The following is a 56365-nucleotide window of genomic DNA, read 5'->3' on the forward strand; positions in this document are numbered from 1 at the left end:
TCCTGGAAACCAACGCCAAACGGTAACGCCCTCCCTCAACGACCTCATGGGAAGCACCATGGCCAAGATCATCCACATGATGGTGCGCGTCCTCGACGAACAGCGGTCGCTGGACTTCTACGCCAAGGCTTTCGGGCTGGAACCGGCCGAACGGCTGGGCTTCGACGGTTTCACGCTGATCTACCTGCGCAACGCCGAAAACGACATGGAGCTGGAGCTGACCGTCAACCATGACCGGACGGCGCCCTACACCCACGGCGACGGCTACGGCCACATGGCGGTGGCGGTGGACGATCTGGAGCGCGAGCACGCCCGGATGACGGCCCTGGGCTTCCCGGTGACCCCGGTGAAGGAGTTCGCCCCCGGCGGCACCCTGCTGGCCCGCTTCTTCTTCGTCACCGATCCGGACGGCTACAAGACCGAGGTGCTGCAACGCCACGGCCGCTACCGGTAAGTCCAAACCTCGACCCAACAATAACCGAACCATGGGAAGGAGACGTCGATCATGCGCGTTCTCGACAAACGGACACGGTTCAACAGGCGGAACTTTCTGAAGACCTCCGCCGCGTCGGTTGCGGCGGCCGGTGCGGTTTCCGGCGGCATGGTGTCGATCACTGCAATGCCGGCCTGGGCCGAAGGCCTGACCGCAATCAAGCCCGACGCCGCCAAGACCCTGCTGGTGATGGTGCGCGACCTCTATCCGCACGACCGTCTGGGCGACGCCTATTACGAGACGGCGCTGGCCTCGATGGACCAGGCGGCGGCGAAGGACGCCACCCTGGCAGGCCAGCTCAACGAAGGGGCGGTGGCGCTGGATGCCGTCGCGCGCAAGCTGCGCAACGCTCCCTACGCCGCGATCAAGGCCGAGGCGGACCGCGTCGCGGTGCTGAAATCGATCGAGACCACGCCCTTCTTCCGCAAGGTGCGCGGCGACATGGTGGTCGCCCTCTACAACCAGCCGGAGGTGTGGGCGAAGCTCGGCTACGAAGGGGCGTCGGCCGAATATGGCGGCTACATCCATCGCGGCTTCGACGATTTGGACTGGATCAAGGACGCCTGACGGCGCCGTCCGTCTGCCGCACCGAATGCCCGAAAAAATGGGGAGGACCGAGACATGGTTGCGAAATTCGCGATGGATGACGACAGCGTCGTGGTGGTGATCGGATCGGGGGCCGGCGGCGGCACCCTGGCGAACGAGCTGGCCCAGAAGGGCGTCAAGGTCGTCTGCCTGGAGGCTGGTGCCCGCCACGAAATCCAGGATTTCGTGAACGACGAATGGAAGAGCTTTTCGCAGATTTCCTGGCTGGACAAACGCACCACCTCGGGAAGCTGGCGGGTGGCGAAGGATTTTCCCAACCTGCCGGCCTGGATCGTCAAGGCGGTCGGCGGCTCCACCGTCCATTGGGCCGGCGCCTCGCTGCGCTTCCAGGAGCATGAGTTCAAGGCGCGCACGACCTACGGCGCGGTGGAGGGCGCCAACCTGCTCGACTGGCCGGTGACGCTGGCGGAGATGGAGCCCTATTACGACAAGGCCGAGTTCAAGATGGGGACGACCGGCACCAACGGCATCCCGCGCCTGCCCGGCAACAACAACTACAAGGTGCTGGCGGCCGGCGCCAAGAAGCTGGGCTACAGCGAATTCCACACCGGCAACATGTCGATCAACAGCAAGCCGCGCGACGGCCGCGGTGCCTGCCAGCAGATCGGCTTCTGTTTCCAGGGCTGCAAGTCGGGGGCGAAATGGTCGACCCTCTATACCGAGATCCCCAAGGGCGAGGCCACCGGCAATCTGGAGGTCCGGCCGAACGCCCAGGTGCTGAAGATCGAGCATGACGCGAAGGGCAAGGTCAACGCCGTGCTCTATGCCGACGCCACCGGCGCCATGCACCGCCAGAAGGCCCGCATCGTCGCGGTCGCCGGCAACTCGATCGAAAGCCCGCGCCTGCTGCTGAACTCGGCATCGACGATGTTCCCGGACGGACTGGCGAACTCGTCCGGTCAGGTCGGGCGCAACTACATGCGTCACATGACCGGGTCGGTCTATGGGTTGTTCGACCGGCCGGTGCACATGTACCGCGGTACCACCATGGCCGGCATCATCCGCGACGAATCCCGCTTCGACCCGCGGCGCGGCTTCGTCGGCGGCTACGAGATGGAAACGCTGTCGCTCGGCGTGCCCTTCATGGCGGCCTTCCTCGATCCGGGGGCCTGGGGCCGCGACTTCAGCTCGGCGCTGGACGCCTACGACCATATCGCCGGCATGTGGCTGGTGGGCGAGGACATGCCACGCGAGACCAACCGCGTCACCCTGCACGCGACGGAGAAGGACAAGTTCGGCCTGCCGATTCCCAACGTCAATTTCGACGACCATCCCAACGACATCGCCATGCGCACCCATGCCTATGGCCGCGGGTCGGCCGTCTATGACGCGGTGGGCGCGGTCAGGACCATCCACACCCCGCCCTACCCGTCCACCCACAATCTCGGCACCAACCGGATGAGCGCCAATGCCCGCGACGGCGTCGTCAACAAATGGGGACAGGCGCACGACGTGAAGAACCTGTTCGTGTCGGACGGCAGCCAGTTCACCAGCGGCGCCTCGGAGAACCCGACCCTGACCATCGTCGCGCTGGCGATCCGGCAGGCCGATTACATCGCCGACCAGATGAGCAAGCGGGAAATCTGACGATCCGCAAGGACCGCAAGGCCCCGGTGTGAACGCGCGTGAACGCGCCGGGGGCTTGCGGTCCTTCTCCTATCAGCGCGCCGGATTGAAGGCCGGTCCGGTAAGTTCCGGCCCCTTCGCAGCGTCGGCGATGGTTATGGCAGCCGGCCCCTGTGCGCCCAGCGTGACGGTCACCGGCTTGCCGTTGTTGTAGTTCTTCCACATCTGGTAGAGCGCCAGCGCTGCGAACATTTTGGCGTCACGGCCGGTGTTGTACAGCCATTCCTGGGTCGGCACGACCCGCAGCGTGCCATTGGCGCCCTGTTCCACCTTGTCGGCGAAGCGGTAGCCGAGCTGCTCGCCGATGCCGGCGACCAGACCGTCGAAGCCGGGCGAAAGCTTGCCGAACCCGGCCTGCGCCGGCGCGCTTTCGCCGCTGCCCAGCGAGCTGGCGCTCTGCCGCTTGACGAGGTCAGAGAACAGCCAGCCCTCCTCCCCGGTGCGCAGCACGCGGACACCCATCCAGTTGCCCTCCCGCCGCAGTTCGACCACGTCCTCGCCGCGCATGATCGTGGAGCGCACCGCCGCGTCGTCGGACGGACCGGCACGCAGATTGACCTTCTCGCCCGTCACCGCATGGATGTCGCCCGACGCCGCCAGCGCAGGCGTTCCTGCCAATCCAAGCGCTGCAACTAGGACCATGATCGTCGACCGTGACATGACAGTTCCTCCCGTTGGGGGTGCCCGCGCACCGTTTCGCGAACAACGCATGGCGACCGCCGGATGATCCGCCGAACCGGGATTCCACATTTTCTCTTGACCTGAAGTTAGCTTGAGGTTTTAGGCTGCCTGCATTGGATCTGGCATACCAGACCCGCCGATGACACTCGCAGGCAGGATTATGAGCAGCACGCAGCCTGAAACGCCGCAGCCCTCAGCCAAGGCACCCTGGACGTTGCGCGTGCACCGCCTCGAGCGGATCGCACCGCAGGTCCGGCTGGTCGAACTGCGCGATCCGGATGGGCGGGGGCTGCCGCCGGCTGAGCCCGGCGCCCATATCGACCTCCATCTGCCGGACGGGGCGGTGCGCTCCTATTCGCTGTGCGGCGATCCGGCGGACCGCCAAGCCTACCGCATCGCCGTCCTGAACGTGCCGGGCGGGCGGGGATCGGGCTTCGTGCATGGCGAACTGGCTCTTGGAGCCGATCTGGCCATCTCCCCGCCCCGCAACAATTTCCGCTTCGACGACGCAGCGCGCTACCTGTTCATCGCTGGCGGCATCGGCATCACACCGCTGTTGCCGATGATCCGCAGGGCGGCGGAGCGGGGCGCCGATTGGGTCCTGCACTATTGCGTGCGCAGTGCCGCGGCGGCGCCCTTCCTCGAAGATCTCCGCGCCCTGCCGCATGGCCGCGTCGACCTGCATGCCGCCGACGACGGCCGACGGCTTGCGGTCGACGCATTGATGGCGTCCACCCCTGTCGATGTCCCGGTCTATTGCTGCGGTCCGCAGCGGTTGATGGAAGCGGTGGCAGCCGCCGCCCGGCCGGACCAGGATGTCCGCTTGGAATGGTTCACGCCGCGTCCGGAGCCGGCCCGTCAGGACATGGTGGACGCCAGCTTCGACGTGGTCTGCGCGCGGTCCGGCGTCACCGTCACGGTTCCGGCGGGAACCAGCATCCTGGATGCGCTCTACGCCGCTGGGGTCGAGGTCGACTCCTCCTGCGAACAGGGCATCTGCGGCACCTGCGAGACGACGGTGCTGGAGGGCGAGCCCGACCATCGCGACAGCGTCCTGTCCGATGCGGAACGCGCTGCCGGCAAGACGATGATGCTGTGCGTCTCCCGGGCCCGGAGCGCAAAATTGGTTCTGGATGTCTGACGCTTCATTATGAAACGACCATTGGGAGAGTTCGATGACCGAGGAAGAGCTGCGCCAACTTGGGCTTGCGCTTTTGAACAGCCCGGCGGAGGCCATCGTCTATTCCGACCGGGAGGGTCTCATCCGGTTCTGGAATGCGGGGGCGGAACGCGTGTTCGGCTTCACCGCCGAAGAGGCGCTGGGCCAATCGCTGGACATCATCATCCCCGAACGGCAGCGCCAGCGCCATTGGGAAGGCTATGAAGAGGTGATGAAGACGGGGGTGAGCCGCTATGGCAGCGGCGACCTGCTGTCGGTTCCGGCATTGCGCAAGGACGGCAGCCGCATCTCGGTTGAGTTCACCATCGTGCCCTTGAAGGACGCGGACGGCGCCATGCTCGGGATGGCCTCCGTCATGCGCGACGTGTCCGCCCGCTTCGAGGAGTTGAAGACCCTGCGCCGTCAGGCGGCGGGACGCTGATACCTCCCTTTCCCGTCTGGCCCTACCCACCGGCCAGACGGGCGCGCAGTTCGCGCTTCACCACCTTGCCATAGTTGTTCTTCGGCAGCTCCTCGACCAACAGGTAACGCTTGGGCCGCTTGAACCGGGCGATGCTGGCGTTGCAATGCTCATCGAGGCCGCCGGGGGAGATTTCGCGCCCCGGCTCGGCGACGATGAAGGCGACGACGATCTCGCCCCATTCCGGATCGGGCTGCCCGGTGACACAGACCTCGGCGACGTCGGGGTGGCGCAGCAGCACCTCCTCCACCTCGCGCGGATAGATGTTGCTGCCGCCGCTGATGATGACGTCCTTCGACCGGTCGCGCAGCGTCAGATAGCCGTGCCCGTCGAAGGACCCCATGTCGCCGGTGAACAGCCAGCCGTCGCGCAATGCGTCGGCCGTCGCCTTGGCATTGTTCCAGTATCCGGCCATCACCACGTCGCCGCGGCAGACGATCTCTCCCACCTCGCCGATGGGCAGCGGCCGGCCGTCGCCGTCCACCACCGCAACCTCGACGCCGCTGCGGGCGAAACCGACCGAACCCAGCACCGCATCGTCCTCGCTTGCATGGTCGCGACGCCGCAGCGACGCGATGGTCATCGGCGCCTCGCCCTGGCCGTAGATCTGGACGAAGACCGGCCCGAAAACCGCCAGCGAGCGGCGCAGTTCCTCCACATACATCGGACCGCCGCCATAGACGATGGAGCGCAGGTTGGCCGGCCGCCGGCCGTCGCGTTCCGCCTCCAGACGCAGCCTCTGCACCATCGTCGGGGCCAGGAAGGCGCCGCAGCCGGGGTGACGGTCGCAGAGTTCGAGGAATTCCGCCGGTTCGAAGGCGGAGGAGGCCGGGACCACCTGTCGGGCACCGCGGGCGACATAGGCCGCCATATAGAGGCCGGAGCCGTGCGACATCGGCGCCGCATGCAGCAGGCTGCAATCCTCGTCCACCGCCTCGACGTCCGCCAGATGGGCAACGGTCATGGCCAGCAGATTGCGGTGGGACAGCATCGCCCCCTTCGACCGCCCGGTGGTGCCGCTGGTGTAGAACAGCCAGCCCAGCGCCTGCGGATCGGGATCGACCGGCCCGGCCCATTCGTCCCCTGCCGTCAGCGCCGCATAGCCCTCGCCGCCGATGACGATCCGGCGGCAGGACGCCGCAGGCGACCCGTCCAGCGCCTGCTCCAGCCCGCCGGCCAGCTTGGGCGAGACGAAGACGATGGACGCGCCGGAATCCTCCAGGATCTGCACCAGTTCGCGTGGATGCAGCTTGGCGTTCACCGGCGTCGCCGCCATGCCGGCTGCCCAGATGGCGAAGAACAGCTCGACATACTCGGGCACATTTTCCGTCGCGATGGCGATGCGGTCGCCCGGCCGACCGGATGCGCGCAGGCCGGCGGCGATGCGCAGTGAGCGGGAGCGGAGTTCGGCAAAGCTGTGAAGCTGCTCGGTGCCGCGGAACACCGCTCCATGGCCGGGGAAACGGGCCGCCGCCTGATCGAGAAGGGAAAAGAGATTCACCGCTGCCGTTCCTTCCTGCCACCGCTCATCCGCCAGACGCCACCGCGGTCCTTCGACCGGCCAGGGCGCGGATGCGTTCTTTAACCTGTTCGTCCAGCGGATTGTAGACCAGAAGACCGAGATCGGGGCGTCCATCGACGGCGAAGGCCGAATATTCCATCTCGACGCTGCCGAGCTCCGGGTGCTGGAGCCGCTTGACCCCCTCGCTCGGCGCGTAGACGTCATTCTCATTCCAGAATCGGGCGAAGTCGGCGCTCGTCCGGCACAGCTCGTCGACGAGATCGGCGATCTCCTTGACTGCCCCGGCCCGTGCCGCATCGACGCGGAAGGCGCCGACCAGATGCCGCGCCATACCCTCCCAGTCCTTCTGCTTGGCCCGGATCGCCGGATTGCCGAACACCAGCCGCAGGATGTTCCGCTGATCGGGCGGAAGCGTTCCGTAATCGGTCAACACCACCGCGGCGGCACGATTCCAGGCCAGCACGTCCCAGGTCGCGGTCTTGATGAAGGCCGGGCAGGCATCGAAGGACTCCAACAGCCGTTGCAGGCGCGGGCTGACACCTTGTGCAGGCCTGTAGCGCATCTCCGGCGGCCGGCCGAGCGCCAGGATGAACAGATGCTCCCGCTCCAGATCGGTCAGCATCAGGCTGCCGGCGATCCGGTCCAGCACGTCGGCCGACGGCGCCCCGCCCCGCCCCTGCTCCAGCCACGTGTACCAAGTCGGGCTGATGTTGGCGCGCTGCGCCACCTCCTCCCGGCGCAGGCCCGGCGTGCGGCGGCGTCCCGAGAATCCGAAGGCCGCCGGGTCCAGCCGCGTCCGGCGGTCGCGCAGGAAGGCGGCGAGCGTGGCGGCCGGACTGGTCTGTCTGGTGTCGGTCTGCATTGGCTGATCCTGGTAGCCGCTATACTAGGAAAACGTCACTACTTTAACAGGATATCACGGTGGGACAGAGTGGAGGCGACGGAATTGGAAAGGTGATTGTCCCATGCGTATTTTCCTCACCGGCGCCACCGGTTTCATCGGTCGGGCCGTGCTGTCCGACCTGCTCCAGGCCGGACACCAAGTCATCGGCATGACCCGGTCCGGGGACGGCGCCCGCGCGCTGGAGTCCGCCGGTGCCGAGCCGCACCTGGGCACGCTGGAGGATCTGGCGAGCATCCGCGGCGGTGCCGAGAAGGCCGACGCCGTGATCCACACCGCCTTCGACCATGACTTCTCGCGCTTCGCCGAGAATTGCGCAAAGGACGGCCGGGTGATCGGTGCCTTGGGTGCGGCGTTGAAGGGCTCGAACCGCCCGCTGCTGATCACCTCAGGGGTCGGCATGGGGGGTGCCGGCCATGGCCGGCTTGCCCGCGAAGATGTCTTCGACGACGCCCACCCCAACCCGCGCATCGCGTCGGAGCGGGCCGGAAACGAGCTGCTGGACGCCGGCGTCAACGTCGCGGTGATGCGGCTGCCGCAGGTCCACAACACGGAGAAGCAGGGGCTGATCACCCCGCTGATCGAAATCTTCCGCGCGAAGGGCGTCGCCGCCTATATCGGCGAGGGGCAGAACCGCTGGTCCGCCGGTCATCTGGGCGATGTCGCCCGCCTCTATCGTCTGGCCATCGAGAAGGCGGAAGCCGGCGCCCGCTACCATGCGGTCGGTGAGGAAGGCGTCGGAACCCGCGAGATCGTCGAGAGGCTGGCCCGCGGCCTGAAGATTCCGACGGTTTCCATCCCACAGGACAAGGCCGCCGAGCATTTCGGCTGGATGGCGATCTTCGCGGGCATCGACATGGCGGCGTCCAGCGCCCTGACCCAGGCGGCGCTCGGCTGGCGTCCGGCAGGCCCCGATCTCATCGCCGATCTGGAGGCAATGCGCTATTCCTGACGACTATTCGGCACCCTTCAGATATGCGCGCGGCGAAGAGCCGAGCACGCGCTTGAACATCGCGGTGAAGGCGGCGGGGTTGTCATAGCCGAGGTCGATGGCGACCGCGGTGACGGCTTCGCCCGCCACCAGCCGCGGCAGGGCGGCGGCGAGGCAGGCCTGCTGGCGCCACTCCAGAAAGCTCAGCCCGGTCTCGCGCCGGAACAGCCGTGTGAAGGCGCGCCGGCTGACACCCAGCTCGTCGCACCACTGCTCGATCGTCTCATGCACCGCCGGCTGTCGGAGAAACCGTCGGCAGCGCTCGGCCAACGCCGGACTGGTCGGAAACGGGACGGTCAGCGGCTGGGCCGGCAGATGCAGCATCTCGTAGCGGATCAGCGCCATCACCGCGCCGTCGTGGCTGTCCGGAACGTAAACGGCCGGCACATCCACGGCGCGGGCGATCAGGCTGCGGATGAAGGGGGACAGCCCGACGACCTGACAGCGGTCAGGCATTCCGCCGGTCAGGTCCGGGTCCAGATAGAGGCTTTGGGTGGTCACCGCCCCGATCATGCGTACCTCATGCAGGACGCCGGGCGGGATCCACAGGCCGAAATCGGGCGGCACCACCCAGCGGCCCTGCGGCGTCGACATGATCAGCACCCCGGTGATACCGGAGATCAGCTGTCCCCGCCGGTGACAGTGCAGCGGCAGAGTACCGCCGTCCGGATAGTCGTGGGTGGTGGCGAGCAGCGGCCGCTCGACGGCATCGATCTCGTCGACACGGACATTTCTCACCATGGCCCAGACTCGTAAAAAACTGGCCTGACTGCGGTGGCGGGCCTTCTCGACCGACCGTAGGCTTACGGTGCAGTCAACGCAACAGTGCCGGGCCAACCGAACCGCCGATACGCGGTCCGGACGCCCCAAGGCAGAGAGAAGAGGGCATGCCCCCGTGACCGACACCACCATGAGCCGGCCCAGCGCCGGTTCGACGGCCTTTTCCATCCTGGCCGCGATCAGCGCCTGCCACCTGCTCAACGACATGATCCAGTCGCTGCTGCCGGCGGTCTATCCGATCCTGAAGGACGAGTTCGGCCTCAGCTTCGCCCAGCTCGGCCTGCTGACCTTCGTCTATCAGCTGACGGCATCGCTCCTTCAGCCGCTGGTCGGACTTTTCACCGACCGCAAGCCGATGCCCTATTCGCTGGTCTTCGGCATGGGCTCCACGCTGCTCGGGCTTCTCATCCTGGCCTGGGCGCCAAGCTTTCCGGCCCTGCTGGCCGGCGGGATGTTGCTCGGTTTCGGCTCGTCCGTCTTCCATCCGGAGGCGTCGCGCATCGCCCGTCAGGCGTCCGGCGGCGCCCATGGGCTGGCCCAGTCGCTGTTCCAGGTCGGCGGCAACCTCGGTTCGGCACTCGGCCCGTTGCTGGCGGCCTTCATCATCCTGCCCCACGGTCAGGGCAGCCTCAGCTGGTTCGCCTTCGCCGCCCTGGCCGGCATGGTGGTGATGGTGCGGCTGGGAAGCTGGCAGCGCCGGAACGCCAAACCGCGCAAGACCGGCGGCCCGGCGGCTGCGCGCCATGCCGATCTGCCGGCGGGTCAGGTCGCCCGCGCGGTCGCCATCCTGATCGCGCTGATCGTGTCGAAATACGTCTATCTCGCCAGCATCACCAGCTATTACATCTTCTACCTGATCGACCGCTTCGGCCTGTCCACCGGCGACGCGCAGCTCTGCCTGTTCGCCTTCCTGGCCGCGGTCGCGGCGGGCACGGTGATCGGCGGCCCGGTGGGCGACCGCATCGGCCGCAAGACGGTGATCTGGGTCTCGATCCTCGGCATCCTGCCCTTCACCCTGGCCCTGCCCTATGTCGGGCTGACGACGACGGTGGTTCTCAGCGCCGTGATCGGATTGGCCCTGGCTTCAGCCTTCCCGGCCATCGTGGTCTATGCGCAGGAGCTGCTGCCCGGCCGGGTCGGCATGGTGTCGGGCCTGTTCTTCGGGCTTGCCTTCGGCGTCGCCGGCATCGGCGCGGCCGGGTTGGGCGTCGTCGCGGACTGGAAGGGCATCGGCTTCGTCTACACCGCCTGCTCCTTCCTGCCGCTGCTGGGCCTGCTGACAATCTTCCTGCCGAATGTGGAACGCCGTTAACCGGCACCGGGAGGCGGCACCGGGACGAGGGGAGCGCGAGCTCCCCTTTTTCCATCTCGACCCTCAGGCGTCTTTCCCCAGCTGATCCAGCGCCTCCAGGGCATCGGCGGACAGCACCAGGTCCGCCGCCGCCAGATTCTCCTGCAGATGCTTGACCGACGAGGTTCCCGGGATCGGCAGGATGTTTGGCGCCCGGTTCAGCAGCCAGGCGAGCGCCACCTGCATCGGCGTCGCCCCGAGCCGGCTGGCGACATCGGACAACAGGCCGGACTGGATCGGCGAGAAGCCGCCGAGCGGAAAGAACGGCACATAGGCGATCCCCTTGGCGGCGAGATCGTCGATCAGCGCATCGTCCGCCCGATGCACCAGATTGTAGTGGTTCTGCACGCAGACGATCTCGCAGACGCGGCGACCTTCCTCGACCTGCCGCGCCGTGGCGTTGCTGAGCCCGATGTGGCGGATCAGCCCCCGCTGCTGGAGGTCTGCAAGAACGCTCAGCTCCCGCTCGACCGATCCTTCCGCCGGGGCATGACCATGGTCGCCCCACAGCCGCATGTTGACGACGTCGAGCACGTCAAGGCCGAGATTGCGCAGATTGTCGTGCACCGCCTGCCTCAGCTCTTCCGGCGAGGATGCCTGAAGCCAGGAGGCATCCGCGCCGCGCCGGGCGCCGACTTTGGTCACGATCAGCAGATCGTACGGATAGGGCGCCAACGCCTCACGGATCAGCTGGTTGGTGACATGCGGACCGTAGAAGTCGCTGGTGTCGATGTGATTGACGCCCGCCTCGACGGCATGGCGTAGCACGGCGATGGCCGCGTCACGGTCCTTCGGCGGACCGAAGACGCCGGGACCGGCCAACTGCATCGCGCCATAGCCGAGCCGGCGGACGGTCTTGCCGCCGATGGTGAAGTTGCAGGATTCGGTCTGATTGGTATCGGACATGAGGATCTCCTTGATGGCTTCAGCAATCTAGCCCCCATCCGCAAGTCCGATTAGTCTGCACAATCAGGACAACCCGTGCGGATTTCCGAACAATGCAGCATGAGCTGGGGGACCTAAACGCCTTCGTCGCGGTGGCCCGCGCCCGGGGTTTCCGCGAAGCGGCGAAGGCGGGCAACGTCAGCGCCTCGTCCCTCAGCGAAGCTGTGCGGCGGCTTGAAGGGCAGCTCGGCGTCAGGCTGTTCAACCGGACCACCCGCAGCGTGGTCCCGACGGAAGCCGGCGAACGACTGCTGGCCCGGCTGGAGCCCGCCCTGCGCGAGGTCGATGCAGCCCTCGACGTGGTGAACGGCTTCCGCGACCGGGTGGCGGGCACCCTCAGGCTCAATGTGCCGGTCAGCGCGGCAAGGCTGGTCCTGCCGTCGATCCTGCCGGCCTTCCATGCCTCCTATCCCGAGATCCGGGTGGAGGTGATGGGCGAGGACAGCTTCGTCGATGTCCTGGCTGCCGGATGCGACGCCGGCATCCGCTACGACGAGCGGCTGGAACAGGATATGATTGCCGTCCCCATCGGTCCCCGCCGGCAGCGCTTCGCGACCGCGGCCTCCCCCGCCTACCTCGATGCACGCGGACGGCCGGAGCATCCGCGCGACCTGATGACCCACAGCTGCGTGCGCGGACGCTTTGCCAGCGGAGCCATGCCGCTTTGGGAGTTCGAACGCGACGGCGAAACGATCCGCCTCGATCCGACCGGACCGCTGGTGGTGGGGTCGGGCGGCATCATGGACCTCGCCATCGATGCGGCCGTCGCGGGTGTCGGGGTCTTTCAACTGTTCGAGCAGTGGCTGCGGCCGCATCTGGACAGCGGCGCGCTTGAACCCGTCCTCGAATCCTGGTGGCCGTCCTTTTCCGGCCCGTTCCTCTATTACCCCGGCCGGCGTCTGGTGCCGGCCCCGCTTCGGGCCTTCCTTGATTTCATCAGGACCGTCCCAATCGCCTGACAAGCCGTCATTCCGCCAGCATGGCTGCCAGCTGCTCGGCGATCTGGTTCGGCGAGAAGGGCTTGCGCAGCAGGCGTACGGCCTCGCCCAAATCCGGCGTGTCCGCATAGCCGGTGACGATCAGCGCAGGCAATCCGGGGCGCAGGGTTCGCACATTGCGCACCACCTCGGCTCCGTTCATGCCGGGCATGGCAAAGTCGGTGATCAGCGCATCGACCTCTGCACCGTCATGCAGCAGGGCCAGGGCAGTTTCCCCGCTGTCCGCCTCAATGACCTGATGGCCCTGGCTTTCCAGCAGCGCCATCGTTCCCATCCGCACGATGGCGTCGTCCTCCACCAGCAGGACGGTGCGGCCTTGACCGCGTTCGACTTCGACAGCCAGGCGCGCCGGCCGGTCGGCGACGGCCGCCACGCTTGGCAGGTAAAGGGTGATCGCGGTTCCGCTGCCGAGGGTGCTGTCGATGTGGACGCCGCCGCCGGATTGGGTCGCCATGCCCTGGACCATCGACAGTCCCAGCCCCGATCCCTTGTCGAGCGGCTTGGTGGTGAAGAAGGGTTCGAAGACATGGGGCAACACCGACGGGTCGATGCCGGTGCCGGTATCCGTGACCCGGATCGCCACGTAGGTTCCGGGCCGCAACTCCACCGAACCGGCCAAGGGGGTGTCCGTATCTCCATCGCCGACCCTAACGACGAACGCGGTCAGCGACAGCCGCCCGCCGCCCGGCATGGCGTCACGGGCGTTGATCGCAAGATTCAGGATGGCGGATTCAAGCTGTGCCCGGTCGATCAGCGCCGCCGGAAGTCCGGGCGGCACCTGGATCGTGACGCTGATCTGTCCGCCCAGGGAGCGTTCGAGAAGGGAGCTCATCCCGGTGAGCAGCTCTCCCAGATCAGTGGGTTCCGGCATCAGCGTCTGGCGCCGTGCGAAGGACAGCAGCGACTGAGTCAGCCGCGCGCCGCGCTCGATGGAGCGGTTGGCCGCCTCAAACAGCTCGCGCGGGGTGCCGTCGGGCACCGTGGGAGCCAGGACGGCAAGGCAGCTGACGATGCCCTGGAGCAGATTGTTGAAGTCATGCGCCACGCCGCCGGTCAGCTGCCCGAGCGCCTCCATCTTCTGCGCCTGATGAAGCTGGTTCTCAGCCCGCCTGCGGTCGGCCATTTCAGCCTGCAAAGCCTCTGTCCGCTCGGCAACCCGCTCCTCCAATCGGCTGGATGCCTGGGTGATCTCCCGAAGGTGGCTGCGGGTCCGGTACTGGCGTTCCCTGCTGCGCAGCGCCGCCTGGGCCGCGCTCTGCAACGCCTCGCGGTGCAGCGGCCGGTCCAGCAGCGTAACGTTGCCGAGCGACTGGAAGAATGCCTGCCTTCCCCGCCCGGCCTGCCGGCTGCGCCGCGAGGTCAGGATCACGATGGGCAGGTCCGACCAGCGCGGCTGTGCCTCCAACCAAGCGGTCAGCGGTTCGATGTCGGTCAGCACCCCCTCGGAGAGCATCAGCGCTCCAACATCGTCGCCAAGGCTGCGGCAAAGCTCCGGCAAGTCGGCAAAGGGATGCGTCGCCAGACCGATCTCCGCCAGGACCGAACCGATCACTTCGGCATCCCGCCCTTCAGGGGCCAGGACAAGGATGGACCCGTGCATCGGCATCGATCACCCGGCTTCGCCCTGACCACTGAGGAGTGTCTCCACCGAACCGTCATATTCCGGTACGCCCGTCAGCACGCCCCGGAAGTCCATCAGCTGCGGCCCGACCTGCATCCCGTCCGGGAACAGCCGGAATTCGCGGATCGACAGCTCGTGGACGCCGGTGCGCTTCTTCACCACCGAAATCGCCTTGCGCACTTCACCCTCGGCCTCGAAGAAGCGGAGAAGAACCACGGTGTCGCTCATGAAGGACAGATCGACCGGATTCTGCACATCGCCGATGATGCCCTGCTGAGCCAGGATCAGGATGGTGACCACACCCTTGTTGCTCAGGTAGGTCAGCAGCTCGTGCATCTGAAGCGTCAGCGCCTTCTCCTCCGGCATGGTGCTGAGGTAGGAATTCAGGCTGTCGATCACCACAATGCGGGCGTTGCGGTCTTCGACCTCGCGGCGGACCTGCCAGACGAACTGGCCGGGCGACAGGCGGGACGGGTTGGCGCGCTGCCAGCCGACGCGCTCCTGCTGCACCGCTTCGTTGATGTCGATGCCCAGAGCGATGCTGCGCAGCCCCAGGGTCTTGAAATTCTCATCGAATGAGAAGTAAGCGGCATGTTCGCCGCGCTTGACCGCGGCGGCGACGTATTGCAGCGCAATGGACGATTTGCCGACCCCCGATGGTCCCACCAGCATCGTGGTGGTGCCGAGCGTCAGGCCGCCCCCCATCAGCTCGTCCAGGGCCGGCAGGCCGCTCTCCATGGTGGTCTGCTCGAAGTCGCTGCTGTGCTCTTCCGCGATCAGGCTGGGGAAGACCAGGACATTGGTCTTCGTGATGGCGAAGTCATGCCATCCGCTCTGATAGTCCGCCCCCCGCATCTTGGCGATGCGCAGCCGCCGCCGAGCCGCGCCATAGGTGCGTTCGCTCTGCTCCAGCACGATCACGCTGTGAACCAGGCTGTGCAGATCGCTTGCACCGTCCTGATGGGTCAGGTCGTCGAGGATCAGGGTGGTGCAGCGGCGTCCTTGCAGAAATTGCTTCAGAGCCAGAATCTGCCGGCGGTAGCCGAGCTGGTCCTGGGCGAGCAGCCGCAGTTCCGACACCGTGTCGATCACCAGCACTTCCGGATTTTCCCGCTCGATCCGCTCGATGATCAGACGCACGGTCTCGCCAAGCTCCACCTCCGACGGGTAGAGCACGCTCTGCTGGCGATCCAGCTGCGCTTCGATGGGCACAATGTCGAAGACCGCAAAGCCGTCGAGCGACCAGCCATGGCTGGCGGCAGTCGCTTCCAGCTCCTTGACGCTCTCCGATAAAGTGATGTACAGCCCCTTCTTGCCGTCGTCGCGCGTCTGGATCAGAAGCTGCAGGGCAATGGTGGTCTTGCCTGTGCCGGGTGCACCCTCCAGAAGATGTATTCGACCGCGCGGCAGCCCGCCGCGCAAAACCAAATCGAATTCGGGAATTCCGGTCTGCACTTTCTCGATCGGGAGGGGCTTGGGCACCAACAGCTCCTTAAGGTCCATGTCATCAGACAAACACGGTGCAGCGGAAATGTTCCGCCGGAGCTTGGGCGCGGCTTAAAAATTGGTGTGGATCACAGGGTGGCCGAAGGCGGCCCGGCGGTATCGGCGGTATCGGCGACCGGGATGCGGGCTTCCCCTTCCACCATTGCCAGACGGCGGCCGAGTGCCGCGGCGAGGCTGCGGGGGGTGACCGGCTTGTGCAGCAGGTCGAAGCCGTGGGTGAGCGCGTCGTTCTGCGGCTCCGTGCCGATCTCCCCGGTGACGATCAGGCCGGGGATGTCCGCATCGTGCATGTCCCAGATGCGGAGGATCGCCTCCGTTCCGATGCGCTTGTCGCGCAGGCGGTAATCGACGACGAGGATGTCGGGCCGGCGCCCATCCAGCGTCAGGCGTTCCACTGCGACGTCGGTCGAATCCGCGGTGATCACGTCGAATTTCCAGGCGCGCAGCAGGCTTTCCATCCCGGCCAGCACGATGGGGTCGTCGTCCACCACCACCGCCAGCCGCCGATCCTCCCGCTCCGGCGGTGCCGGCGCCATTTCCACAGGGGCCGCCTCCCCGGATGGCGCAACGGAGGCGCAAGCCTCCGCCGCCAGCGGCACCGCAATGCTGAACAGCGAGCCCTGGCCCGGATGCGAGAGTACCGTGACGGGATGGTCCAGCAGGTCGGACAGGCGGCGGACGATGGCGAGCCCAAGGCCGAGGCCCTGGTTGCGGTCGCGCTCGGGGTTGTCGACCTGATAAAGTTCCTCGAACACCCGGTCGATCTGGTCGGCCGGGATGCCGCGGCCGGTGTCGTGGACACCGATCAGCAGACGGTCGGCCGCCACGCTGCAGTCTACCGAAATCCCGCCGCTGTCGGTGTAGCGGATCGCGTTCTCCACCAGATTGCGCAGCATGCGGCCGAGCAGGACCCGGTCGCTGCGGATGGCGGCATGGCAGGGGTGAACCCGCCAGTCCAGGCCCTTTTCCTGCGCGACCGGGGCATAGGCGTCGTCCAGGCTCCTCAGCAGGTCCGAGACAGGGAATTCCTCCAACTGCGGCGCCACGATGCCGGCGTCGAGGCGGGAGATGTCGAGCAGACCGTCCAGCAGACCTTTGAGGATCTCCAGCCCGTGCTGGAGCCGCCCGAGTGCATCGAGACCGGGGCCCTCGCCCAGATGCGGGCGGAGCACCTCGGCGAACAGCAGGATCGACTGCATCGGCTGACGCAGATCGTGGCTGGCGGCGGCCAGGAAGCGGCTTTTGGACCGTCCGGCCTCTTCCGCCGTTTCGCGGGCGCGATGGATGTCGTGGATGTCGACGGCCCCGCCGAACCACGCGACGATCCGTCCGCCATGGTGGATCGGGTGGGTCCGGCTGAGGTGCCATCTGTAGGCTCCGTCTGCCCGGCGCAGGCGCAGTTCATACGCGTGCGCCGCACCGGCGGGGATGGCCGCTCTCCGGACCGCCTGGATACGCTCGACGTCCTCCGGATGCAGATCCCCCATCCGGTTCTCTTCGTTCGTCATTCGGCCGGTGTAGGCCCGGAACGCCGCATTGACGTATTCCAACGTGCCGTCGGGCCGGTTCACCCACATCATGTGCGGGGCGTTCTCCACCAGCGCGCGCGACCGCTCCTCGCTGGCCCGCAGCGCGGCGGATGCCTCCTCCTTGGCCCGCATCTGCCGGTCGAGATCCTCGACCAGCCCATCGAAGGCCAGCCCCAGCCGGCTCATCTCCGGACCATCCACCGCTCCCACGTGGGCGGAGCGGTCGCCGGCACGCCAGCGCTCGGTCGCCGAGATCAGTGCCGCGACCGGCCGATAGATGTGCCGCCTGGCGATCAGGAACGCCGTCAGCAGGCCGAGCAGCAGCGTGGCGGCGATCCACACCAGCGACCGCGTCAGCGCGGCGTCGATACCGCTCATCGCGGCGTCATGGTCGATGCCGACCGCGACGAAGATGTGCCTGACCCCGGCGGACAGCGGAACATAGGCAAACACCCGCTCCACCCCGTCGATCCCCATCAGCTGGGCGGTCCCGACCGCATCGGCGTCGAGCAGAGGCTGGAAGCGCGGCGGGAGCGCGGTGCCGACGGCCCCCGGCCTCTTAGGGGCATGGACCAGCACGATGCCGTTGCCGTCGGCGATCATCAGCGCGGCATTATCGGGAAGCGGGTGTTCGGAGAGGTAACGTTCGAGCCAGCCGAGATCGATCAGCGCCGTGACAACACCGATGGTCCGCCCGTCGCCGCCGGTGCGGCGGATCGGCAGGCCGAACGGCATCGCCGGCTTGCCATCGTACCGCTGCCGGATGAACTCGCCAACGGTGAAGCCGCCGCTTTCCAGGGCGGAGCGCACATGCATCCGGTCGGCGATAGTCCGCCCGCGCAGCAGCGGGTTGGTGGAGCAGAGAATGACCCCGTCCTCGCCGGCAAGATTGACCGTCAGGTAATCCGGGATCCGCGTGGCGGTGCGCGTCAGCAGCGCCTGGCATCCGGTCGCATCGAGGGTCTGCGCCGACGTGGTTTCCGCCAGCAGTTCCAGCATCTGCCGCACGCCTTCGACCAGCCGCTGCTGCTCGCCGCCCAGCAAGCTGAGAAGCTGCTGCGCATGCTCGTGGATCTCATCGGAGCGCTGGCGGCGCAGATCGATCTGGTTCCAGACCTCCAGCGCGCAGATCGGCACCAGGGCCAGCGTCACGAGCAGCAACAGGCGGGTCAGGAAGCTCATGGCATCCTCGTCCCGATTGCGGCCCACATCCTGAGCCCGACCACACTTCTGTGGGATGCGACTGCCATGCCCCATCTCCCGACCGGCCCTGCTGCATACATAACCGTTCGGGAGGACGATTGCTGCCGCTCTCTGGCGTTACCCTGCGGCAATGGCGCGGTTCAGGGAAGCGATCAGGACATGGGCGTCGACCGGCTTGCCGAGCACGTCGCGGGCGCCGCCGCCCAGCGCACGCAGCCGGGTGGTCTCGTCGGCATAGGAGGTCATGAACAGGATCGGCGGATGTCCGCCGCCCTCTTTGTTCAGCCGCTCCTGCAATTCCAGCCCGGACAGGCCGGGCATGCACACGTCCAGGATGATGCAGGCGATCCCGGTCCGGTCGGCCAGCGCCAGGAAATGCTCGGCGGAGATGAAGGACCGGCAGCGGAAGCCGACCGACCGCAGCAGGTCGTCCAGCGCCTCGCGGATTGCCTCGTCGTCATCGACCACCGCTATCAGGGGTGCGTTGGACACGTCGTGATGCCTTGACCGGATCGGGGACCGAATGGAAGCGCCGGTTTCCGGCGCCACACGCATCCTATCCGGATGGGGCAGGTGGCAGATACCACACCTAGGTCTAGAGGCGGACAGCCGGGCCGGACGCAGGACCGAGACGCCCGAAGCGTAGCCGTCACCCCTCGTGGTCGAGCACCTCCACCTTGCGGACGAGGTCGGCGACGGAGCGTACCTGCATCTTCCGCATCACCTTGCCGCGGTGGAGCTTGACCGTCACCTCGCTGATGCCGAGATCGCCGGCGATCTGCTTGTTCAGCCGGCCCTTGACCACCTCCGCCATCACCTCGCGCTCGCGCGGGGTCAGCGTCGCGGCCAGCGATTCCACCGTCATCGTGGCGGCCCGCTGGCTCCGCCGCGACCGGTCGCGGGCAAGCGCGGCATCGACCGCGTCAAGCATGTCCTGGTCGCGGAAGGGCTTGATGAGGAAATCGGTCGCCCCGGCCTTCATCGCTCGGACCGACATCGGCACGTCGGCGAAGCCGGTCATGAAGACGATGGGCAGTGCGATGCCCAGGCCGTCCAGCCTCGTCTGGAACTCCAGCCCGCCCAGGCCGGGAAGCCGCACGTCGAGGATCAGGCAGCCCGGCCGGTCGGGAACCGCCGCAGCCAGCAGTTCCGCCGTGCTGCCGAAGGCACGGCCTTCGATGCCGACCGATTGCAGAAGGTCGACCACCGCCTCCCGCATGCCGGCGTCGTCATCGACGATCAGGACCAGTGGGTCGTCCTTTGCAGAGGCGGGAGCAGGGTCGGGCGACAAGGTGCCTTTCTGGGCCATGGCGGTCAGTCCTCTCGTGCCGCGGCCAGCGGGACGGCTGGCGGCTCGGCCAGTGATCTGGTGGACGGCGGGGGTGCCGACGGTACGGTGAACTCGAACACCGCCCCGCCGTCCGTATGGTTGTGGGCGGTCAGCGTACCGCCGCAGGACTCGATGATGGAGCGGCAGATGGCGAGGCCCATCCCCATCCCCTCGGGCCGGGTGGTGAAGAAGGGATCGAACAGGCGGGCATGGCTGGCCTCGTCGATGCCCCTGCCGCGGTCGCGCACGGCAACCCTGACCTGCTCCCCGCCTTCCAGGCTGCCGATGGCGACGGTCAGTTCGCGCCGGGGGCTGTCCGCTTCCGCCATGGCGTGCAAACCGTTGGTCACGAGGTTGACCAGCACCTGCTGCATGCCGACCCGGCTGCCCCGCACCGGCGGGGCAGGGGCAAAGTCGGTGACCAGAATGGCTCCGGCACCCGACAGCTCGCGCTCCAGCAGGAGCGCCACCTCGGTCACCAGTTGAGCCAGGTCGATGGTCTCGTCGCAGTGAGTGTCCTTGACCAGCATGCCGCGTGTCCGCTGCACGATGTCGGCGGCGCGACGCCCGTCGCGGACGATGCGGTCGGCCGCCTTCGCGGCGGTTTCGATGTCGGGCTGTTCGCGGCGCAGCCAGCGCAGGCAGGCCTGCGCATTCAGCACGATGGCGCCCAGCGGCTGGTTCAGCTCATGGGCGATGGAGGCGGACAGCGCGCCCAGCGTGGCGGCGCGTGCGGCGCGCGCAAGTTCCGCCTGGGCGGCCAGCAGCGCCTCCTGCGTGCGTTCGCGCTGGGTGATGTCGACGACGCCGACCACCACCTGATCGAAGCCGACGCAGTCATCGGGAAAGCTGATGCCCAGCAGCACCGTCAGGGTGCGCCCGTCCGCCGCGATCAGCTGCGCCCGCCCTTCAAAGCGGTCGCGCTTTTCCCAAAGCGCCTGCAGGACCTGCAGCATCGCCGGGTCCTCGGCCGGCAGGTAACGGTCGAGCGGCCCCAGCACCGCCGGCCGGCCGGCCGCACCCAGCAGCTCCACGGTGGCGTCGTTGACGTTGGTGGTGCGGATCAGCGCGCCCATCCCGCGCGCCCAGCCGGGATCGGCCTGCGCATGGGCGGCAAGGTCCGTCACCCCGGCGGCCCGGAGGGCGTCGAGCGCCGCCGTCACCGCGGTGAAGTCCTGCTCCCACAAGGAGATCCGCGCCTGCTCGAACATGCTGCGGTAGCGCTTTTCGCTGCGCGCCAGCGCACCGTTGGCCCGCAACAACAGCGCGCGCGAGTCATGGTCGCGCATCAGCAGCGCGCCGGTGATCAGGATGGCCGCCAGCGACACGCCGCAGCGCAGGACCGAAGACAGGTCCATGTCCTGCCAGTGCGACAGGAAGAAGGACAGCACCGCCAGCAGCGCACAGCCGGCTGCCACCCGCAGGATGCCCCGCCGCGACAGGGCGGTTGCGGCCAGCAGCAGCACCAGCACATAGAGGACGGCGATGGCGCTTTCGATGTCGGTGAAGGTGTCGACGAAGAACACCGCCAGGGCGAGCGGAATCGACAGAAGGCCGAGACGGCGCTCCATCGGCCGCCCGCTGGCCGGCGAACCGCCCCATGCCGCGTCGCCCTTCGCACCGCCTTCCGCACCAACCATACGCCAGTCTCCAACCCCGCGCCGTACCGCTCCGGTTCCGGCAGCTTGCCTGCGGGCGCCGTCCGGTTCTTGAACGATCTGACGATCACGTGAACGATCGGCACGGCTTGCCGCCAGTCATACCTTGGTTTGCTTGGAAGACGCCCGGCACCGGCGCTACCATCCCGCCCCACGCCATGTCCCCAAAGAACGCAACTGGCCGCAGGAGCCTGCCATGGTCGACGCCATCATCATCGGAGCCGGCCAAGCCGGGCCGCCGCTCGCCGAACGTCTGACCGCCGCCGGCATGAGCGTTGCGGTGGTCGAGCGCAAGCTGTTCGGCGGCACCTGCGTCAACACCGGCTGCACCCCGACCAAGACGCTGATCGCCAGCGCCCGCGTCGCCCAAATGGCCCGGCGCGCCGCCGAATATGGCGTGGTGCTCGACGGGCCGGTGCGCATCGACATGGCCCGGGTCAAGGCGCGCAAGGACGAGGTTTCCGGCCGTTCGCGCCAGAATGTCGAACGCTGGCTGCGCAGCATGCCCAACTGCCGGGTTTTGCAGGGCCATGCCCGCTTCGAATCGCCGGGCAGTGTGCGCATCGGCGACGAGTTGCTGACGGCCGAGCGCATCTTCCTGAATGTCGGTGCCCGTGCCGCGATCCCGGATATGCCGGGGGTGCGCGATGTCGATTTCCTGACCAGCGGCACGATCCTGGACCTCGACCATGTGCCCCGTCATCTGGTAGTGGTCGGCGGCAGCTACATCGGCCTCGAATTCGCCCAGATGTACCGCCGCTTCGGCGCGGAGGTGACGGTTGTGGAGAAGGGGGAACGGCTGATCGGCCGCGAGGACCCCGACGTGTCGGACGCAATCAGGGAGTTGCTGGAGAAGGAGGGGGTGACCGTCCGGCTGTCGGCCAACTGCATCCGCTTCGCCCGCCATGCCGACGGGGTGGAGGTCGGGGTGAATTGCACGTCCGGCACCCCGTCGGTGGTGGGGAGCCATGTGCTGCTGGCCGTCGGCCGCACGCCCAACACCGACGATCTCTGCCTCGACCGCGCCGGCGTGGTGACGGATTCCCGCGGCTTCATCACGGTAGACGACACGCTGCGCACCAATGTGCCTGGCATCTGGGCGATGGGCGACTGCAACGGGCGGGGCGCGTTCACCCACACCGCCTACAATGATTTCGAGATCGTCGCGGCCAACCTGCTGGACGGCGACCCGCGCAGCGTGGACGACCGCATTCAGGCCTATGCGCTCTACACCGATCCGCCGCTGGCGCGCGTCGGCATGACCGACGAGGCGGTTCGCCGTTCCGGCCGGCGGGCGCTGGTGGGCCAGCGGGCGATGACCCGCGTCGGCCGTGCGGTGGAAAAGGGCGAGGCCCAGGGCTTCATGCGCATCGTCGTCGATGCCGACAGCCAGGAGATTCTGGGCGCCGCCATCATCGGCCCCGGCGGCGACGAGGCGATCCACGGCGTGCTCGACATGATGTACGCCAAGGCGCCCTATTCCACCCTGCAACGCGCCGTCCACATTCACCCCACGGTCGCCGAACTGCTGCCGACCCTGCTGGGCGAACTGAAGCCGCTGACGTAGGACGAGCCGAAAGCAGGTTTTGTTCAAAAAATCCCGCTTTCAATCTTCAATAGCGAGGCCGGGATTTCCGGCACCCTCCCTGGACTGTCCGCCCGCCCTCGGTTCCCGCGGCGGACCACAGGAGGTGCAGCATGAAACGAATCCGATGGACGGGGTGGCTGACCGGAGGCGCCCTGGTCTGCTTCGTCGGCGTCGGCGCATTCCTTGGCATCGCCCACCGCAGCAGCCTGCCGGCCATAACTCCCCCCAAAGCCGCCGACTTTCCCGCGGAGATGCTGTCGCGCGGTGCGGCGCTGGCCGCCATCGGCGACTGCATCGTCTGCCACACCGCCGACGGGGGCGTGGCCTATGCCGGCGGCCGGGCATTGGCGACGCCGTTCGGCACGCTCTATTCGACCAACATCACGCCCGATCCGGAAACCGGGATCGGCAACTGGTCGAAGGAGGCGTTCAAGCGCGCCATGCGCGACGGGGTATCGCGGGATGGCCGCCATCTCTACCCGGCGCTGCCCTACGACCACTACCGTCAGGTGCATGACGGGGATCTGGACGCGATCTACGCCTTCCTGATGACCCGGCCGGCAGCGTCCGCGCCGGCCAAGGCGAACGAGCTGATCTTCCCGCTGGGCTTCCGTCCGCTGCTGGCCGGCTGGAAGTTGCTGTTCCTGCATCAGGAGGAGTTCACGCCACGGCCGGACCGCGATGCGGAGTGGAACCGCGGCGCCTATCTGGCCGAAGGGCTCGGCCATTGCAGCGGCTGCCACAGCCCGCGCAACATCGCTGGGGCCGAGAAGACGGGCTCCGACGCCTATTCCGGCGGTGTGGCGGAAGGCTGGGTGGCGCCGGCATTGAACGGGTCCGGCCCGGCGGCGGTGCCCTGGACGTCGGACAGCCTGTTCACCTACCTGCGCACCGGTGTCGATGGCCGTCATGGCGCCGCCGCCGGGCCGATGGGACCGGTGGTGCATGGGCTGTCCCGCGCGCCGGAAGCCGATGTCCACGCCATCGCCACATACATCGCCTCGTTGTCGGCGGATCGGGTGCCGAAAGCACCGGGCGCGGCCGACCGAGTGGCGGAGGCCGCAAGGACCAATCCGGCAGGCGCCTCACTCTTCGCCGGGGCCTGCGCCGGCTGCCACGAGGGTGGCGCACCGATGATGACGCAGGGGCGTCCCGGCCTGTCCACCGTCACCGCCCTGCAACTCGACCGGCCCGACAACGCGATCCGCGCCATCCTGCAAGGCATCCATGCCCCCACCGGACCGGCCGGACCGGCGATGCCGCCCTTCGCCGCCAGCCTGACCGACGCGCAGGTCGCCGACCTCGCCGCCTATCTGCGGTCCCGCTTCAGCGAGCGGCCGGCCTGGACCGCGCTGGAAACCGCTGCCGCCACCGTCCGCAAGGAGGAGTCCCAGCCATGACCGTCACCATCACCGTCAACGGCGCCGACCATGCGCTTGACGTCGACCCGGCCACGCCACTGCTCTATGTGCTGCGCGACGATCTGGAGCTGAACGGGGCAAAGTACGGCTGCGGGCTCGGCCAGTGCGGCGCCTGCACCGTTCACATCGACGGCAAGCCGGCCTTCTCCTGCCTGACGCCGGTCGGTGCGGTCGCCGGACGCCGCATCCGCACGGTGGAAGGGCTGGGCAGCACGCAGGCTCCCGGCCTGCTGCAACAGGCCTTCGAGACAGAACAGGCCGCCCAGTGCGGCTACTGCATCGCCGGAATGCTGATGCGGGCCCAGGCCCTGCTCGACCGCAACCCCGACCCGGACGAGGCGCAGATCCGCGCCCACATGCAGACCAATCTCTGCCGTTGCGGCACCCACATGCGCATCCTGCGCGCCATCCGCCGTGCCGTCGCCATGCACAAGGGCATCCAGGCGGCTCAGGAGGTGCGGCCATGACCCCCGCCATGTCACCCCTGTCCCGCCGCGGCTTCCTGACCGGCGGCGCCCTGGTGGTCTCCTTCGCCCTGGCGCCCAGGGCCTTCGCCCAGCTTGCCGGCGGCGGCGAGGGCGGTGCTGGCCCGGCCGTGGTGGCGCCCGACCTGAAGGGAAGCCTGAAATCGTCGCCCTGGCTCGACGCCTGGATCCGCATCGACGCCGATGGCCGGGCCACCGTCTTCACCGGCAAGGTGGAGCTGGGCCAAGGCATCCGCACCGCGCTGCTCCAGGTCGCAGCGGAGGAGCTGGACATCCCGTCCGCCGCCGTCACCCTGGTCACTGCCGACACCGAACGCACACCGGACGAGGGGCTGACCGCCGGCAGCCATTCCATGCAGGACAGCGGCACCGCGATCCAGAACGCCGCCGCCAACGTTCGAATGCTGCTGGCTGCAGATGCGGCGCGCAGCTGGGGCATTCCGGCTGAACAAGTGACCACCGGGGGCGACGGCAGGCTGCGCGCACCGGATGGCCGGACCCTGTCCTATGGCGAGGTGGCGGAGCGGCTGTCGCTGCATGTGCAGGCGGTGCCGGACGCGCCTTTGCGCAGGCCGGCGGACTACCGCACGCTGGGCCGCGCGCTGCCGCGGGTGGACATCCCGGCAAAGCTGACCGGCGGTGCCGCCTATCTGCACGACATGCGCCTGCCCGGCATGCTGCACGCCCGCGTCGTCCGCGGCCCCAGCGCCGGCACCGGTTTGCAATCGCCCGATCTGGACACCGTCGCCCGCATGCCGGGCGTGGTGAAGATCGTCCGGCAGGGTGGTTTTCTGGCCGTGGTGGCGGAGCGGCAATGGACGGCGATACAGGTCCTGCGCCACCTGCAACGGGCGTCCTACGCCCGCACCACGCTGCCGCCCCTGCCGGCCGACGGCAGCGGAGACGCCGTGGCGGCGACGCTGAAGGCGCTGCCGACCCGCGACATCCCGATCATGGACACCAGCGATCCGGCGGGACCGGCGGTCCACAGCGTCAAGGCGCGCTACACCCGGCCCTGGATCAGCCATGGCTCCATCGGCCCCTCCTGCGCCATCGCGCAATACGTGGACGGCACGATGACGGTGTGGACCCACAGCCAGGGCACCTTCGACGTCCGCCGCGTCGTCGCCGAATTGGTCGGCCTGCCGCCGGAGAAGGTCCATGCCATCCATGCCGAAGGCGCCGGCTGCTATGGCCAGAACGGCGCCGACGACGTGGCGGCCGATGCGGCGGTGATCGCCAGGGCCCTGCCCGGCCGGCCGATCCGCCTGCAATGGATGCGCGAGCAGGAGTTCGGCTGGGAGCCGCTCGGCCCCGGCATGATGACGGAACTGGAGGCGGAACTGGGCGCCGACAACCGCATCGTCTCCTGGCGCCATGCGGTCTGGAGCAACCCGCACAACAACCGCCCGGTCGGGGCCGGCGGCGTTCTTGCCGGCAACGAGGCCGATCCGCCCTTCCCCGCCCCCGAAGGCAAGCCGATCCCGATGCCGGAGGGCGACGGCAGCCGCAATTCCAATCCGCTCTACAGCTTCGCCAACACCCATGTCGTCTATCATTTCCTGAAGGACATGCCGGCGCGCGTCTCCGCCCTGCGGTCGCTGGGCGCTCATCTGAACGTGTTTTCCATCGAAAGCATGCTGGACGAACTGGCTGCCGCGGCGGGCATCGACCCGCTGGCGATCCGGCTCGACCATATGCGGGACGAGCGGGCGCGCGACGTCATGCAGGCGGCGGCCGACCGCTTCGGCTGGTCGAAACGGCCGAAAGGTGACGGCCGGCGCGGCTGCGGCATGGCGTTCGCCCGCTACAAGAATCTCGGCGCCTACTGCGCGGTGGCAATGGAGGTTGAGATCGACCGCGAGACGGGCCGGACGATGGTCCGCCGGGCGGTCGCCGCGGTGGATTGCGGCCAGCCGGCCAACCCCGACGGTGTGCGCAACCAGATCGAAGGCGCGCTGGTGCAGTCGCTGAGTTGGACCGGACATGAAGCGGTGCGTTTCGCCGCCGACCGCCGCGCCAGCTTCGACTGGAGCAGCTATCCGATCCTGCGCTTCGACGATGTGCCGGGGTCCGTCGAGGTGGTGGTGATGGACCGCCCCGGCGCCCCCTTCCTCGGCACCGCAGAGGCTGCGCAGGGACCGTCCGCCGCGGCACTGGCGAACGCCATCGCCGACGCCACCGGCGTCCGCCTGCGCGACATGCCGCTCAGCCCGGACCGGCTCAAGGCCGCGCTTGGTCCCGTCTGATTTGGCCCTGTTCGAGTTCCCTCTTTTTGAAGGAAAAGCCATGAAGACCCTGCGTGTGAGGATCGTCGGCGGGTCGGTCGGCGGCCTGTTCGCCGCCGCCCTGCTGCGGCAGGAGGGGCACGATGTCCGCCTGTACGAGCGCTCCGGCGGCGGGCTGGCCGGCCGCGGCGCCGGGCTGGTCGGTCAGCGCGACCTGTTCGCCCTGCTGCGGGCGGTGGGCTGCGAGCATGTGGCGCAGGTCGGCGTCGTCGCCCATGAGCGCATCTTCCTCGACCGCGCCGGAGAAATCCGGCAACGGCAGGCGACGCCGCAGATGCAGATCTCCTGGGACCATCTGTACGCCACGATGCGCAGCAAGGTGCCCGACGACAGCTATGTCCTGGGCCGGGCCGTCCTGGCGGTGGAGCAGGATGGCACCACGGCGACCCTGCAATTCGACGATGGCAGCCGGGAGGAGGCCGATCTGGTGATCGGTGCCGACGGGCTGGGGTCCATCGTCCGCTGCGCGGTGGTGGGCAGGCACGCCGCCAACGAGTATGCCGGCTATGTCGCCTGGCGCGGGCTGGTTCCGGAACGCGAGCTGCCGGCGGAATCCGCCATCCTGCTGGACCGCTTCGCCTTCTTCGACATGCCGCAGTCGCACACGCTCGGCTATCTGGTCACCGGGCCTGCGGCGGAAACGGCGGTCGGGCAGCGGCGCTACAACTGGGTCTGGTACAGGCGGGTGGCGGCGGCCGAACTGCCGGCGCTGCTGACCGACGCCAAGGGACGCCACCACCCCCACTCGCTGGCGCCGGGGCAGGTGCCGGAGACGGTGGCGGCACGGCTACGGCAGGACGCGGCGGACCGGCTGCCGCCGCCCTTCGCCGCGGCCATCGCGGCGGAGCCCCGCCCGTTCCTCCAGGCCATCTTCGATTACGAGGTGCCGGCGATGACGCGCGGCCGGGTCGCTCTGCTGGGCGATGCCGCCTTCGTGGTCCGTCCGCACACGGCGATGGGCGTCGCCAAGGCGGCAGGAGATGCGATGGCGCTCGTCCGGCAGCTGTCGAACCATCGGGATGTCGAGACCGCCCTCCAGGCCTACAACGAGGAACGCCACCCGGCCGGGGCCGCCATCGCCGCCTACGGACGCCGGCTGGGCGCGATGCTGGAGTGAGCATCATACCAAGGGATAGCAACCGTAAAGCCATGGGGCGATGCGGGCGACCCCAGCGTGCGATTCCACCATGCGACCCAGGCAAGCGAAACTTCCTGCATGCCATGCCACGCAGGGAGCCTTCAGATGCTTCAGCCCGCAACCGCCGACGACAGGATGGTCGCCACGCTGGTGACCCACGCCCTTGCGGTGCTGGACCATGACCCCGACGGTGCGCGGCGCTGCCTCGACCGGCTCGCCTCCCTGTTCGCCGGCCGGCGGGAAGAGCCGGAGGCCGTCGCCGCACCGCCGCCGTCCAAGGGTGGCCTGAGCTCCTGGCAGCTCCGCAGGGTAACCGGGCATATCGAGGCCAACATCGCCCGACCGATCAGGGTGGAGACGCTGGCCGCCCTGGTCGGGCTCAGCAGCGGGCATTTCACCGCCGCCTTCAAGGCCAGCACCGGCGAAACGCCCCATTCCTACGTCATCGGGCGCCGCGTGCATCTGGCCCAGCGCCTGATGCTGGAAACCGACGAGCCGCTCTGCCAGATCGCCTTCGCCTGCGGCTTTGCCGATCAGGCCCACCTGACGCGCCTGTTCGGGTCCAGGGTCGGGCAGACGCCACTGCGCTGGCGCAAGGCAGGGCAGCGTTTGTGCGGCACCGAAACCCCTTGACCCCGGACCATCCCACCCTGATTTTAGATCAGACGATCTAAAATGAATTCGGGAGGCGGAAGCGATGGCTCGGCCGCGGAAGTTCGACGAGACGGCGGTTCTGGACGCGGCGGTGGACCGCTTCTGGACCCAGGGCTTCGAGGCGACCTCCACCAGGGAACTGGCGGAGAGCATGCAGATGACGCTCGCCAGCGTCCACAACGCCTTCGGCGACAAACGGGCGCTGTTCCGCCGCTCGCTGGAGCATTACCTGGACGGCTCCCTGCGCGCCCGCATCGCCCGGCACGAGGCGGCACCCTCCCCGGCAGCGGCCATCGCCGGCTTCCTGCGGGAAAGCATCGAGCGCTCGCTCGGCGACGGCTGCCGGCGCGGCTGCCTGCTGGTCAACTCCGCGCTGGAGGTCACGCCGGCCGATCCGGAGATGCGCGATTACCTGAACGCCGAACTGGCGACCATCGAGAACTTCTTCCGCCGTTGCATCGTCAAGGGACGGCAAGGCGGCGAGATCCCCGCCGGCATCGGTGCCGACGATGCGGCCCGCCTGCTCTTCTCCTGCCTGCTGGGCATCCGGGTGCTGGCCCGCGTCCGCCCCGAACGCAGCCTGCTGGAGGGGGCGGCCCGTGCCGCCCTCGCCAGCCTCGGCCTGCCACCGATGCCGGACATCTGATCGGCCCCGCCGAACTCCATTCCCGAGATCTCCCGATCAACCGGGCGGGCCGCAGCCGCGGCGCCGTCAACAGGGACGCACGCCCATGAGCACGACCTCCGTTGGTGCGAAGGATCACCTCGACAGTTCCGCCTGGATGGCGACGTTCGCCGGCATGGCGGGCAGTCTCGTCGCCATCGGCCTGGCACGCTTCGCCTATTCGCCGCTGGTCCCGTCGCTGATCGAGGCGCACTGGTTTTCCGCCGGTGACGCCGTGACGCTGGGGGCGGCGAATTTCGCCGGCTATCTGGCGGGCGCCCTGCTCGGCCGGCCGTTGGCCGGGCTGCTGCCGAACCGGGCGCTGCTGCGGCTGCTGATGCTGGCGACATCCCTCGCCTTCATCGCCTGTGCCTATCCGCTCTCGCTGGCCTGGTTCTTCGGATGGCGGTTCGTCTCCGGCCTTGCCGGCGGCGCCATCATGGTGCTGGTCGCGACCAGCATTTTGCCTCACATCCCCGCCTCGCGGCGCGGCTTCGTCAGTGGAATGATCTTTCTCGGCATCGGGCTTGGCATCGCCGCGTCGGGCACCGCCGTGCCGGCGCTGATGCGGCTCGGCCTGCAAGAGACGTGGCTCGGGCTTGGCGGGCTGTCGCTGCTGCTGACCGCCCTGTCCTGGTTCGGCTGGCCGGCCTCGGCACCGCCGCAAGGAATCGCCGCCCCGGCGGTGGAACACGCCCCAAAGCATGAAGGGGGTGTCCTGCGCACCCTCTACGGCGAATATGCGCTGAACGCCCTTGGGCTGGTGCCGGTGATGCTGCTGCTGGTCGATTACGTCGCCCGCGGGCTGGGCCATGGCGCGGACACCGGTGCTTTCTATTGGGTCCTGTATGGCGTGGCGTCAGTGGCCGGGCCCGTCGCCGTCGGATCGCTGGCAGACCGGGTCGGCTATGCCGCGGCCTACCGCATCGCCCTGCTGCTTCAGGCCGTGGCCGTCGCCACCCTGGCGGTCAGCGGTAATCCGTTGGTGGTCGGCGCTGCTACGGTGATCATCGGCGCCCTGACGCCGGGCGTGGTTCCCCTGGTGCTGGGCCGCATCCACGAACTGCTGCCGCACAGCCAGACCGAACAGCGCGCGGCCTGGAGCCGGGCCACCACCGCCTTCGCCCTGTTCCAGGCGCTGGGCGGCTACGGATACTCCTATCTCTTCACCCACAGCGGGCAGAGCTATGCCGCCGTCTTCCTGTGCGGCGCCGTCGCCCTGACGGTTGCGCTGGGCGCCGACATCCTGGTCAACGCCCGCCGCCGCCATCATCCGGGGAAGCGGGCGGCCGCCATCCGGTCCTGAAACTCCTTCTGCAAGTGGTCCAGGAAGGCGCGCACCGCCGGGTTGGTACGGCGGCTTTCCGGCCACAGCGCGGTGATGGTGTGCCGCTCGACGGCGAAGTCGGACAACACCGGGATCAGCCCGCCACGCGCCACATAGGGGGCGGCGATGAAGGTGGCGGCGATGCCGATGCCGCCGCCGGCCGCCAGTGCGGCGACCAGCGCGTCGCTGACATCGACGACGATGCCGGACGGCGGTACGACCTCGACCAGACGCTCGCCGATCCGGAAGGGCCAACGCAGCGTCTGTCCCGTGCTCTGGAAACGCAGGCTGACGGTGTCGTGACCATCCAGCCCGTCCGGGTGCACCGGCGTGCCGCGAGCCGCCAGATAGGCGGGCGAGGCGAAGCAGCAGAGCCGATGCGACGCCAGCCGACGCGACAGCAGCCGTGAATCCGCAAGCTCGCCGATCCGCACCGCAACGTCGATCCCCTCCTCGATGAGATCGACCATCCGGTCGTTCAGGCGCAGATCGACCGACACCTTGGGATGGAGCCGCCGGAAGCCCGGCAGCGCCGGCGCGATGACATGGACGCCGATCGGCAGCGACGCCGCGACCCGCAGCGTGCCCGACGGTTCCGAGCGGGCCGCCTTCGCCGCCTGCTCGATCTCCTCCGCGTCGCGCAGCAGCCTCAGCGCATGCTCGTGCAGATCCCTGCCCTCCGCCGTCAGCGTCAGCGAACGCGTTGTCCGGGTGAACAGCGACACCCCGAGCCGCTGCTCCAGCCGCTGCACGCTCTTGCTGACGGCCGAGGGCGAGACCGACAGCGAACGGGCGGCGGCGGTGAAGCTGCCCAACGTCCCGGCACGGGCGAAAGCAATCAGGCCGGTCAGGCTTTCCAGAATGATTTGTTCCTTCATGGCATGAGTGAAGCGATACCGAGACCGATTATCAATCCGAAAGCTGCCGGCCATATGGTCTTCCGGTTCTGAAGCCTGGAAAGGGGACCATGATGAACGAGACGATGAAAGCAGTCCGGTTGCATGCCTTCGGCGGTCCGGAGGTGCTGGTTTACGAAGATGCGCCGAAGCCCGTGCCGAAGCCGGGCGAGGTCCTGATCCGCGTCCATGCGGTCGGCATCAATCCTCCCGACTGGTACCTGCGCGACGGCTATCGGATGCTTCCTCCCGAATGGCAGCCGAAGGTCTCCTTCCCCGTCATCGTCGGAACGGACGTTTCCGGCGTCGTCGAGGCCGTCGCCGACGATGTGCGCACGCTGGCGCCCGGCGACGAGGTCTACGCGATGATCCGTTTTCCTGCCGGCCTCGCCGGGGACAGCCGGGCCTATGCGGAGTATGCCACCGCACCGGCAACGGATGTCGGCCGCAAGCCGGCCGGGATCGACCATGTGCAGGCTGCCGCGGCCCCGATGTCTCTGCTGACCGCATGGCAGTTCCTGATCGATCTGGGCCACGACGAAGCGAACCCGCTCCAGCCGCACCAGCACCTGCCGGTGCCGCTCGACGGCAGGACCGTGCTGGTGAACGGGGCCGCCGGCGGTGTCGGACACCTTGCGCTTCAGCTTGCGAAATGGCGGGGCGCACAGGTCATCGCCGTCGCCTCCACCCGGCATGAGGTGCTTCTGCGCGACCTCGGCGCCGACGATGTCATCGATTACACCAAGGTCAAGGCCGAGGAGGTGGTGCGCGGAGTCGACCTTATCGTCGATGCGGTCGGCGGTCCATCCTCCGCCCGGTTCCTGAAGACGCTGAAGCGCGGCGGCGCCCTGTTTCCGATTTTCCCGCTGGGCCTCGACGCCGCGACCGAGGCGGCCGAGCGGGGCGTCACGGTTTCGGCGACGCAGGTCCGCTCCAACGGCGCGCAACTGACGGAAATCGCCGGACTCCTTGACGACGGCACCATCCGCGTCGTCATCGACAGCGTCTTCCCTCTCGCAGACGCCCGCCTGGCCCATGAGCGTGCCGCAAAGGGCCATGTGCAGGGCAAGATCGTGCTCACCGCCGTCTGAGTGGGCGGTCCCGTCACGCATGACCCGCCAGCGGCCTCGTTCCAGCGGCGGCCCAGCCGGATGCATTCAAAGATTGCATCCGGAAGCCACGATCACCCGGCAGATCGAAGCCCAAGCTCAAGCCCAGGCTTGCAACCTGCTTCACGTACGCACCATTCTGTGACCGCAGCCGGTATGAGAAAACCGACACCGAGAGGACACGACGTGCAGTCAGAGATTGTTGAGATTTCCGAAGGACAGACTGAAGCGGCCGTGCCGGCCCTGCAGGTGCTGTGGCCGAAATATGAGGCGGCGGAGATGACCCGCATCATCGACACGGAGTTGCGACCGAACGGCTACCGCCTCGCCGGCATTTTCCCCGAGCAGGACGGCCCGGCGGCCTGCATCGTGGGCTTCCGCCTGCAACATTCGCTGTGGCTGGGGAAGTCCCTCTACATCGTCGACATGGCGACGCTGCCGGACTATCGCGGCCGCGGCTATGCCGCCCTCATCCTCGACTGGGTGAAGGCGGAGGCGGAACGGCTGGACTGCAAGGCGCTGCATCTCGACTCCGCTGTCGGTCCGGAGCGCAGCAGCGCCCACCGCGTCTATATGGGCAAGCGCTACCAGATCGCCTGCCACCACTTCGTGCACAAGCTGGGCTAGCCCCGCGGGATCGTCACTGGGCCGCTGCGCGATACGGGGCGAACCAGCCGAGCCCGTCCAGCGTGGCGGCGCGCGGCCGGTATTCGCAGCCGACGAAACCGCAATAGCCGAGCCGGTCCAGCTCGGCAAACAGGAAGGGCCAGTTCAGCTCCTCGCCGTCCGGTTCGTTGCGCGACGGGATGGAGGCGATCTGAACATGCCCGACCAGCGGCATCAGCCGGCGCAGCGCCACGGTCACGTCGCCATGCAGGATCTGCCGGTGGTAGAGGTCGAACTGGAGCCGGACGTTGGACAGCCCAGCCTCGGCGATCAGCCGTTCGGCAAGGTCGAAATCGTTCAGGAAATAACCGGGCATGTCGCGCCCGTTGATCGGCTCCAGCAACAGCTCGATCTCACGGTCAGCCAGCGCCTCTCCGGCATGGCGGACGGCCCGCCGGTAGGCGTCGAGCGCCACCGGATCGGCGGAATCGGCCAGCCCGGCCATCATGTGGAGACGCCGGCAGCCGGTCGCGCCGGCATAATCGAGCGCCTTGGCGACCGCGGCGCGGAACTCGTCGAAGCGGTCCGGCAGGGCGGCAAGCCCGCGTTCCCCGGCGGCCCAGTCGCCGGGCGGCATGTTGAACAGCGCCTGGGTCAGGCCGTTGCGCTCCAGCCGCTTCCCCACCGCGTCCGGTGCATGTTCGTAGGGAAAGAGATATTCGACCGCCCGGAACCCGACATCGGCGGCGACAGCGAAGCGGTCCAGGAACGGCCACTCCGTGAACATCATCGTCAGATTCGCGGCAAAGGCGGGCATGGCGGCGGTAAGCTCCTACAGGCTGCTGACTGTGTCTGGAGACTGCCTCATCCGATAGCTTCCGGACAACCGCCGGCTTCCCGTCGAACAGCCTGTCCGTCGTCTTGCGCGTGCGCGCCGCAATGCTGACCTGCCAAGGCTGCGCCTTGGCTGGCGCCGGGCGGGCGGCGATAAGGAAACGCACGCCTGAAGCCGAAGCCATTCGGCAGTCACCAAAGCGGAGAACGGCCGATGACCAAGTCCACCATGCTGAACGCAGTCCTGACCGGCAAGGCGGTCCCGTTCGGCCGGCCGGACACGCTCAGCGCCATCGGCAAGCATCCGGTCGATGCCGCCATTGCCATCGGTCCGGCAGGCCTGGAGGGCGACGAACAGGCCGACCGCCGCAACCATGGCGGGCCGGACAAGGCGATCCACCATTATCCCTTCGACCATTACGCGGCCTGGCGCGGCGACCTGCCCGCCCCCTGCCCGCTGCTGGAATCCGTCGGTGCCTTCGGCGAGAATTTCTCGACGCTCGGCCTGACGGAGGAGATGGTCTGCGTCGGCGACATCTTCCGCATCGGCACGGCGACGGTGCAGGTCAGCCAGGGGCGCCAGCCCTGCTGGAAGCTGAACCACCGCTTCGGCGTGACGGACATGGCGCGGCGGGTGCAATCAACCGGCCGGACCGGCTGGTATTACCGCGTGCTGGAACCGGGCATCGTCGCCGCCGGCGGCGGGATCGCTCTGGTCGAGCGTCCGCTGCCCGACTGGCCGCTCGCCCGCATCCTGCGTGCCTTCTACCACGACACCGGCGACCTCCCCACGCTCGCCGGCATTGCGGAACTAGAGCCGCTTGCCACCGGCTGGCGCACGCTCGCCCGGCGCCGGGTGGAGAGCGGCAGGGTGGAGGACTGGTCCAACCGCCTCGGCGAATAGTCCGGCCCGTTCGGATTTCCGAACGCCCGAGCGCGGGGCTCATTCGGAAATCCGAACATCAGCGGCTCTGACCAGCAATCCTATCCAAAAAGATCAATGGCTTAGGCCGCGACGTCCTGTCAGCCCGCGCTGGCATGACGGTTGCTCCTGATTGGGTGCGTCCCGCGCAGACGGGACGGTCTCAATCAAGGGAGCGAAACGTCCAATGCCTGCCACAACGCGCACCGAACACGACCTGCTGGGCGACCGCGAAGTCCCGGCCGATGCCTATTACGGCGTCCACACCCTGCGCGCTGTCGAGAATTTCCCGATCACCGGCACGCCGATCTCCCACTACCCAGATCTGGTCCGGGCACTCGCCGAGATCAAGATGGCAGCCGCCCGCGCCAACCATGAACTCGGGCTGCTGAATGCCGAGCGGGCCGACGCCATAGCCGCCGCCTGCCGCGAAATCCGCGCCGGCAAGCTGCACGACCAGTTCGTCGTCGACGTGATCCAGGGCGGCGCCGGCACCTCGACCAACATGAACGCCAACGAGGTGATCGCCAATCTGGCGCTGGAGATCCTGGGGCATCGCCGGGGCGATTACGCCCACCTGCACCCCAACGAGCATGTCAACATGAGCCAGTCGACCAACGACGTCTATCCGACGGCGCTGAAGCTGGCGACCTACACCGGCATTTTCCGGCTGGTGGAGGCGATGGGCCATCTGCGGGCCGCCTTCCAGCGCAAGGCCGACGAATTCCGCGATATCCTGAAGATGGGCCGCACCCAGCTGCAGGACGCCGTGCCGATGACGATGGGCCAGGAGTTTTCCACCTACGCCGTCATGCTGGCCGAGGATGAGGAGCGGCTGAAGGAGGCTGCCCTGCTGATCCGCGAGATCAACCTGGGCGCCACCGCCATCGGCACCGGCATCAATGCCCATCCCCAATACGCGGCCCTGGTCTGCCGCCGTCTGGCCGAGATCAGCGGCGTGCCCGTGGTCACCGCCCCCAATCTGGTGGAGGCGACGCAGGATTGCGGCAGCTTCGTCCAGCTGTCGGGCGTGCTGAAGCGGGTGGCGGTGAAGCTGTCCAAGACCTGCAACGACCTGCGCCTGCTGTCCAGCGGCCCGCGCGCCGGCTTCGGCGAGATCAACCTGCCGGCGCGGCAGGCCGGCTCGTCGATCATGCCGGGCAAGGTCAACCCAGTGATCCCGGAGGTGGTCAACCAGATCGCTTTCGAGGTGATCGGCAACGACATGACCGTCACCTTCGCCGCCGAAGCCGGCCAGCTCCAGCTGAACGCCTTCGAGCCGATCATCGCCCACAGCCTGTTCAAGAGCATCACCCACCTGCGCCAGGGCTGCCTGGTGCTGGCCGACCGCTGCGTCGACGGCATCACCGCCAACCGCGACCATCTGGAAGCGGGCGTGCGCAACTCCATCGGCATCGTCACCGCGCTGAACCCCTACATCGGCTACGCCAACGCCAGCGAGGTGGCCGCCGAGGCCCACCGCACCGGCAAGGGCGTCGCCGAGCTTGTGGAGGCGCGCGGCTTGATGACCGCCGCCGCGCTGGCCGAGGTTCTGCGGCCGGAGGTGCTGACCCAGCCGCGGCTGCTGGCGACCGCCGGCTGACCCGTTCCGCCAACCCGGCTCCGACCCGCTCGGGGCCGGCTCCCATCGACCGCAACCCGGCCGGCGCGTAGAGGCGGGCGGGACAAGGTGAGGTAACAGGACCATGAACAAACAGACGACGCTGATCATCGTCGCCATGCTGCTGGGCATCGTCACCGGCTATGTCTGCAACAGCCTGTTCGACGCGGCCACCGCCAAGGAGATCGCGGGCTATTTCGCGATGGTGACGGACATCTTCCTGCGGCTGATCAAGATGATCATCGCGCCCCTGATCTTCGCCACCCTGGTCGCCGGCATGGCCGGCATGGGCGACGCCCGCACCGTCGGCCGCATCGGCGGCAAGGCGGTGGGCTGGTTCCTGATGGCATCCTTCGTGTCGCTGTTCATCGGGCTGATCTTCGCCAACCTGCTGCATCCGGGCGCCAATGTCGGCGTGCCGCTGCCCGACGTGGCGGCCAGCGCCGGCCTGAAGACCTCTGCCCTGAACCTGAAGGATTTCCTGACCCACGTCTTCCCGCGCAACTTCTTCGAGGCGATGGCGAACAACGAGATCCTGCAGATCCTGATCTTCTCGGTCTTCGTCGGTCTCGCCATCGGCCAACTGCGCGACACCAAGGCCGGCCTGCTCGCCCGCTCGATCGAAGAGGTCGTGCCGGTGATGCTGAAGGTCACCGACTATGTCATGCGCTTCGCCCCCATCGGCGTCTTCGCCGCCGTCGCCAACGTGGTGACCACCCAGGGGCTGGGCGTGCTGCTGGTCTATGGCAAATTCATGGGCAGCTTCTACGTGGCGCTGGCCGTGCTGTGGGCGGTGCTGGTCTTCGCCGGCTTCTTCGTCCTGAAGGGTGACGTGTTCCGCGTGGTCAAGGCGATGCGCCAGCCGATGCTGCTGGGCTTCTCCACCGCGTCCAGCGAATCCGCCTATCCCCGCGTGATGGAGGAGCTGAAGACGCTCGGCGTGCGCGAGCGGGTGATCGGCTTCGTGCTGCCGCTCGGCTATTCGTTCAACCTCGACGGCTCGATGATCTACACGGCCTTCGCGTCGCTGTTCATCGCCCAGGCCTATGGCATCCCGCTGACGCTGGAACAGCAGATCGTCATGCTGCTGGTGCTGATGGTGTCGAGCAAGGGCATCGCCGGCGTTCCGCGCTCCTCGCTGGTGGTGGTGGCCGCGGTGCTGCCGATGTTCCACCTGCCGGAGGCCGGCGTGCTGCTGATCATGGGCATCGACCACTTCCTCGACATGGGCCGCACCGCCACCAACGTGCTGGGCAACGGCATCGCCACCACGGTGGTCGCCAAGTGGGAAAACGCCATCGGCACCGAAGAGACCGAGGAAGAGGTCGGCACCGCCCTCCCCTCCCCGGCCGCTGCCGGGTAACGGACCGATACTCTGGCCGATATCGTGATTGGCCGGTCCGGAAGACAGGCGGGCAATGGAACGGGGGCTTCTGCTATGATGCGGAGGTCACCGTCCCTACCCGCCTTTTTCATGGCCGCCTTTTTCATGCCCGTAGCAAGACGCCTCCGCACCATCGGCCTTCTCCTGCCGGCACTTGCCGGCCTGGCCCTGCTTGCCGGAGTCGCAGGCTTCCGCATCAGCGAGGGGATGGGCCTCGCCGCGTTGCAGGAGACCGGGCACCACCGGCTCGACCTCTATGCCGAGAGCCTTGAGCGCGAGATCGACAAATACGCCTATTTCCCGGCGACGCTGGGGCTGGAGCGCGACGTCCTCGACCTCGTCACCGGCCGGGCGCCGCTGGCCTGGGGGCTGAACCGCTATCTGGAGCGGCTGAACGAGCGGGCCGGCACCCTGTCGATCTATGTGCTGAACCGCCAGGGCCGGGTGCTGGCCGCCAGCAACTGGAACCGTCCCGACAGCTTCATCAACGAGGATCTGTCCTACCGCCCCTATTTCATCGAGGCCGCCGCCGGCCGCCAGGGCCGTTTCTTCGGGGTCGGCACCACGCGGGGGGAGGCCGGCTACTACCTGTCCTCGCCGCTGACGGAGGATGGCGCCATCGTCGGCGTGGCGGTGGTGAAGGTCAGCCTGGAGCAGCTGGAGCAATCCTGGTCGACGGTCGAGGCACCGGTGCTGGTCGCCGACGAGAACGGCGTGGTCATCCTCGCCTCCGTCCCCTCCTGGAAATTCACCACCCTGCGGCCGATGGACGAGCCGACCCGCCGCCATTTCGACCAGACCCTGCAATACAACGCCCGCCCGCTGTCGCCGCTGGGGCTGATGCGGCAGGAGCGCATCGCCGCCGACGCCGAACTGGTGCGCCTCTCCCGCCCGGCCGACAGACAGTTGGAGGAGACCGTCTTCCCGGTGTCCGGCGGGTTCCTGGCCCAGACGGCCCCCCTGCAAGGCACCGGCTGGACGATGACGGTGCTGTCGCCGGTCGATCAGGTGACCGGCATGGCCTGGACCCGCGCCGCCCTCGCCGCGATGGGCAGCGCCGTCCCCGGCATCCTGCTGCTGATGTGGGTGCAGCGCCGCCGCCACCTGCATGAGCTTGAACGCAAGGTGGAGGAGCGCACCCGCAACCTGCGCGCCGCCCAGGACGAGCTGGTCCATGCCGGCAAGCTGGCGGTGATCGGACAGCTCTCCGCCGGGCTGGCCCATGAGCTGAACCAGCCGCTGGCGGCACTCCGCACCTTGTCGGGCAACACGGTCAAGTTCCTCCAGCGCGGCAATCTGGAGGCCGCCCAGGGCAACCTGGAGCGCATCGCCCATTTGGTGGACAGCATGGGTGCCTTGACCAGCCAGCTGAAATCCTTCGCCCGCAAATCCTCCGGCGCCCCCCGCCCCATCGTGGTGCGCCGGCCCATCGACAATGCGCTGTTCCTGCTGGAGCAGCGGCTGCGACGGTCGGGTGTCGCCGTGCAGGTCGATGCGCCGGAGGATGTCGCGGCACTCTGCGATCCCAACAGGCTGGAGCAGGTGCTGGTCAATCTGCTCGCCAATGGCCTGGATGCGCTGGCCGGCCGGACGGGCGGCAGACTGACCTTGACCGCCCGGACGGAGGGCGACCGGGTGCGCATCGAGGTCGCCGACAACGGCCCCGGCCTGCCCGCCGAGGTGCTGCCCCGCCTGTTCGAGCCCTTCTTCACCACCAAGGAGGCGGTCAAGGATGGGACGAAGGAGGGGAGTGGCGGGCTCGGCTTGGGGCTTGCCATTTCGGCCGGGATCGTGCGTGACTTCGGCGGCGCCCTGACCGGGGCGAACGGTCCGGAGGGGGGGGCGGTCTTCACCATCGACCTTCCCGCCGCCACCCTTCCCACCGACCCGGCCTCAATCTTTGCCGCCGCCCAGGCCGGAGAATTCGTATGTCCGACCCTGCCGCCCCCGCCCTGAAGGTCCTCATCGTCGAGGATGATCCGAACGTCAGCCTCGGCTGCCAGCAGGCGTTGGAGTTGGAGGATATCCCGACCGAGGCGGTGGACAGCGCGGAGAAGGCCCGCCGGCTGGTGGCCGAGGGCTTTCCCGGCATCGTCGTCACCGACATCCGCCTGCCGGGCATGGATGGGATGGCTCTGCTGGCCGAGCTGCTGGCAAGCGATCCGGACCTGCCGGTGGTGCTGATGACAGGCCATGGCGACGTGGCGATGGCGGTGCAGGCGATGAAGATGGGCGCCCATGACTTCATCGAGAAGCCCTTCTCCCCCGACTATCTGGTCGAGGTGGTGCGCCGCGCCTTGGACAAGCGCCGCTTGACGCTGGAGGTGCGCGACCTGCGCGCCCGCCTGCAGAACCGCGACAGCATCGAGGCGCGGCTGGTCGGCGGATCGCCGCAGATGACGCGGGTGCGCCGGCTGATCGGCGACCTCGCCAGTTCGGCGGCCGACGTGCTGATCCATGGCGAAACCGGCTCCGGCAAGGAACTGGCTGCCCGCTGCCTGCACGACGCCAGCCTGCGGCGCGGCGGCAACTTCGTCGCGATCAATTGCGGCGGCCTGCCGGAAAGCCTGATCGACAGCGAGATCTTCGGCCACGAAGCCGGCGCCTTCACCGGAGCCGGCAAACGGCGCATCGGCAAGGTGGAACATGCCAGCGGCGGCACCCTGTTCCTCGACGAGATCGAGAGCATGCCGATGCCGGTGCAGATCAAGTTCCTGCGCGTGCTTCAGGAGCGCACGCTGGAGCGGCTGGGCTCCAACACGCCGGTCCACGTCGATTGCCGGGTGATCGCCGCGACAAAGGTGGACTTGCGCGAGCTCGCCGACCGCGGGAAGTTCCGCGCCGACCTCTATTACCGCCTGAACGTCGCCAATCTGCCGCTGCCGCCCTTGCGTGACCGGCGCGAGGACATCCCGCTGCTGTTCGAGCAGTTCACGCTTCAGGCCGCCGCCCGCCACGGCCGCCCGGTCCCGCCGCCGGATGCCGAGCGCATGCGCCGTCTGATGGCCTATGACTGGCCGGGCAACGTGCGCGAGCTGCACAATGTGGCCGACCGTTGCGTTCTGGGAATCGAACAGGGCTTTCCCCCCTTCGCGACCGCCCATCCCGCCGCCAACCGCCCGCTTGCCCAGACGGTGGAGGCCTTCGAGCGCGCCCTGATCGCCGATACCCTGCGACGCACCGACCACAGCCTCGCCCGCGCCGCGGAGGAGTTGCAGGTCGCCAAAACCACGCTGCACGACAAGATCAGGAAATACGACCTATCTTAAGCGGGTGCGGAGGGAAACCTTACTTCTGAGATGTTCTGAAGGCTTGTGGAATGGCTTCGGTGGCCCAGGCCGGAAGAACCGGAGACAGCTTGATTATCCGTTCCATTTCGAGGTTCAACAACAGGCGACGCTGTCCACCGGAATTGTCGAACACCCAGCTTCTGTGCGCAATCGCAACAGCGTCAGCCAAGGCTGCCATGCTGCGACCATATCGGCGCAGAATGGCCTCCTTCGGAACGTCATGACCGCCGAGGAGAACACGCGTCCGAACGCGCGCAGCGGAAATCGCGACGTTGCCAATGCCGACGAAAATGAGGTTGACCTTATAGCCGGCCTCTCGGGCGCGCCGCATCAACGCCAGCTCGCTCTTGCCCGTGAGCGTCGTTTCCATGGCGAAGGTCTCGCTCCGGTTCAGGTGGCCGTCGCGAAGCTCCAAAGCGATGCGGCCGGCCCGCATGTGGGCCGAGATGCTGTTCACGTCGTTCGGATCGAGATCGCGCGCGATGTCATCGGCGTTGACGAAAGGAATTCGTCCAATGAAGAACCGGCGTGCGATGGTCGACTTGCCGGCACCGTTCGGACCGGCGAGCACCCAGATCTGTGGCCGGATCATTCTGCGAACGATGAAACCAGGCGTTCGTCGCCTGTCGAGAAATCGATCAGTTCCGTCCGACCGTCCGGATATTCCTTGATCACGCACCCCGGCAGCGTGTCGTCCTTTGTGTAATAGACCGGCACGCCGGCGCGAAGCACACGACGCATTTCTGCCCCGTCATCCTGCTCCAATTGAGATTCTAACAGACGCTCCTGTTCCGGGGTCATCCTGTCCAGATTGCCGGGTGTCAGGTCCATCGCTCGGTATCCCCCGCAGTTCCTTGATCGCAATAAACAGTAGGACTCTGCTGAAGGAGGACAAAGCATATTGTGAAAAGGGCTTGCGCCCTCCCATCGGCCGGGAGGGCGCAGGACCGGTCAGGCGGCGGTGTCGAGATGGACGCCGTCGGCGCCATGCCCATGCACCTGACCGTTCATCTGACCATGGCCGGGGTCGAGGTGCAGAGACTGGACGGTGTCGACGAACTCGTCGACAGCCGCCACCACGGCGGCGTTGCCGGTGACCGCACTGTCGCCGGACGCATAGTGGTTCAGAAAATGCTGCCAGATTGCGCTGCCACCATCGGCAGCGGCCTGACCGGTACCGGCATCGGTCGAGCCGTCATGCTGTGCGACCAGACGGTCGTGCCAATGCGGCGCGTCCCCGGTGCCGGTTTTGGTGTCGCCGTTCGCCGTCGTGGAGGAAGTGCTCCCGGTGGACGTTTCGGTCGATGTTCCAGTGGACGTTTCGGTGGACGTACCGGTGTCGGACGTCGTTTCCGCCGTTCCGGTGTGGCTGGTGGCGTCGGTCAGGTGTTCCTGGTGCAGCACGGCTCGGACCTGCTGCAACACACCCTGGACCGTGGCGGTGCTTTCGCCGGTGGCATCGGCCAGGACCTTCACCAGCGGATCGGCCGGCGGCTGATGCGTGGTGGCGTCGGAGGTCTTGCCGGTGGCGGCCTTGTCCGTCGCCGACGCATCGCTCGTCGAGCTATCGTTTGCCGTGCTGTCGGTGGTCGCCGTATCCGTCGCCATGCTGCCACTCCTGGCGTCGGCGATGGCCTTTTCGACCGCGACGTAGGCGGTCTTCAATTCGGCGACGGCACTGTCCGACAGCGTCGGAGCGCTGTGCCCGACGGTGGTGTCGGCCGTCGTGTTCCCATTCGTGCCGTCGGTGGCGGCATCGCCCTGGGTGTGCTGGTGCTGAAGCTGGTGGTCCCGGAACTCGGCGACTGCGCTGTCGGTGGTCGTGACGGATGAGGTCGGCGCAGTGGCCTTGGACGTCACGGACTTGGGCGTATCAGTAGCGAAGTTGGTAGCCATAGGAAGTCTCCAAGCATTTCAGCCGATCGCCACCCGGCATTCTCGCGCCAATATTCCCGGCGCCAGCGGATGGCATCCGACCATCACGCATGATGATCGTCGGCTCTCGTCTGCAGTCGTCATCCGACCGCCGACAGACAATAAGTGCGCTTTTTCCGCAAATTGAACCGGATTCTGTCTGCCGCCACTCTTTGACACCGCTTGTGACGATGAACGGTCATTTGGGAGTCAGGAATCGGTTATTTATGAACACTCACTTCTACTCTTTGGACATGGCGCACGTCCACATCGGTGATACGCATGGGGCCGTGATTCCTGCGCGGAAAATTCACGGCGCCATCATGGTCACAGCTCCCTTGGCGCAGGTTTACCTCAGCAGCACCGCTTCGATCCCGGCGGCGATGCCCAGCAGGCTGCGGTCGCTGCCACGCCGGCCCATCGCCATCAGGCCGACCGGCAATCCATCAGCGGGGATCGGCAGCGAGATCGCCGGCAGGTCGAACAGGTTGGCGACACGGGTGTTTCGCAGCAGCGCCAGATTGACGCGGTGGAAGGCCGCATCGTCCAGCACCTCGGCGATGGCGGGCGCCGTCATCGGCACCGTCGGCAGCAGCAGGACGGGATGGCGGGTCAGCCGCTCGTCCATCAGGCGGATCAAGGCGGCACGGCGGTTCTGCATGCGGACGTAATCGGCCGCCGGCGCCTTGCCGCCGGCCTCGATCCGCGCGCGGGTCTTCGGGTCGATGCCGTCGAGCGCCGTGATGCCGAGATCGGCCAGGGTCGCCGCCAGTTCGATGGCAGTGAAGACGCCGATGCGGTCCAGTTCCACCAGCGCGTCGAGTTCCGCCTCGATGGATCCGTCGACGACCTGCGCCCCGGCCGCCCGCAGCCGGTCGAGCGCCGCCTCGAAGGCGGCGGCGACGGCTGGCTCGGTCCCGTCGAACAGCCGCCCGCGCGGCACCAGGAAAGATTGCCCGGCAAGAGGCAGCGGGGACAGCGGGGCCAAATCGCCATTGGACAAGTCGCCATCGGAAAGGATGCTGTCCAGCAGTGCCGCATCCGCGACAGTGGCGGCAAGCGGCCCGATCACATCCAGCGTCGGCGACAGCGGAAAGGCTCCTTCCGACGGCAGGCGCCCGGCGGACGGCTTGAAGCCGACCGCACCCGACAGCGCCGCCGGAATGCGCAGCGACCCGCCGGTGTCGCTGCCCAGCGCGATCTCGGCCATGCCGTCGACCACCGAGATCGCCGCCCCGGACGAGGAGCCGCCCGGCACCCGCGAGCGGTCCTGCGGATTTCCGGGGTTGCCGCAATGGGGATTGATGCCGACCGCGGAAAAGGCGAATTCGGTCATGTGGGTCCGGCCGACGATGACCGCCCCCGCGGCGCGCAGCCGGGCCACCGCCCTGGCATCGCGCCCGGCAGCCGGACGGCCGCGTAGGATGGCGGAGCCGGCCGCCGTGGCATCGCCCGCCACGTCGAACAGCGCCTTCACCGAAACGATCCGCCCATCGAGCGGCCCCAGCGAGCGTCCCGCCGCCGCCCGGCGGTCGCTGGCGGCCGCCGCGGAGCGCGCCTCCTCCGCATAGAGATCGGTGAACACCAAGGCACCCTGCCGCGCCGGATCGGCAATCCGGAAAAGCGCCGCTTCCAGCCGGTCGCAAGCGGAAGCGTGGGGGGCGGACTGGACGGACGGCTTGGACATAGGGGCGTGCTCCTGATCGGTCTTGCGGCACGGCTGCGCGGTGGCGGCGGTGACCGAACGCATGTGCCATATCGGCGCGGACTTGGCGACAGCGATGATGCTGGTGAAACTGCGTAAAAAATCGGCAAATCCCTACTTTTGGAATAGTGTTTGCCATTCGGCCGATGGCGCGTGTCCCCGGCGCTGTGATATTCAGGGCAGAACGAAGCGGACCGAGCAGACACACGGCCGACGCGAGTCCCCTCTTTCAGCAATAGCCTGACGGGTTCGGGGAACAGACGCCAACGGCCGGCCTTTTCCGGAATGACTCACGGAAGGACGGACTTCGATGCCTGCAACGCCTCACTTCCCTCCCGCTGGCGGCACCCCGCCCAATGCTTTCCACCAACCCCGCCAGATCGCCATCGTCGGCGCCGGCTTCACCGGCAGCCTGCTGGCCGCCCACCTGCTGCGCGGTGCCCAGGCGCCGCTGGTGGTGCATCTGATCGAATATGGGCACCGGCCGGGCACCGGTGTCGCCTATTCCACACCGAACGGCACGCATGTGCTGAACGTCCGCGCCTACAACATGAGCGCCTATCCCGACGATCCGCGCCATTTCCTGCGCTGGCTGTGGAGCCGCGCGGACGGGCCGACGCCGGACGAGCCGATGCCGCCCAGCGGCCATGCCTTCGCCTCCCGCGCGCTCTACGGCGCCTATATCCAGGACGTCCTGGCGGAGGCCCAGGCCGAGGCGCCCGCCCATGCCCGGCTGAACCTGATCCGGGCCGAAGCGGTGGATGTCCGCACCGAAGCCCCGTCGGGAAGCCGGCCGGGAGTGCATGTGCGGCTCGGCGACGGCCGGGTGGTCAGCGCCGACACCGCCGCCCTCTGCATCGGAAATTTTCCGCCCTCTCCGCCCTGTCTGGCATCCCCGACCGCGGACGAGGCCTTCGCATCGGACCGCTTCATCGGCGACCCGTGGGATGCCGCCGCCATCGGCACCATCGACCGGGACGCTCCCGTCGCCATCCTCGGCACCGGGCTGACCATGGTGGACACGGTGCTGTCGCTGCTCGACCAGGGGCATCGCGGACCGGTCACCGCCGTGTCGCGCCGCGGCCTGCTGCCGCTGCGCCATGAGGAAACGCGGCCCTACACCTCCTTCCTCCATCCCGACGTGCTGCCCAGCACGGTTCTCGACGTACTGATCGCGCTCAAAGCCGATGCCCGGCGGGCGACCGCGGCCGGCTATGACTGGCGGTCAGCCTTCGACGCGCTGCGGCCGCACCATCACCGCATCTGGGCGCATCTGCCGATGGAGGAACGCCGCCGCTTCCTGCGCCACGCCCGTCCCTTCTGGGAGGTGCATCGCCACCGCATGGCCCCGCAGGTGGCAGACCGAATCGCCGCCGCCCGCGACAGCGGCCAGCTGAGTATCCTGCCCGGCCGCCTGAAGGACGCCGCTCTGACCGCGCGCGGCCTGGAACTGACCGTCGCCGAGCGCAGCGGCGGGGCGGAACGGCGGCTGACGGCGGGCGCGCTGATCAACGCCACCGGCACCAACTGCGACTACACCCGCATCCGCCACCCGCTGGTCCGCTCGTTGCTCGACCGCGGCCTCGCCCGTCCTGACGAACTGCGGCTGGGGCTGGACGTGACGGAAGGCGGAGCGGTGATCGCCGCGGACGGCACGCCGTCGCCGCGCCTGCTGGCGTTCGGGCCGGTTGCCAAGGCACCCTTCTGGGAAATGACGGCGGTGCCGGAACTGCGCAGCCAATGCGCCGAAGCCGCCCGCCGCATCCTGGGCGGCGGACTGGCGGGCGGAACGCTCTCGGCTCAGACAGGGTTGCCCGGCATCGGCACGCCGGACTTTCCGGAACCGCTGCCGTTGTAAGACGGCGGAGGGGTCACCGAGCCTTGGGCAACGGCGGCGCGTAGCCGCCGACCTTGCTTGTCCGCAGCCCCAGGGAGGCCAGCCCCTCCACCAGCTTCACGGCGGCGGTGACCCCATCCACCACCGGCAGGCCCATTTCCTCGCTCAGGGACCGGGCGAGGTCGGCCATGCCGGCACAGCCCAGCACGATGGTCTCGGCGCCATCCTGCTCCACCGCCCGGCGGATTTCCGCCCGCACCCGCTCAACAGCACCCGACGCCGGATCCTCTAGCGCCAGCACCGGCACGCCGGCCGCCCGGATGGTGCAGCGTCCGGCCATGCCGTAACGCTGGGCAAGCCGCTCCAGCGCCGGCACGGAACGGGCCAGCGTCGTCACCACGCTGAACCGGCCGCCCAGCAACCCGGCGGTCTGCATCGCCGCCTCGCAGATGCCGACCACCGGCGCGGTGGCGAGGCTGCGCGCGGCGTCCAGACCGACATCGTCGAAGCAGGCGATCACCGTGCCGGCAAGTACGCCGTCGCGCTGGTGACGCTCGATCTCCGCCAGCATGCCGGGAACCGCCAACGCCTCGTCGTAATAGCCCTCGATGCTGGCCGGACCGCCCGGCGGGTTGGTGGCGAGGATCTCGGTGCCGGGGGCCACGACGGTGCGGGCGGCGGCCCCGATCCGCGCGGTCATCGAGGCGGTGCTGTTCGGGTTGACGACCAGAATGCGCATGTCTTGGAAATCCTCAGTGGCCGCTTCGGCGCAGGCGACGGCGGCGCAGCAGGATCAGGCCCAGGAAGAACAGGCCGATCACGGTGAAGGAGAAGACCGTTGTCAGCGACCCCAGCGCATAGAGCACCGGCGTGGTGACGTTGGTGGTCATGCCGTAGATCTCCAGCGGCAGCGTGTTGAAGCTGCCGGCGGTCATCAGCGTGCGGGCAAACTCGTCGTAGGACAGGGTGAAGCCGAACAGCCCGACGCCGATCAGGCTGGGCAGCAGGATCGGCAGCACCACATGGCGCACCGTCTGCCACGGCGTGGCGCCGAGGTCGCGCGCCGCCTCCTCATAGGCCGGGTTGAAGCGGTTGAAGATGGCGAAGACGATCAGCAGCCCAAAGGGCAGCGTCCAGGTCAGGTGCGCGCCCAGCGCCGAGCTGTACCAGGACGGCTCCAGCCCCAGGATGTTGAAGAACAGGCCGATGCCCAGGCTGACCAGGATCGACGGCACGATCAGGCTGGCGACGGCGAGATAGAAAATCGCCCCGCTGCCGAGGAACCGGCGGCGGAAGGCGAAGCCGGCCAGCACCGAGAACAGCACGGTCAGCACCATCACCATCAGCCCCAGCGCGATGGAGCGGCGGAAGGACCCGCCGAAATCGCCCACCGCCTGCTGTTCGAACAGGTTGCGGAACCAGTGCAGCGAGACGCCGTTCATCGGGAAGGTCAGCCCGCCCTCCGGCCCCTGGAAGGACAGGATCAGGATGGTCGCGGTCGGGCCGTAGAGGAACAGCACGAACAGCGTGAAAAAGGCCCCCAGCAGATAGAAGGACAGGCCGCGGCGGGAGGTGTTCATCTCTCACAGCTCCTTGCGGATATCGACGATGCGCAGCATCGCCACCACCATGATCAGGACGACGGCCAGCAGGACCACGGCGTTGGCGGCGGCAGCCGGGTATTGCAGCAGCGAGATCTCGTTGGCGATCATCAGCCCGATGGAGGCGCTCTGCCCGCCGCTCATCAGCCGCACGGTGATGAAGTCGCCCATCACCAGCGTGACGACGAAGATGGAGCCGATGGCGATGCCGGGCTTGGTCAGCGGCAGGATGACGTTCCACAGCGTCTGCGCCGCACTGGCGCCGCCGTCGCGCGCCGCCTCGATCAGGGCGCGGTCGATGCGCATCATCGAGTTGAAGATCGGCACCACCATGAACAGCGCGTAGAGGTGGACGAAGGCCAGCACGACCGAGAAGTCGGAGAACAGCAGGAACTCCAGCGGCTGGTCGATGATCCCGGCGGAGATCAGGCCGGAATTGAGCAGCCCGTTGCGTCCCAGGAACGGGATCCAGGAGATCATGCGGATGATGTTGGAGGTCCAGAACGGGATGGTGCAGACTAGGAACAGGACCATCTGCCAGGTGGTGGAGCGCACATGGAAGGCCAGGAAATAGGCCACCGTGAAGCCGATCCCCAGCGTAATCGCCCAGGTCAGCGCGGCATATTTCAGCGTGTTCAGGTAGGTCTTCCAGGTGACCGGCGAGGTCAGCAGTTCGGTGTAGTTGGTCAGCACGAAGTCCGGGTAAAAGCGGACGCTGTCGTAATCCCAGAAACTGACGACGACGATGGTCAGGATCGGCACCAGCAGGAACAGCAGCAGCATGACGGTCAGCGGCGCCGCCTGGAGATAGGGCGCCACGCGCGGCAGCAGGCGACGCCGCCGCACCCTGCCGGCGGCGGCCGTGACGGACGGTCGGGACGTTTCGGCGGTCAGGGTCATGGGCGGGGTCCTGCGGGTTGGTGGATGTTGACGAGAATCCCCCTCTCCCCCCGGGGAGAGGGTCGGGGTGAGGGGGATGCATTGCGAGGGCTTGATAGGGAGAGGAGAGTGCGCGACGCTTGAAGATCCTCGCCGCGCGTCCCCCTCACCCTAACCCTCTCCCCAGGGAGGAGAGGGGATGGCCGGCAACAGCAAACATCACGCCGCGATGAACTCGTTCCACTTGCGGACCATGTAGCGGTCCTCGTCCATCACCGCGTTCCAACAGGCGACGCGGCCCATGCGGTCCTGGAACGAGCCGCCGTCGCGCACCGCGCCGGCCTTTTCCATCACCTTGCCTTCGGGGCTGAGGATGTCCGCCTTGGCCGGCTGACCCTCCATCCAGAAGGCCCATTCCTCCGGCGACATGTGCTGCTTGGCGGTGTCGAGCACGGCCGAGTAATAACCCTGGCGGTTCAGATAGGCACCGACCCAACCCGACAGATACCAGTTGATGTATTCATAGGCCGCGTCCAGCTCCAGCCCGCTCAGATGCTTGGCGATGCCGAGACCGCCGCCCCAGGCGCGATAGCCCTCCTTCAGCGGCTGGTAGACGCACTGGATGCCCTTGGAGCGAACGGCGGCGACGGCCGGCGACCACATCGACTGGATGATGACCTCGCCCGACGACATCAGGTTGACGCTCTCGTCAAAGGTCTTCCAGAAGGCGCGGAACTGGCCGGCCTTCTTGGCGTCGGTCATGATCTTGAGGGTCTTGTCGATCTCCTCCTTGGTCATGTTGCCCTTGTCGCCGTATTTGACCTCGCCCATCGCCTCGCAGACCATGGCGGCGTCCATGATGCCGATGGACGGGATGTTAAGCAGCGACGCCTTGCCCTTGAAGGCCGGGTCCAGAAGATCCTTCCAGCTGGAGATCGGCCGGCCGACCAGATCGGGGCGGATGCCCAGCGTGTCGGCGTTGTAGATGGTCGGGATCAGCGTCATCCACTCGGTCGGCGCCTTGGCGAACTTGGTGCTGTCCTTGCCCTCGACGAAGCCGACGGTGTGCGGGGCGGTGCCCTGGGCGATGGCGCTTTCAGGGGTCAGCTTGCCGGTGATGAAGATCGGGACGATCTTGTCGAAGTTCTTGATCTTCTTCACGTCCATCGGCTGCATGACGCCGGCCGGGAACACCTTCTTGCCGATCCAGTATTCGATGTCGGCGATGTCGTAGGATTTCGGCTGCGTCACCGCGCGCTGCGTCACCGCGTCCGAATCCAGCGCGGTCATCTGCAGGGTGAAGCCCAGATCCTCCTTCACCTTGTCGGCCACGGCGTTCAGGTTCGACACACCGGTGCCGAACTGGCGCAGCGTCACGTTCTTGATGTTCTGCGCCCAGATGGTCGGAAAGCCGGTGATGGCGCCCGAGCCGACGGCGGCGCCGGCCACGGCGGCGGTACCCTTCAGCAGGGTGCGGCGGCTGACGCCGGTCGACAACGTTGCGGACGTCGAAGGAGTACGGGTGTCGGTCATCGCTGAGCCTCCAGTCTGTTCGTCGTGTTGTTTTTTGATGAACGGTTTTTGAAAAAGGGGTCAGGCCACCAGCGGGTGGATGTCGCGGCGGCTCCAGCCGGCACGGACACGGTCGCCCACGCCGACCGGCGCATCGAAATAACGGGCCTCGTCCAGCACGACGGCGAACTCGTCGGCACCGGCGACATCGAGGCTGAGATGCACCGAGGCGCCATGATACTCCAGCGCGCGCACCGTGCCCTCCACCTGGATTTCGCTCAGCATATCGGTCCCGCCGAGCTGGATGCGGTCGGTCCGCACGGCGCAGCGGCCGGCGTCGCCCACCACACCGCCCTCAATGACGTTGTGGCCGCCGATGAAGCGGGCGACGAAGGCGGTGCGAGGCTGGTTGAACAGTTCGCGCGGCGGCCCGGCCTGTTCGATCCGGCCCTGGTTCATCACCACGGCAAGGTCGGCCAGCGCCATCGCCTCGGTCTGGCTGTGGGTGACGTGGATGAAGGTGATGCCGATGTCGCGGTGCAGGCGCTTCAGCTCCTCCCGCATGCGCACCCGCAGGAACGGGTCGAGCGCCGACAGCGGCTCGTCCAGCAGAAGCACGCCCGGCCGGGTGATCAGCGCGCGGGCCAGCGCCACGCGCTGCTGCTGTCCGCCCGACAGCTGAGCCGGCAGGCGGCCGGCATATTTGCCCATGTCGACCAGATCGAGCATCTCGCCCGCCCGGCGCCTCCGTTCCTCCTTCCCGACACCCTTCATCTTCAGGCTGAAGGCGACGTTGTCGGTGCAGTCCAGATGCGGGAACAGGGCGTAGCTCTGGAACATCATTGCGGTGCCGCGCTTGGCCGGGGGGTCGTCATTGACCACCGCATCGCCGATCAGCAGGTCGCCGTCGGTGATGTCCTCGTGCCCGGCGATCATCCGCAGGGTGGATGTCTTGCCGCAGCCGCTCGGCCCCAGCAGGCAGCAATAGGACCCGGCAGCGATCCGGAGATCGATGCCGTCCACCGCCACGGTCGCTCCATAGGCCTTGCGCAGCTTCACCAGCTCGACCGTCGAACCTGCCGTCATCGAAGCGCCTCCGGAATTGTGCACAATCTGCGCGGTCGTTTGTGACCGTTCCGCCATCTGCATCCCGCGTGCCAACGGCCGAATGGCGGAAACTCACCGATCCCATCGCCGCTCATTGCGCAAAGAGGCGGCATTTGTGCAGCAGTTCGGCTCAGTGGCGCGATTTTGTGCACTTCTGGTCAGGGCGATCACCAGCATCCTGCTCAAGCGATTGCGGTTCCTTCGCTGGCCCACTTTGTGCACAATCTTCGGTACGTTTCCCGTACACCGGTTAAAGCACCTCCCCCACCCATGACCACCGCCGCCCCTGCCAAGCCAGCCCGCCGCACTCCCCTCGCCCGCACCGGCGCGCCGCGCGGCAGCGCGGAATCCCGCATCGTCCGCAGCATCGGGGAGGCCATCGCCGACCGCCGCCTGCCGCCCGGCACCAAGCTGACCGAGGAAAGCCTGGCCGAAGCCTTCGGCGTCAGCCGCGAACGGGTGCGGAAGGTGCTGCTTCTGCTGGCGCAGCGCCGGGTGGTGACGCTGATCCCCAACCGTGGCGCCTTCGTCGCCAAGCCGTCGCCGAAAGAGGCGCGCGAGGTGTTCGAGGCACGCCGGGTGATCGAACGTGCGATCATGGAACGGCTGGAGCGGCTGCCCCGCCCGCTGTCCGACGACATGCTGGAGAAGCTGCGCGGCCATGGCGCGCTGGAGGATGCGGCGGAACTTGCCGCCGACCGCAAGGCGATGATCCGCCTGTCCGGCCAGTTCCACCTGCTGCTGGCCGAGTTCGCCGGAAACGCGACGTTGGCCGGCATCCTGACCGACCTGATCGACCGCTCCAGCCTTGCCATCGCGGCGTTCGAGCGGCGGTCGTCGCACACCTGCTCCGCCGACGATCACCGCCGCCTGATCGCCGCCCTGATCGGCAACCGCCCCGGCGAGGCGACCGCCCTGATGATCGAGCATCTCGACGAGGTCGAACGCCAATTGGATCTCGAGGCGAAGACCGACACCCGCATCGACCTGAAGGCGATCTTCGCCGACGAGCCGGAAACCGCCTGACGGCACGGCTTCGATAAGGGGCGCTTGAAACAGAAAAACCCCGGCTTCCATCGGAAGCCGGGGTTTTTCAAACAGGTTTTGGCAAGCTGCCGATCAGACCCGCAAGCCGGCCGATGCGTTCAGCGAGTCCTGGATCTCGCCCGCCAGCTGGTCGGCAATCGGACCGACGATCACCTGGACCGAATTGGCCGACGGCTTCACCACGCCGCGGGCGCCGATGCGCTTCAACTCCACCTCGTTCACCCGGCTGGCATCGGCGACGTTCAGGCGCAGGCGCGTGGTGCACGCCTCCACGGACCGCAGATTGCCGGCCCCGCCCAGGGCGGCGACATAGGCGCCGGCACGGTCGCTGACCGCCGGGGCCGCCGCGGCCGACGCAGTGGCGGGCCGGACACCGGAGGCGGCCGGTGCCTGACCGGCGGGAATGGCGATGTCGTCGCGGCCCAGCGTCTTCAGGTCGAAGCGCTGGATGACGAAGCGGAACAGCCCGTAATAGATGGCGAAGTAAGCGGCACCCACCGGCAGCAGCAGGATCGGGTTGGTCGCCTTGCCGTAGTTCAGCACATAGTCGAAGAGGCCCGCCGAGAAGCCGAAGCCCAGCTTCACGTTCAGCACGTCCATCAGCACCATCGACAGGCCGGTCAGCACGGCATGGACGGCGAACAGCGCGGGCGCCAGGAAGATGAAGGCGAATTCCACCGGTTCCGTCACGCCGGTCAGGAAGGCGGTCAGCGCCATCGACAGCAGCACGCCGCCGACCGCCGCGCGGTTCTCCGGCTTGGCGGTGTGGTACATGGCGAGGCAGGCAGCCGGCAGGCCGAACATCATCACCGGGAAGAAGCCGGCCATGAAGGCGCCGGCGGTAGGGTCGCCCTTGAAGAAGCGGTTCAGGTCGCCGGTCACGCCCTGGTAATCGCCCAGCAGGAACCAGGCGATGTTGTTGATGATGTGGTGCAGGCCGGTGATGATCAGGATACGGTTGAGCACGCCGTAGAGGAACAGGCCGATCTTGCCGAGCCCCAGCACGCCGGTGGTCAGCGCGGTCAGTCCGGAATCGACGACGGGCCAGCCATAGCCGAAGACCAGCGCGATTCCCAGCGCCGCCAGACCGGTGACGATGGGCACGAAGCGCCGCCCGCCGAAGAAGGCGAGATAGTCCGGCAGCTTGATGTCCTTGTATTTGTTATAGAGCTGACCGGCGATGATGCCGATCAGGATGCCGACCGGGATGCTGATGCGGCTGGACATCTTCGCCACCAGCTCGGGCGCGACACCGCTCAGCACCACCGCACCCTTCACCGCCACGAAATAGCCGACGGCGCCGGCCAACCCGGCGGCACCGTGGTTCTCACGGGCAAAACCGATGGCGATGCCGACGGCGAACAGGACGCCCAGGTTGGAGAAGACGGCGTCGCCCGCCGCGGCGATGAAGGCGATGTTCAGCAGGTCGGGCTGGCCGATGCGCAGCAGCAGCCCGGCGATGGGCAGCACGGCGATCGGCAGCATCAGCGCCCGACCCAGCCTCTGGACGCCCGAAAAACGGTCGCCCGACAAACGATCAGCAGACATTCGGACGTCTCCCAGTGCAACGGGCTCCGGCCTCACGGGGCCGGGCCTCACATGTTGGTCATTCTTGCGTGTTAGCCCCCGGCCGGGCCTGTTCCATGGCGCGGCGCAGGTTGCCGCCGGTTGCGATCAGCAGCCGGTCGATCTCCGGCGCCTCCAGCCCGGCCAGCCCCAGCACGGCGCGGCGCACGTCGCCGTGCCGCTCCAGCGCCGCACCGGCAGCATCCTCGTCCACCCCGGCGATGCGGGCGACCATGGCGGTGCAACGGCGGCGGAGCTTGGCATTCTCCGGCCGGACATTGATCATCAGGTTGTCGTAGACATTGCCGAGTGCCGTCATGACGCCGGTCGAAAACAGGTTCAGAACCACCTTCTGAGCGGTGCCGGCACCGAGCCGGGTCGATCCGGCGATCACTTCGGCCCCCGTCGCGGTCAGCACCGGATGCTCCACCGCCTCCAACAGAGGGGAGCCGGCGCTGCTGGCGATGCCCATGGTCAGCGCTCCCGCCTCCCGCGCCGCGCGCAGGACGCCGACGGTGTAGGCGCTGGCGCCGCTTGCGGACAGGCCGACCACCACGTCGTCGGCGCAAACGCCCGCCCGCGCTGCATCGGCCCGCCCTGCTCCCTCGTCATCCTCCGCCGCCCCGGCCAGCCCGCGCGACAGGTCGAGTCCGCCGGCAATCAGCAGCACCAGCCGCTCCGCCGGCCAGTCGAAGGTGGGACCCAGATCCAGCCCGTCGAGGGCCGCAACCATCGCCGACGATCCGGCCCCGGCATAGACCAGCCTCCCGCGTCCAGCCGCCAGACGATCCGCGGCCGCCTCCACGGCGGCGGCAACCAGCGGCAAGGCAGGAGCGCAGGCGGCGAGTGCGCGCGTCTGCCCCTCCCACAGGGCCGTCATCAGCTCGGCGGCCGGCCACACGTCCAGCCGGCTGTACCGGTTCGCCGCATCTTCCGTGCCGCCCGCCATCGTTCCGGCTCCGCTGTCGCCCCGGCATTCGGTCCGGGGGTTGGTGGTATTAGATTGGACTGTATGCGCAGAATACCAAAATCCGGACATTCCGCAATCTGAAACTGGTTGTAATTGTGCTTGCACCTCCGCATCCCGTCCGCCGCCTGTTGCCCAAAGGCCTTTCAGTGGTATCATGCCGGTCCCGGAGCACTGGAGTGGTTGCCGATGTCCACTGCCGCCGCCGCGGCCCCGTTCGACCCGACCGCCCTGTCGGACGCCCTGCCCCTGCCGCTGTACCTGCAACTGGCGCGGCATCTGCGGACGCTGATCGTCGAGGGCAGGCTGACCGACCAGGACGCCCTTCCCGGCGAGCGGGAGCTGGCGGAAACCTTCGGTGTGTCGCGCGTCACCGTGCGCAAGGCCCTGCGCGAGCTGATCGCGGAGGGGCTGCTGCATCAGCGCCAGGGGGCCGGCACCTTCATCAACCGCAGCCCTCATGTGGAACAGCGGCTGTCCGCCCTGACCAGCTTTACCGAGGATATCGGCGGGCGCGGGCTGAAGCCGGATTCGCGCTGGCTCAGCCGCTCGGTCGCCACCGCGACGCCGGAGGAGGCGATGGCGCTGGGCCTGCGTCCGGGGGCGGAGGTCGTGCGGCTGC

Annotated in this window: 51 protein-coding genes (2 of these 51 running past the window's edge); 27 read left to right on the forward strand and 24 right to left on the reverse strand. The window is 67.8% G+C overall.

Annotated elements, in window-relative coordinates:
- The 4 genes in view from TSH64_RS20695 to TSH64_RS20710 are tightly spaced (at most 54 nt apart) and all read left to right on the forward strand, a layout consistent with a single transcriptional unit that may run on beyond the window.
- On the forward strand, positions 1-26 hold the 3' end of the coding sequence (locus tag TSH64_RS20695; RefSeq protein WP_109447839.1) for a c-type cytochrome. 367 nt of this gene lie to the left of the window's left edge; the window shows 26 of its 393 coding nt (coding positions 368-393); the start codon falls outside the window, past its left edge; the stop codon is at positions 24-26.
- Between the two features lie 32 nt (positions 27-58).
- The gene (locus TSH64_RS20700) at positions 59-454 is read left to right on the forward strand and encodes a VOC family protein (RefSeq protein WP_109447841.1); all 396 of its coding nucleotides are present in this window, start codon (positions 59-61) and stop codon (positions 452-454) included.
- A gap of 51 nt (positions 455-505) precedes the next feature.
- Positions 506-1060 (forward strand): twin-arginine translocation signal domain-containing protein, encoded by a 555-nt coding sequence (locus TSH64_RS20705; RefSeq protein WP_109447843.1) that lies wholly within the window; start codon positions 506-508, stop codon positions 1058-1060.
- Positions 1061-1114: 54 nt separating this feature from the next.
- Complete coding sequence (locus tag TSH64_RS20710; protein ID WP_109447845.1) at positions 1115-2686, forward strand: GMC family oxidoreductase; 1572 nt, start codon at positions 1115-1117, stop codon at positions 2684-2686.
- A gap of 72 nt (positions 2687-2758) precedes the next feature.
- Here TSH64_RS20710 and TSH64_RS20715 read toward each other — a convergent pair whose 3' ends face one another.
- Positions 2759-3385 carry an SH3 domain-containing protein gene (locus tag TSH64_RS20715; RefSeq protein ID WP_109447847.1) on the reverse strand — a complete coding sequence of 209 codons (627 nt, stop codon included), beginning with the start codon at positions 3383-3385 and terminating at the stop codon, positions 2759-2761.
- Positions 3386-3626: 241 nt separating this feature from the next.
- Here TSH64_RS20715 and TSH64_RS20720 point away from each other — a divergent pair, with 241 nt between their 5' ends.
- Together TSH64_RS20720 and TSH64_RS20725 are read left to right on the forward strand one after the other, a co-directional pair.
- Positions 3627-4547, forward strand: a complete 921-nt coding sequence (locus TSH64_RS20720; protein ID WP_247873063.1) for a PDR/VanB family oxidoreductase — start codon at positions 3627-3629, stop codon at positions 4545-4547.
- A gap of 34 nt (positions 4548-4581) precedes the next feature.
- Positions 4582-5007: a PAS domain S-box protein gene (locus TSH64_RS20725; RefSeq protein WP_109447851.1), complete on the forward strand. Its 426-nt coding sequence runs from the start codon at positions 4582-4584 to the stop codon at positions 5005-5007.
- 22 nt (positions 5008-5029) lie between these two features.
- Here the strand turns inward: TSH64_RS20725 and TSH64_RS20730 are convergent, their stop codons facing one another.
- Positions 5030-6547, reverse strand: a complete 1518-nt coding sequence (locus TSH64_RS20730; protein WP_109447853.1) for an AMP-binding protein — start codon at positions 6545-6547, stop codon at positions 5030-5032.
- A gap of 25 nt (positions 6548-6572) precedes the next feature.
- Positions 6573-7430, reverse strand: a complete 858-nt coding sequence (locus TSH64_RS20735; protein ID WP_109447855.1) for a helix-turn-helix transcriptional regulator — start codon at positions 7428-7430, stop codon at positions 6573-6575.
- Between the two features lie 103 nt (positions 7431-7533).
- Between TSH64_RS20735 and TSH64_RS20740 the strand changes: the two genes are divergently transcribed.
- Complete coding sequence (locus tag TSH64_RS20740; protein WP_109447857.1) at positions 7534-8421, forward strand: SDR family oxidoreductase; 888 nt, start codon at positions 7534-7536, stop codon at positions 8419-8421.
- 3 nt (positions 8422-8424) lie between these two features.
- Here TSH64_RS20740 and TSH64_RS20745 read toward each other — a convergent pair whose 3' ends face one another.
- Positions 8425-9201 (reverse strand): helix-turn-helix transcriptional regulator, encoded by a 777-nt coding sequence (locus TSH64_RS20745; protein ID WP_109447859.1) that lies wholly within the window; start codon positions 9199-9201, stop codon positions 8425-8427.
- A gap of 154 nt (positions 9202-9355) precedes the next feature.
- Here TSH64_RS20745 and TSH64_RS20750 point away from each other — a divergent pair, with 154 nt between their 5' ends.
- Positions 9356-10552 (forward strand): MFS transporter, encoded by a 1197-nt coding sequence (locus tag TSH64_RS20750; protein WP_282188115.1) that lies wholly within the window; start codon positions 9356-9358, stop codon positions 10550-10552.
- Between the two features lie 63 nt (positions 10553-10615).
- Here the strand turns inward: TSH64_RS20750 and TSH64_RS20755 are convergent, their stop codons facing one another.
- Positions 10616-11497, reverse strand: a complete 882-nt coding sequence (locus TSH64_RS20755; protein WP_109447861.1) for an aldo/keto reductase family oxidoreductase — start codon at positions 11495-11497, stop codon at positions 10616-10618.
- 92 nt (positions 11498-11589) lie between these two features.
- Between TSH64_RS20755 and TSH64_RS20760 the strand changes: the two genes are divergently transcribed.
- Positions 11590-12495, forward strand: a complete 906-nt coding sequence (locus tag TSH64_RS20760) for a LysR family transcriptional regulator (RefSeq protein ID WP_109447863.1) — start codon at positions 11590-11592, stop codon at positions 12493-12495.
- Between the two features lie 7 nt (positions 12496-12502).
- Here TSH64_RS20760 and TSH64_RS20765 read toward each other — a convergent pair whose 3' ends face one another.
- The 6 genes from TSH64_RS20765 to TSH64_RS20790 all read right to left on the reverse strand — a co-directional run bounded on the left by TSH64_RS20765 (position 12503) and on the right by TSH64_RS20790 (position 21363).
- Positions 12503-14134: a response regulator gene (locus tag TSH64_RS20765; RefSeq protein WP_158285399.1), complete on the reverse strand. Its 1632-nt coding sequence runs from the start codon at positions 14132-14134 to the stop codon at positions 12503-12505.
- A 9-nt stretch (positions 14135-14143) separates the two neighbouring features.
- Entirely contained in the window at positions 14144-15637 is a 1494-nt protein-coding gene (locus tag TSH64_RS20770; protein WP_247873064.1) for an ATPase domain-containing protein, read from the reverse strand.
- A 92-nt stretch (positions 15638-15729) separates the two neighbouring features.
- Complete coding sequence (locus TSH64_RS20775; RefSeq protein ID WP_158285400.1) at positions 15730-18372, reverse strand: ATP-binding protein; 2643 nt, start codon at positions 18370-18372, stop codon at positions 15730-15732.
- Positions 18373-18510: 138 nt separating this feature from the next.
- A complete protein-coding gene (locus TSH64_RS20780) occupies positions 18511-18885 on the reverse strand; it encodes a response regulator (protein WP_247873065.1) in 375 nt (124 codons plus the stop codon).
- A 157-nt stretch (positions 18886-19042) separates the two neighbouring features.
- Positions 19043-19702: a response regulator transcription factor gene (locus tag TSH64_RS20785; protein WP_109447873.1), complete on the reverse strand. Its 660-nt coding sequence runs from the start codon at positions 19700-19702 to the stop codon at positions 19043-19045.
- 5 nt (positions 19703-19707) lie between these two features.
- Positions 19708-21363, reverse strand: coding sequence for an ATP-binding protein (locus TSH64_RS20790; protein ID WP_109447875.1), 1656 nt, complete (start codon positions 21361-21363; stop codon positions 19708-19710).
- A gap of 214 nt (positions 21364-21577) precedes the next feature.
- Here TSH64_RS20790 and TSH64_RS20795 point away from each other — a divergent pair, with 214 nt between their 5' ends.
- The 8 genes from TSH64_RS20795 (at position 21578) to TSH64_RS20830 (ending at position 30925) form a co-directional block, all read left to right on the forward strand.
- Positions 21578-22948 carry an FAD-containing oxidoreductase gene (locus TSH64_RS20795; protein ID WP_109447877.1) on the forward strand — a complete coding sequence of 457 codons (1371 nt, stop codon included), beginning with the start codon at positions 21578-21580 and terminating at the stop codon, positions 22946-22948.
- 131 nt (positions 22949-23079) lie between these two features.
- Complete coding sequence (locus TSH64_RS20800) at positions 23080-24369, forward strand: cytochrome c (RefSeq protein ID WP_109447879.1); 1290 nt, start codon at positions 23080-23082, stop codon at positions 24367-24369.
- Positions 24366-24857 carry a (2Fe-2S)-binding protein gene (locus tag TSH64_RS20805; RefSeq protein WP_109447881.1) on the forward strand — a complete coding sequence of 164 codons (492 nt, stop codon included), beginning with the start codon at positions 24366-24368 and terminating at the stop codon, positions 24855-24857. The genes TSH64_RS20800 and TSH64_RS20805 overlap by 4 nt, the downstream gene beginning before the upstream one ends.
- Positions 24854-27124, forward strand: a complete 2271-nt coding sequence (locus TSH64_RS20810; RefSeq protein WP_199237619.1) for a molybdopterin cofactor-binding domain-containing protein — start codon at positions 24854-24856, stop codon at positions 27122-27124. The genes TSH64_RS20805 and TSH64_RS20810 overlap by 4 nt, the downstream gene beginning before the upstream one ends.
- A gap of 40 nt (positions 27125-27164) precedes the next feature.
- Positions 27165-28280 (forward strand): FAD-dependent monooxygenase, encoded by a 1116-nt coding sequence (locus TSH64_RS20815; RefSeq protein WP_109447883.1) that lies wholly within the window; start codon positions 27165-27167, stop codon positions 28278-28280.
- A gap of 126 nt (positions 28281-28406) precedes the next feature.
- Positions 28407-28934 carry an AraC family transcriptional regulator gene (locus tag TSH64_RS20820; protein ID WP_158285401.1) on the forward strand — a complete coding sequence of 176 codons (528 nt, stop codon included), beginning with the start codon at positions 28407-28409 and terminating at the stop codon, positions 28932-28934.
- 64 nt (positions 28935-28998) lie between these two features.
- Entirely contained in the window at positions 28999-29601 is a 603-nt protein-coding gene (locus TSH64_RS20825; RefSeq protein ID WP_109447887.1) for a TetR/AcrR family transcriptional regulator, read from the forward strand.
- An 85-nt stretch (positions 29602-29686) separates the two neighbouring features.
- Positions 29687-30925, forward strand: coding sequence for a YbfB/YjiJ family MFS transporter (locus TSH64_RS20830; protein WP_109447889.1), 1239 nt, complete (start codon positions 29687-29689; stop codon positions 30923-30925).
- On the opposite strand, the gene TSH64_RS20835 is transcribed toward TSH64_RS20830, so the two are convergent.
- Complete coding sequence (locus TSH64_RS20835) at positions 30889-31824, reverse strand: LysR family transcriptional regulator (RefSeq protein ID WP_109447891.1); 936 nt, start codon at positions 31822-31824, stop codon at positions 30889-30891. The genes TSH64_RS20830 and TSH64_RS20835 overlap by 37 nt on opposite strands.
- A gap of 89 nt (positions 31825-31913) precedes the next feature.
- Here TSH64_RS20835 and TSH64_RS20840 point away from each other — a divergent pair, with 89 nt between their 5' ends.
- Complete coding sequence (locus TSH64_RS20840; protein WP_109447893.1) at positions 31914-32933, forward strand: NADP-dependent oxidoreductase; 1020 nt, start codon at positions 31914-31916, stop codon at positions 32931-32933.
- 252 nt (positions 32934-33185) lie between these two features.
- The gene (locus TSH64_RS20845) at positions 33186-33578 is read left to right on the forward strand and encodes a GNAT family N-acetyltransferase (RefSeq protein WP_247873066.1); all 393 of its coding nucleotides are present in this window, start codon (positions 33186-33188) and stop codon (positions 33576-33578) included.
- A gap of 13 nt (positions 33579-33591) precedes the next feature.
- On the opposite strand, the gene otnI is transcribed toward TSH64_RS20845, so the two are convergent.
- On the reverse strand, positions 33592-34374 hold the full coding sequence (gene otnI / locus TSH64_RS20850) for a 2-oxo-tetronate isomerase (RefSeq protein WP_109447897.1): 783 nt from the start codon (positions 34372-34374) through the stop codon (positions 33592-33594).
- Positions 34375-34605: 231 nt separating this feature from the next.
- Between otnI and TSH64_RS20855 the strand changes: the two genes are divergently transcribed.
- The 5 genes from TSH64_RS20855 (at position 34606) to TSH64_RS20875 (ending at position 41587) form a co-directional block, all read left to right on the forward strand.
- A complete protein-coding gene (locus TSH64_RS20855) occupies positions 34606-35295 on the forward strand; it encodes an MOSC domain-containing protein (RefSeq protein ID WP_109447899.1) in 690 nt (229 codons plus the stop codon).
- Positions 35296-35500: 205 nt separating this feature from the next.
- Positions 35501-36916 (forward strand): aspartate ammonia-lyase, encoded by a 1416-nt coding sequence (aspA, locus tag TSH64_RS20860; RefSeq protein ID WP_109447902.1) that lies wholly within the window; start codon positions 35501-35503, stop codon positions 36914-36916.
- A 103-nt stretch (positions 36917-37019) separates the two neighbouring features.
- The gene (locus TSH64_RS20865) at positions 37020-38297 is read left to right on the forward strand and encodes a dicarboxylate/amino acid:cation symporter (protein ID WP_109447904.1); all 1278 of its coding nucleotides are present in this window, start codon (positions 37020-37022) and stop codon (positions 38295-38297) included.
- A gap of 126 nt (positions 38298-38423) precedes the next feature.
- Entirely contained in the window at positions 38424-40274 is a 1851-nt protein-coding gene (locus tag TSH64_RS20870; RefSeq protein ID WP_109452876.1) for an ATP-binding protein, read from the forward strand.
- The gene (locus tag TSH64_RS20875; protein ID WP_109447906.1) at positions 40247-41587 is read left to right on the forward strand and encodes a sigma-54 dependent transcriptional regulator; all 1341 of its coding nucleotides are present in this window, start codon (positions 40247-40249) and stop codon (positions 41585-41587) included. The genes TSH64_RS20870 and TSH64_RS20875 overlap by 28 nt, the downstream gene beginning before the upstream one ends.
- Positions 41588-41606: 19 nt before the next feature.
- Here the strand turns inward: TSH64_RS20875 and TSH64_RS20880 are convergent, their stop codons facing one another.
- From TSH64_RS20880 to TSH64_RS20895, 4 genes are all read right to left on the reverse strand, one after another.
- A complete protein-coding gene (locus TSH64_RS20880; RefSeq protein WP_109447908.1) occupies positions 41607-42200 on the reverse strand; it encodes a zeta toxin family protein in 594 nt (197 codons plus the stop codon).
- Complete coding sequence (locus TSH64_RS20885) at positions 42197-42439, reverse strand: hypothetical protein (RefSeq protein ID WP_109447910.1); 243 nt, start codon at positions 42437-42439, stop codon at positions 42197-42199. Before TSH64_RS20885 ends, TSH64_RS20880 begins: the two co-directional genes overlap by 4 nt.
- A gap of 120 nt (positions 42440-42559) precedes the next feature.
- A complete protein-coding gene (locus TSH64_RS20890; protein ID WP_146208055.1) occupies positions 42560-43504 on the reverse strand; it encodes a hypothetical protein in 945 nt (314 codons plus the stop codon).
- 367 nt (positions 43505-43871) lie between these two features.
- Positions 43872-45209, reverse strand: a complete 1338-nt coding sequence (locus TSH64_RS20895) for an amidase (protein WP_109452878.1) — start codon at positions 45207-45209, stop codon at positions 43872-43874.
- A 328-nt stretch (positions 45210-45537) separates the two neighbouring features.
- Between TSH64_RS20895 and TSH64_RS20900 the strand changes: the two genes are divergently transcribed.
- Entirely contained in the window at positions 45538-47085 is a 1548-nt protein-coding gene (locus tag TSH64_RS20900; RefSeq protein ID WP_247873067.1) for an FAD/NAD(P)-binding protein, read from the forward strand.
- A gap of 13 nt (positions 47086-47098) precedes the next feature.
- On the opposite strand, the gene TSH64_RS20905 is transcribed toward TSH64_RS20900, so the two are convergent.
- From TSH64_RS20905 to TSH64_RS20925, 5 genes are all read right to left on the reverse strand, one after another.
- On the reverse strand, positions 47099-47803 hold the full coding sequence (locus tag TSH64_RS20905; RefSeq protein WP_109447914.1) for an aspartate/glutamate racemase family protein: 705 nt from the start codon (positions 47801-47803) through the stop codon (positions 47099-47101).
- 13 nt (positions 47804-47816) lie between these two features.
- Complete coding sequence (locus TSH64_RS20910) at positions 47817-48644, reverse strand: ABC transporter permease (RefSeq protein WP_109447916.1); 828 nt, start codon at positions 48642-48644, stop codon at positions 47817-47819.
- Between the two features lie 3 nt (positions 48645-48647).
- On the reverse strand, positions 48648-49565 hold the full coding sequence (locus TSH64_RS20915) for an ABC transporter permease (protein WP_109447918.1): 918 nt from the start codon (positions 49563-49565) through the stop codon (positions 48648-48650).
- Positions 49566-49763: 198 nt separating this feature from the next.
- Positions 49764-51077 (reverse strand): PotD/PotF family extracellular solute-binding protein, encoded by a 1314-nt coding sequence (locus TSH64_RS20920; protein ID WP_109447920.1) that lies wholly within the window; start codon positions 51075-51077, stop codon positions 49764-49766.
- A gap of 60 nt (positions 51078-51137) precedes the next feature.
- Entirely contained in the window at positions 51138-52142 is a 1005-nt protein-coding gene (locus tag TSH64_RS20925; protein ID WP_109447922.1) for an ABC transporter ATP-binding protein, read from the reverse strand.
- Positions 52143-52433: 291 nt separating this feature from the next.
- Here TSH64_RS20925 and TSH64_RS20930 point away from each other — a divergent pair, with 291 nt between their 5' ends.
- Positions 52434-53189, forward strand: a complete 756-nt coding sequence (locus TSH64_RS20930) for a GntR family transcriptional regulator (RefSeq protein WP_109447924.1) — start codon at positions 52434-52436, stop codon at positions 53187-53189.
- A 93-nt stretch (positions 53190-53282) separates the two neighbouring features.
- Here TSH64_RS20930 and nagE read toward each other — a convergent pair whose 3' ends face one another.
- Together nagE and TSH64_RS20940 are read right to left on the reverse strand one after the other, a co-directional pair.
- A complete protein-coding gene (nagE, locus tag TSH64_RS20935; protein ID WP_109447926.1) occupies positions 53283-54758 on the reverse strand; it encodes an N-acetylglucosamine-specific PTS transporter subunit IIBC in 1476 nt (491 codons plus the stop codon).
- A gap of 58 nt (positions 54759-54816) precedes the next feature.
- The gene (locus TSH64_RS20940; protein WP_109447928.1) at positions 54817-55725 is read right to left on the reverse strand and encodes an N-acetylmuramic acid 6-phosphate etherase; all 909 of its coding nucleotides are present in this window, start codon (positions 55723-55725) and stop codon (positions 54817-54819) included.
- A gap of 207 nt (positions 55726-55932) precedes the next feature.
- On the opposite strand from TSH64_RS20940, the gene TSH64_RS20945 reads away from it, so the two are divergent.
- Positions 55933-56365, forward strand: the 5' portion of a protein-coding gene (locus TSH64_RS20945; protein ID WP_098736333.1) for a GntR family transcriptional regulator. Its footprint extends 326 nt past the window's final position; the window shows 433 of its 759 coding nt (coding positions 1-433); the start codon lies at positions 55933-55935; its stop codon lies beyond the right edge, outside the window.

The organism is Azospirillum sp. TSH64 (assembly GCF_003116035.1).
Classification (GTDB): domain Bacteria; phylum Pseudomonadota; class Alphaproteobacteria; order Azospirillales; family Azospirillaceae; genus Azospirillum.

Coding starts and splice junctions, on each gene's coding strand:
- TSH64_RS20920 (WP_109447920.1), bottom strand. CDS start 51,077: ATGACCGACACCCGTACTCCTTCGACGTCCGCAACGTTGTCGACCGGC.
- TSH64_RS20805 (WP_109447881.1), top strand. CDS start 24,366: ATGACCGTCACCATCACCGTCAACGGCGCCGACCATGCGCTTGACGTC.
- TSH64_RS20875 (WP_109447906.1), top strand. CDS start 40,247: ATGTCCGACCCTGCCGCCCCCGCCCTGAAGGTCCTCATCGTCGAGGAT.
- TSH64_RS20810 (WP_199237619.1), top strand. CDS start 24,854: ATGACCCCCGCCATGTCACCCCTGTCCCGCCGCGGCTTCCTGACCGGC.
- TSH64_RS20755 (WP_109447861.1), bottom strand. CDS start 11,497: ATGTCCGATACCAATCAGACCGAATCCTGCAACTTCACCATCGGCGGC.
- TSH64_RS20910 (WP_109447916.1), bottom strand. CDS start 48,644: ATGAACACCTCCCGCCGCGGCCTGTCCTTCTATCTGCTGGGGGCCTTT.
- TSH64_RS20725 (WP_109447851.1), top strand. CDS start 4,582: ATGACCGAGGAAGAGCTGCGCCAACTTGGGCTTGCGCTTTTGAACAGC.
- TSH64_RS20890 (WP_146208055.1), bottom strand. CDS start 43,504: ATGGCTACCAACTTCGCTACTGATACGCCCAAGTCCGTGACGTCCAAG.
- TSH64_RS20895 (WP_109452878.1), bottom strand. CDS start 45,209: ATGTCCAAGCCGTCCGTCCAGTCCGCCCCCCACGCTTCCGCTTGCGAC.
- otnI (WP_109447897.1), bottom strand. CDS start 34,374: ATGCCCGCCTTTGCCGCGAATCTGACGATGATGTTCACGGAGTGGCCG.
- TSH64_RS20865 (WP_109447904.1), top strand. CDS start 37,020: ATGAACAAACAGACGACGCTGATCATCGTCGCCATGCTGCTGGGCATC.
- TSH64_RS20925 (WP_109447922.1), bottom strand. CDS start 52,142: ATGACGGCAGGTTCGACGGTCGAGCTGGTGAAGCTGCGCAAGGCCTAT.
- aspA (WP_109447902.1), top strand. CDS start 35,501: ATGCCTGCCACAACGCGCACCGAACACGACCTGCTGGGCGACCGCGAA.
- TSH64_RS20785 (WP_109447873.1), bottom strand. CDS start 19,702: ATGGCCCAGAAAGGCACCTTGTCGCCCGACCCTGCTCCCGCCTCTGCA.
- TSH64_RS20705 (WP_109447843.1), top strand. CDS start 506: ATGCGCGTTCTCGACAAACGGACACGGTTCAACAGGCGGAACTTTCTG.
- TSH64_RS20700 (WP_109447841.1), top strand. CDS start 59: ATGGCCAAGATCATCCACATGATGGTGCGCGTCCTCGACGAACAGCGG.
- TSH64_RS20870 (WP_109452876.1), top strand. CDS start 38,424: ATGCCCGTAGCAAGACGCCTCCGCACCATCGGCCTTCTCCTGCCGGCA.
- TSH64_RS20885 (WP_109447910.1), bottom strand. CDS start 42,439: ATGGACCTGACACCCGGCAATCTGGACAGGATGACCCCGGAACAGGAG.
- TSH64_RS20900 (WP_247873067.1), top strand. CDS start 45,538: ATGCCTGCAACGCCTCACTTCCCTCCCGCTGGCGGCACCCCGCCCAAT.
- TSH64_RS20740 (WP_109447857.1), top strand. CDS start 7,534: ATGCGTATTTTCCTCACCGGCGCCACCGGTTTCATCGGTCGGGCCGTG.
- TSH64_RS20815 (WP_109447883.1), top strand. CDS start 27,165: ATGAAGACCCTGCGTGTGAGGATCGTCGGCGGGTCGGTCGGCGGCCTG.
- TSH64_RS20775 (WP_158285400.1), bottom strand. CDS start 18,372: ATGAGCTTCCTGACCCGCCTGTTGCTGCTCGTGACGCTGGCCCTGGTG.
- TSH64_RS20710 (WP_109447845.1), top strand. CDS start 1,115: ATGGTTGCGAAATTCGCGATGGATGACGACAGCGTCGTGGTGGTGATC.
- TSH64_RS20835 (WP_109447891.1), bottom strand. CDS start 31,824: ATGAAGGAACAAATCATTCTGGAAAGCCTGACCGGCCTGATTGCTTTC.
- TSH64_RS20915 (WP_109447918.1), bottom strand. CDS start 49,565: ATGACCCTGACCGCCGAAACGTCCCGACCGTCCGTCACGGCCGCCGCC.
- TSH64_RS20715 (WP_109447847.1), bottom strand. CDS start 3,385: ATGTCACGGTCGACGATCATGGTCCTAGTTGCAGCGCTTGGATTGGCA.
- TSH64_RS20840 (WP_109447893.1), top strand. CDS start 31,914: ATGATGAACGAGACGATGAAAGCAGTCCGGTTGCATGCCTTCGGCGGT.
- nagE (WP_109447926.1), bottom strand. CDS start 54,758: ATGTCTGCTGATCGTTTGTCGGGCGACCGTTTTTCGGGCGTCCAGAGG.
- TSH64_RS20795 (WP_109447877.1), top strand. CDS start 21,578: ATGGTCGACGCCATCATCATCGGAGCCGGCCAAGCCGGGCCGCCGCTC.
- TSH64_RS20735 (WP_109447855.1), bottom strand. CDS start 7,430: ATGCAGACCGACACCAGACAGACCAGTCCGGCCGCCACGCTCGCCGCC.
- TSH64_RS20790 (WP_109447875.1), bottom strand. CDS start 21,363: ATGGTTGGTGCGGAAGGCGGTGCGAAGGGCGACGCGGCATGGGGCGGT.
- TSH64_RS20905 (WP_109447914.1), bottom strand. CDS start 47,803: ATGCGCATTCTGGTCGTCAACCCGAACAGCACCGCCTCGATGACCGCG.
- TSH64_RS20820 (WP_158285401.1), top strand. CDS start 28,407: ATGCTTCAGCCCGCAACCGCCGACGACAGGATGGTCGCCACGCTGGTG.
- TSH64_RS20760 (WP_109447863.1), top strand. CDS start 11,590: ATGCAGCATGAGCTGGGGGACCTAAACGCCTTCGTCGCGGTGGCCCGC.
- TSH64_RS20880 (WP_109447908.1), bottom strand. CDS start 42,200: ATGATCCGGCCACAGATCTGGGTGCTCGCCGGTCCGAACGGTGCCGGC.
- TSH64_RS20800 (WP_109447879.1), top strand. CDS start 23,080: ATGAAACGAATCCGATGGACGGGGTGGCTGACCGGAGGCGCCCTGGTC.
- TSH64_RS20940 (WP_109447928.1), bottom strand. CDS start 55,725: ATGGCGGGCGGCACGGAAGATGCGGCGAACCGGTACAGCCGGCTGGAC.
- TSH64_RS20765 (WP_158285399.1), bottom strand. CDS start 14,134: ATGCACGGGTCCATCCTTGTCCTGGCCCCTGAAGGGCGGGATGCCGAA.
- TSH64_RS20830 (WP_109447889.1), top strand. CDS start 29,687: ATGAGCACGACCTCCGTTGGTGCGAAGGATCACCTCGACAGTTCCGCC.
- TSH64_RS20930 (WP_109447924.1), top strand. CDS start 52,434: ATGACCACCGCCGCCCCTGCCAAGCCAGCCCGCCGCACTCCCCTCGCC.
- TSH64_RS20855 (WP_109447899.1), top strand. CDS start 34,606: ATGACCAAGTCCACCATGCTGAACGCAGTCCTGACCGGCAAGGCGGTC.
- TSH64_RS20825 (WP_109447887.1), top strand. CDS start 28,999: ATGGCTCGGCCGCGGAAGTTCGACGAGACGGCGGTTCTGGACGCGGCG.
- TSH64_RS20745 (WP_109447859.1), bottom strand. CDS start 9,201: ATGGTGAGAAATGTCCGTGTCGACGAGATCGATGCCGTCGAGCGGCCG.